Here is a 57671-nt window from a genome sequence, read left to right as displayed (position 1 = left end):
TAAATCGCACCGTTGAGCGATTTCTTTTGCACTTTCCTCTAAGGCCAAAGCATAAGAGTCTGCATTATGACTATTAATAAGAGGTATGCTATGAGCACTAAAAATAACAAATACATCTTTAGTGTCATTGATGCAGTCTGAAACTGCTTTCACCCAATACTCGATAAAGGAAGGTTGATCCCACCAAGCACGAATAACATCAAAGGTTACATCTTGAAAGTCACCAATTGCAGCCTGCACTTGCTTCTCATAAGCACCAGTACCAAGAGACGTAAAGAATGGGGCCGTTACGATAGCGATAATATGCTCTACACCTTGTTTGACTAATGTATCTACCGCATCAGCAATGGACGGCTTCATATGAAGATATCCGATGGCCGATGGTATGGATGGCAACAACGTAAGCAGTCTATTATATTGACGTTCTGCCATCGTTTGTAATTCTACGTTGGACCACTGACCAATGACATCATAACGATGGGTAAGATTTGCAACTTCAGCATCGGTCGGCACGCGACCATGACGAATACTCGTCATATATGGCACTAGATCATCCTTACTTGAAGGGCTACCATAGGATAAGAATAATAATCCTTTTTTCTCGATGTTCACTAGCTTACCCCTCTTGTGCCCATAATTCACGACTGCGTTCATGTACATAGTCTGTAAGCCAATGGAGCTTTTTAGGATCCGCCTCTGGGAATACGCCATGACCTAAGTTAAAGATATGACGGCCATAACGAACACCATCAAGTAAGATACGGTCCACTTCATGAGCTAATGTTTTTTCATCAGCGAATAAGTAGGCTGGATCGAGATTACCTTGTACCGTTTGCGTTACGCCTCGTTCATTAGCCATAACGATGGAGCTACGCCAATCAAGAGCGATTACATCCAATGGCAAATGAGACCAAATAGATACGAGATGATCGGTACCAACACCATTCATAGCCATAGGCAAGTGAGGGTATCGCTCCTTCACAGTCTTAATAATGCGTTCCATATGAGGATAAATACCTTGTTTATATTGGTCCGCATTCACTGCACCAACCCAAGAGTCGAAAATTTGTAATGCATTCGCACCGGCTTCGGCTTGCATAGACAAATATTCAATGGACATATCTGCTAACTTTGTCATCAATGCATTCCATACATCTGGTGCACCTATAAGCATGCCACGGGTCTTATTATAATTCTTTGTTGGTCCCCCTTCGATGAGGTAAGACGCAATCGTAAATGGTGCGCCACAGAATCCAATGAGCGGAACGTCGAGCATACCGGATGTTAATAACCTAATCGTTTTCCCGATATAATCTACCTTTGTAGGGTCAAAGGTATCTAATGTATCTACATCAGCCATGGAGCGAATTGGTGTATTAAACACAGGGCCCACACCCGCCTTGAGCTCTACGTTTACATTCATCCCTACCATAGGGCTCATAATATCCTTGTAAAGGATGGCTGCATCTACGCCGTATTCTTTTACAGGTAGCTCTGTAACACGAGCACACAACTCAGGCTCTTTTGTAATTTCAAAGAGCGTATATTTTTCTTTGATTTTGCGGTATTCCGCTTGGCTACGACCAGCTTGGCGCATATACCACACAGGTGTTACACCAGGGTTCTTACCTTGGATCATATCTAAATATGCTGTATTCAAGTACTCAACCCCTTTCTTTCTAATCAATACTAACACACTATGATAACTAAAACAGTTACTTTAGTTACATCACTTATAACGTTGTCATTACTATTCCCTGTGAAAGCTATATACCTTCACAGGGGTTACGTTTAATTGCGACTTAATCTATGCCGATCAATGCCTGTAACGGATTGAGCCATATCAAATACAGAGCGTTGGCATGTAAACAACCAGATTTGTTGGTTCTTGCCTATTTCTGCTAATAGTTCTAATGCACTACGTTGACGGTTTTCATCAAAGCGCACAAGAATATCGTCTAGGATAATTGGCAAGGATTCAACTTGGTAAGAGAATACCTTAGCTAATGCTAGGCGCAATGCCAAGTATACTTGGTCGGCTAAGCCACTAGACCAGAACTTAAGTTCTAAGCGTTCTCCATTGCCACTAACCAGTGCTACGCCTTCGTTGATCCCGAGAATATCAAAGGTATAGATACCGCCAGTCAAACGTTCTATATAAGAAGATGCAAGCTCTAACATATGAGGCTGTTTTTCTTGCTCATAGGACTGTTGAGCCTTATCCATGCAGTGGCTCATCAACACTTGGGTAGCCCAGTCTTCGAGAGCAGATTCTAATTCATTTTGCAGCGCTTCCCGTTCTTGAAGCATTTGGTGTTGCTCTTGGTCAGAACCTAGGGCACGCATAGACTCCACAATTTGACCACGGCGCTCATATAATATTGCCAACTTGTCTTCAATGGATGCTATTTCTCGTTCAGAATGCGCCAATTCATCAAGCCAATTATCCTTATTGTCTTCACGCAAGCGACGATAGAATAAATCTTTATTCTCTGCATCAGGAGCTAATAAATCTAACTGTACCTGACTTTGCTTGTAAATGGTTTGCCATTGCTTGTATTGGTCTTCATCGATAAGATGTTGACGATACTCGTTAGAGCTTTCCATGCCAGCCTTGTGCAATAGCTCTTGTTGACGAAGTAGCAATTCTTTTTCTTTGCGGTGCCAATTATCGTATTCATTGCGGAAGCTTTTACGTTGTGCTTCCTTTTGTTCCCATACAATTTTATTTTGTTGAAAGTTTTTATATTGGTTATAAATACGTTTTAACTCTGTAGGAGATACAGGAGCCTCAACACCAAGGTTATACCACAAGGTCATGGCTTGGTCTTCGATAACGCGTAAGCCTTCTTTGTGCTCTGCTAAGCGCTTTTCATAACCTTCAATAGTACGTAACTGTTCATGGTACTGATCGTACTCTTGTTTGAGACCGAAGAAATCATCTTCGTTAAGGCTCTTCGCCGCACCTTGAGGCAACCAATTCTGCCAAGCTGCAAGGGCTTCATCATAAATAGCTTGCAACGTATGACCTTCTTGGACCCAACGATCAAGATGCGCTGCGCCCTCTATGGATGGAATTGGACTCACCACAGGTGTTGTGGCTTTCACAAGTGCCTCTAACTGATGTTCTACATCAGATTTACGAGATGACAAGATTTGTAACTCATAATTCAATTTAGATACATCAGAATTGCCGTTATGACGTCTCCATGTAGCATACCAGAACAATGCCATAGATAGGATTAATAGTACAAAGCCGCCAATCGTATAAAGTACAGACTCTAATACTAATAAGCCTGCTAATACGAGTAAAACGCCAATCACTGCAGCTACGCCACTAATGCGTTGTAACCACTTTGGCAAATTACTCGGTTGTGCATCAGGACCATAGCTATCCCGTTTTTCTGTAACTCGATCAATATCCATCAAGATAAGCTCTAGTTCACGTTCGAGATGCTCTTTTTTCGCCAAATCCTCTTCACTGTAATTTGGTAACGATGCTCCGTCGAGATTGGCTGCTGGCAAATCATCAGAGGCCTCAGCAGGCTTGCGATCTTGCCAATGTAATAATTGATCTTTAGCAGTGCGCAAGCGACTTGCTAAGCGCTCACCTTCAAACCAATTCACATCATCGGCCATCGGTTCATCATCACGCCATGCAGAATGCATGGATCGAGAGAATTCTAATTGTTCTCGCACCTTGAAGATGTACGCATCCCCTTCTTCACACTCCCGGCGCAATTGTTCCCATTTAGCCCCTTGTTGGATGAGGTCTTCAATATCTTGACCATACGTACCAAACGGACTATCAGGACTAAAGTTGGCTGGCATCAAAGACGCTTCCTTTTCTTGCCACAACTGCATATTGTCTCGAGCTCGTTTAATTTCCTCATCGATGCGAAGGAACTCATCACGACTCAAGGCAAGCTCGCTATTGTACTGTTGCATATGCATACGCGCTTCTTCGCTACGGCGATACGTATCCCACGCGCGCAATACCATATCTATACCGTCGCGGTATTCCTTCCACTCTTGCAACTGCCCTTGCAATTCTGCCTCAGTCTGCTCAGTACTGTGAAAGACCTTTTGCAGTTCTACATATTGCGTTTCATGCTCGGCTAAATGGCTTAACTTTTGACGATTTTCTTTAAGTTCATCCATCAACACGTTGATGCGGCGTTTACCATTAGAGGAAGCTACTAATAGATCAGTAGCGCCTTTTTCCACATCTTTTACAACCGAGCCTAAATGCTCGCCCCCTTCAGCACCGAAGAAGCGAGACCGAACCTCTACCTCTTGTAGAACATCGAGACCTTGTAAATCATCAAGAGTCAATCCGAAAATTCGATTATATGTTTTTTTATCAATACCATGCCACCAGTGTTGAGCTGGCTCCTCATGAATGGCTGGATTTCCTGGACTGTAAAAGTCTAGTTGTTTACCCTTACGACCAATGTAGTAGCTTTCACCATTACGCTCTACATCAAGGGCACCCGTCATAGGCCCATAAGCCTTATGCGTACCACCGAATAAAAGGGTGCGCATCCCTTCAAGAAGAGATGTTTTGCCACTTTCATTAGGTCCATACATGAGCTGAACACCATGATTTCCCGTAGTGAAAGACCAGTTGTGATACGGGCCAAATTCATCAAATCGTATGCGTTTAATGTTCATCGTTAGCCCCCATCAATACAGTAACACCTTCAATTTCACAGCGCTTCAAGGCGCGAAGCAATAATTCATCACTCAACAAATCGGCATATACACCTAAGCGTTTAAACTCAGGTCGTTCTGCCAAAATTTGACGTACCGTCTGTACCGCATTGCCATCAACCATATCATCATAGGCGCGTAAATAATCCCCTACTACATCGGATAACAATCTACGTTCAGCCAAATTAATGCTAGGTCGCGTATTACAGATCATGCGATAAGGCATAACAAATATAGACTTGCTTTTCTCTTCACTTTGGGACTCTTGCAACCATAATTTGCGCACACCTTCTTGTGTACATAAACGATGCAACGGACCAGTACCTACGAGAACAATGGAAAGCAAGATATTTTTCTTATATTGCTTACGGAGATTCTCTTTTTTATGGCGTAAAATTTCTAAAAATTCTGCTTCCGTTTTCATGCCTGCAATATCAATTTTGATTTCTTCAAAACGGATTGCACTTGTTTCAATGAAACGAGGTTCACAATGACCATTATGAGATACAGAGACGAGATAGCACCCCTTAGCGCCTATTTCCTTGCGGTGTAAACCTTGAGGATTACCGGAATAAACAACAAGAGGTTCCTCGCTAAGAACTTGAGATTTGTGAATATGTCCTAATGCCCAATAATCCATAGCCGCCTCTGCAAGATCAGTTAAACTGCATGGACCGGTCACATTATGGTTTTCAGAGCCTGCACTAGAACCTACCGTACCGTGCATGACAGCCAAAGAAAACTCATCTCGTTCAAAGGCACGGTATTGGCGCGCATAATTGTCGCTTTCATTACCATGGCCACAGCTAATGCCGTAAACGCCACCAATTTCTATATTGTTAACAATTAATGGGAAACGTTGTACTTGTTCACTAGAGAATACATGCACATTATCCGGCATCTGCAATTGAGCCTTCCAGCTTTCAGCAGGATCATGATTACCTTGCACCATATATACTGCAATGCGATGTTCCGCCAAACGATACATGGCGCGCACAAATCGCACCTGTGCCTCTAGATTATGATCTTCGCTATTATAAATATCACCAGCTATGACAACGGCATGAACATGCTCATCAATAGCAGTGTCAATAATTGTATCAAAAGCTACATAGGTAGCTTCGCTCACGGCGCGATCAACGGCGCGGCTAATACCTGTAGCATATTGAAAGGGTGCCCCTAAATGCAGGTCACCACAGTGTATAAATCGAAATGGCTGCATCTATATCCACTCCTTGTATTAGTACTTTTATTATAGTTATATATAGTAATTACAATATTTTATTATACTACAAAACCGTAAAGATTACTTAAAAATAACTATCAATCAATCTATCAAAATAGATACTAAAATATAGTATCTCCCATTAGATTTAAACTATACGCCTTACCTGTATTAAAAATGGTCTAAAACCTACTGCGACATTTTTGTTAACTTAAAAATACATTAAGTTGACAATTTATACACGAACGTTTACAATCAAATTGTCAATATTTTATGTTTTTATTAAGTTAACAATTAGGAGGCTATTATGGCTTTGCCTACAGATCAACAACCATCCCAGGTGGGAACATACGAAAAAATTCTTACCATAGCTAATCGTATTATGCATGGTGGTGAAATTACTAAAGAAGAAGCAATCGAGTTAATTCATACATCTGATGATGATACGATGATTCTACTTGCTATGGCCGATAAAATTCGCCAGCATTTCAATGACAACTCCGTGGATGTATGCGCCATTGTAAATGCACGATCTGGCAAATGTCCTGAAAACTGTAAATTCTGTGCCCAATCTGCCCATCACGAAACAGGTGTCCAAGTATATCCATTCATGGATGATGAAAGCATCCTCGATGCGGCGCGCAAAGCTAAAGAAGCAGGCGCTATTCGTTTTTCTATCGTAACGAGTGGTCGTAATACTAATAACCCAAACGAATTTAACCAAATTATTCGCGTATTAGACCGTATTAAAAACGAAGTAGGTCTCGAAATTTGCTGTTCTCTTGGTTTGTTAACTTACGAACAAGCTCTCAAATTAAAAGAAGTAGGTGTAACTCGATACCACTCCAATATCGAAACAGCACCTAGTCACTTCCCAGATATTTGTACAACCCATTCCTACGAAGATAAAATGTCTACTATCGATAATGCTCAAAAAGCAGGTATTCGCGTTTGCTCTGGCGGCATCCTCGGGCTTAATGAAACATTAGAACAACGCGTAGAGATGGCATTCGAGCTTAAACGTTTGCATATTGACTCTGTACCACTCAACATTTTAAATCCTGTTAAAGGTACACCATTTGAAAGTAATAAAGCATTACGTCCTCTAGATATTTTACGTACCTTCGCTGTGTTCCGTTTCATCTTGCCAAACGCATTGATTCGTACAGCTGGCGGTCGTGAAGTAAATCTTCGTGACTTACAAGCTTATGCTTTAAAAGGTGGCCTTAACGGCATCATGGTTGGTGGCTACTTAACAACTGGTGGTCGTTCTCCACAAGACGATCTCCAAATGATTCAAGACTTGGAGCTAAGTCGCAATTCTGCCCAAGTTTAAATTTTCGTATATACCATTCTCATTTGAGGATGTTGTATATAAAAAATATTCCTAAGATTTATAAATTTTTTACACATATAAAAAAGAACCATCTAGTTTGCTGTGCTAGATGGTTCTTTTATTGCCATAATAAATTATAAATGGCTTGACCATTTGTATTGCCTTCAATAGGTTCTGGGTTTTCATTATACTCTACATTTTCATAAGGTGTACCGTCTGCCATGTACGCATCTACCTTTAACGTTTCCATGGTGCGATTATATCTACTTATATACACTTTATATCGCAATTCGTCGCCACCCAGTTCATTGACCCGCAGCCACAAAAGCGCATCATAATCACTTTTTTGAACACTGTCATTGTCAATAAATAATTGGTTTCCTGACGCATCTGGTCCAACATAATACCAGTCCGTTGCGTTAGCGGTCCCCCCTATACTGAGTAGCCACAAAAGGGACAATATGGTTAATATTTTCCTCATATGACTGCTCCTCTCATGCCTTAGAGCTGTATACTTTATAAAACTTTAATAGCCATTAAACCTTTATAAAATATACAACTTCTCCTTTATATATAATACCAAAATTGCCCCATATTTATCAACAATAATTAAACTTAATTATTATCTTTTTTAGAATTTCAAGAAATTAAAAGAAATTTCTTAAAAAATTTCATTTTCAACTCATTTTTTGTTCTTATAATGACAATGTCAAATGATAAATAGAGGTAACAATTCCCTGGTTACCATACGTGTATTTATCTCCCGACAAGTATTACTAACCCCAAACCTACTACTTGTTTAAATACATGGTTCATTTGATATTAATACTAACACTCCCCTTACATGAAAAAAGGACTCCAGTTGGAGTCCTTTTTTCGTTGTATAAAACTTTAATGAATCTCAAAATATAAGCGTGTATAAATTCTATCTTCTTTGTAATCCACGATAAACTAGTTCAAAAATAATTTTCTGAGCTTCTAACCACTCATCACTCTGAGACCACTTATATTGTTTATTAACAGCATATAGACCGTGTACTAAAAATACAAAAACAGATACCCCAACATCAAACGAAATACCAAGAGATTCTGCTATAACGAGCCCTTGTCGATCTTTTTCACGTCCTATAATGCGTTGTAATACATATTCTGAAATTTGTTCATCTAAAAATAAAGGTAAATACTTTTTATGTCGTATAATACGCTGACATAAAGGCAATCTATCAAAAATAGAATCGTATGCTTCTCTCAACGAAACAGAATTAGAAGCAGCTGATAAGGCTTTAGCTATAATTTGTAAATTATTATTATCTACCATTCCTGGGCGTGAATAGGAAATTGCATCATCCACTAAATCATCAACAATTTCCATGATATTGCTATAGTGTAAATAAAAAGTAGAACGGGTTATACCCGAAGCTTTACACAACGATGTTACTGTTATAGACTCAAAAGAATTGTTTGCTAAATAACTAAGCAAGCCTTCTTTTAACAACATACGTGTCATTTCTTTTCGAGTTATCATATAACCTCCAATATAGACACTTTTATACAATGTGTCTATTAATAAACATAGTGTTAATTATTGTTGAGACTAGTATAACAAAACAAGGTACACTAGTTCTAGAGATTACAAATAATAATCTATTCAATTAAATCGACAATAATTTAATTAAGGAGATAACTATGACACAATATACTCACATTCGAAATGCTACAGGAAAATTAACAATAAAAAATACAACATTCCTTATTGATCCATTTTTAGCACCAAAAAATACTTATCCTGGCTTTGAAGGAACATTTAACTATCAACAAAGAATGCCTATAGTTGATTTACCTCTATCAATGGACAATCTATTAAGCAATGTAACTGCAGTGGTAGTCACACACACACATCTTGACCATTGGGATGATACGGCAATTAATGCTATTCCAAAATCACTTCCTATTTTTGTACAAAATACAGAGGATAAAGAACTTATTACTTCACAAGGCTTTAATGATGTACGTATCATTTTTGAAAGTCTAGAGTTTAATGGTATTACATTAAGAAAAACAGGTGGCTCTCACGGCACGGTAGAAATGTATACGAATCCAGATCTCGCGCAATTATTAAGCGATGCGATGGGCGTTATTTTTGAAGCACAGGACGAACCAACAGTTTACCTTGTAGGCGATACAATGTGGACAAGCGATGTAGACAAAGCACTGCATCGTTTTGACCCTAACGTTATTATTATGAATACAGGATATGCTCAAATTTTAGGCTTTGAAGATAGTATTATTATGGGTACAAAAGATATTGGCCGCATGGTGGTACGCAAACCAGAGGCTAAAATTATTGCAGTTCACATGGATACAGTTAATCATACTGCAACAAGTCGTAATGATGTGCGCAAATTTATCAAAGGCAACAACATTGAAAGCCATGTAGCAGTGCCTGAAGATGGTGAAACCATCACACTTTAATAGATCTAAAACAATTAGTACATTATACTACGGCTAATACAAGTCTAGTAAAAAATCTATCCATAAACAATAAAAAACACCCTCTTAATTCTAATAGTCATAATAACTATAAGATCTATAGAGGGTGTTTTTATACGTAACTACAAATTATAATCTATCAAAGGATAAACTATTTTACTTCAGCCCAACCTAAAGCAGCACGTTTAGCATCGATATCAGCTAAGATTTTTTCAGCTACTTTAGCAGGATCAGTATTTACATACATAACAGAACCTAAGATGTCCTTAGTGTCTTCTTTAAGCCATTTTGTAACAGCATCAGAGCCTTGTGTAGGTGGCTCAACGCAGTGGTAAGAGTTGATCCCCATCAAGCGGAAGCCAAGGGATGCATCGATACCTTTTTCGTTAGACCATTCAGGGCTAGACATTGCAAATGGCATTTGTGGTAAGTTAAGACCTAATTCACCTGCAATACCAGCGAAAATACCGGAGGAACGTGCATTATCTACACATTCGCCGACATGCCATACTGGTGGTTGATCATCGCCCAAGAACTCTTGTAATGCAGGGCTACATTTCTTAATAGCATCTGTATTACAGTAACCAAGTTTCATTAATGGGAAGGATGCACAACCATTTGTTAAGATGATACAGCCATTTTTGATAAGTGTATCAACGATATCTACAGTTGCTTTTTCGTAGATAACGCGAGGGTTGGAACAGCCTACTACGTTTACAATACCACGAACTTTACCAGATTTTAAAGCCTCTGCCAATGGTTTGAAGGAACCGTAATGTTTAACAGTGGATTCTGGAGAGAAACCAACTTCAGCAGTGATTTCATATGGCGGAATGAATACAGGCATGCCTTTGCGCAATTCATGCGCTTCAAGGGCACGATCCAAGATTTTTCGAGCCAATTCTTTTGTTTCAGACAAGTTTGTATGGTGATGATCGTAACCGATGTGTTCTGCACCTGGTAAACGAGCTGCATCAGATGTAGTGATAACTTTTGTGTTGAAGCAACGTGCTACGTCCATGATAGCAGGGTAAACGTCTTGAACGTCAGCTACCCAGCAATCAAGAGCGCCTGTACCAAGTACAAGTTCCGCACCGATAGCATTACACAATGGAATAACGTTTTCGTAGCGGTACATGCTGGACAAACCAGAGCAGCAGATACCGTAGAATTGGATACCTTTAGCACCGATAGCTTTTGCTTTTTCTAAGTACTCTTCAGAGGCACCAATTGTACAAATTTGGGATACTAATGTTGGCAAGTGACCATGAACAGCGATGTTAACATAACCTTTTTTCAATGCACCGATGTTAACTTTGGATGTACGACGACCACCTTGACCGAACAATGCATCTGTTGCGATGTCCGCTGCTACTACGCCTGTGAATGTGAAAGCAAGACCACAACGCAAGAATTGTTTCATGTTGCTTTCCCAATCGCCATCTGTACCTACACATGTACGATGGTATGCATCAAAGGCTTCATTGTACGCAGAAATAGGTAAGATATCAAGGTTTTTCCAAACTTCACGGCGCTCAGCTGGAGCTAACGCTGTAATTGTTTTATATTCGCCAGGCAATGCACGGCTCAAATCTTCTAATAGAACATCTGCCAAGTCATTAGCCACTTCTTTTAAGGAACGACCTTCTTCAGGGATGTTGAAAGCTTTACATACAGTACGAATTTTTTCTTCCCCTAAAATTGGGATATCCAATTGATCGTTAGCAGCAGCTTTCAAAGAAATCAAGATTTCGCGAGCATGCGCACCATGTTGTGTTAAGCCACCAGCTGCTGCGCGTGTCATATTACGAGCTACAATAAGATCAGCATCAGCACCGCAGACACCACGAGGGCTCTTAGGTGTAATTTTACATGGACCCATGAAGCAAACACGACAACATACGCCTGCAATACCGAAAGTACATTGTGGTTGTTGTTTATCGAAACGGTCAAATACTGTATCGCAACCAATTTGCTCCATGCGAAGAATCATTTCGCGTACAGCTGGATCTGGTGTTTGTTCGATAACATCTTGTTTTGTAGGCCAAGTTTTACGATACTCAGCAACGGCTTTCATGTAATCGTTTACGCCATGTTCATGAGGTACCCCTGGTTCATGAGTGTGTGGCACCCATTTATCCGTTGGCAACGCTTTACCATGACTATGGTCATGGTCATGATGATGATCATGGTCGTGATCGTGATGGTGACCGCCACAATGGCAGTGGTCATGGTCATGGTGATGATGGTCATGATCATGATGGTGATGATGTTCGCCATGGCTGTGGTCATGGGTGTTTTTGTTTTCCACATCTTTATTCATAATAAACCTCCTAGGGGCCTACGTAGGCCAGTTAACAATAATAAGAAAACATATTCTACTTTTATTTTATTTTTTAAATCCACCACACTTGTGGGTTTTAAATCCTATCTCCTAAATATGTTTTAACCTAATTTAAGTATATTTTTTGACAGGACATTTGTCAATTAAATTTTGAGAATTTTTTGACTCATTTACTTCAAAAAACATTGTAATTACTATATTTATCAAATTCGATATTTTCAGTTTTCTTTCACAAATCAAAAGAGATTAATTCCTGTAAACTTAGGGAATTAACCTCTTTTATCTATAGAATACTATATTTATATATTGTTTTATATGAATTATTATTTGCAAACAGTACTTAATACTCTAACATTCCATCTGTATAATTTATAAGAATTGTTGCATAACTTGAGCCACTTCAGGCAATGGAATCGCTTTGCTCTATCTGATCTCGCTACAAGAACCAATTGACGGAAACATAGTTTTGATGCTAAAGGATAGAATTTAACTTTATCATCATCGCCCTTACTATTTAATGTGCTTGGTAAGAATGTAATACCATAATCATCTTCTACCAAGGATCTACAAGTATCAAGATTCTCAGAACCAATAACCGCTTTAGGCACAAAGGATTCAGCCTGACATAGACGATTTACCAAGGTTCGCAACTTAAGGCCTTCTCTTATGAGAATAAAAGGGAAAGACCCAAATGGCGCTATCTCATGTATTCCATTCGGTGTCATGAGCGAGTCAGCAATAGCTATAGCTTTTTTATTCTCTACACTAACAGCTAATAAAATTTGCTCATCTAACACAGGATAACTTTCAAGAGCTTGCGAGTAAATTGGTGTTGGAAATAGACCTACATCAACCAATCCATCACAAATTTGTTGCTCCAAAAAATGGGACTCCCCTTCTACTACATGAAATTCCCAGGATGGCTCAATTTGTTGAAAGCTCTTCAATGTTTTTCCCAACATATGATGACCATAGAATTGAGATAATCCAATACGCACATGATAAGCCGCATCAGACCCTTGATTAATGATCGACTGTGTTAAAGCCTCTACCTTTCCTACTAAAGGCATACCCTCTTTAGCAATTTGTAAGGCTGCAGCGGTTGGTACAACCTTTGTCCGATTTCGAACAAATAAAGGTACACCTAATTCAGCCTCAATGCGACGAATACTTTGACTCAATGCGGGTTGAGAGATATATAGTTTTTTAGACGCCTTTGAAAATGATGCCATCTCAACGATGGTACTTATATATTTAATATCCTTTATATCCATAAAAACACCTTATAACAAAACATTATTGATTTATCATAAGTATATATTACCACAAAAGAAAGAGCCCTCCACAAGGAGGGCCTTTTATTTGAGCAGGTAGACAATCTCAATATTATATTGAGGATTTAATAAATTTTGAGACTACATTAGAGTTTTTAATACATCCAATACCTCTTGAGGCAATTCGTTTTTATGACCAATAAGTTTTTCTACATAGTCATAGCGGAACTCGAAAGCTTTGTGTAATTGGTGATGGTATTCACGCACTTGGAATGGTGGTTCAAAACCAGGAACCTCAACATAAGAGAGGTTTTCATATTTATAGAATGGTTTGAAGTCCAATGCACCTTCTACCAAACGTTCCAATAAATCAAGAGTTACCTCTTTAGGAATTTTATTTTCCAAGAAGAAACCTGTGTTCATGATGTAACATTGTACGCCACATTCAGAGAATAATTTTTTGTAGCTTTCATAGTCACGAACCAATGGATATGTACGGAATGGATTTGCATATGGTTCGATAACAAGTGCATTTGGATCAACGTGAGCATCCAGCTTTTCAGCAGTAGAACGACGTGTCGCAAGTGTTGCACCCATTGTAGATGCCAAAACAGGATCATTAATTTTAAGGATTGGTGGCAAAGTTTTATCTTTCATAAGCCATACAATGGCATTAACTGGTTGATCTACGTAGTTTACACGATTATCTGTCCAGAATTGAGATTTAATAGCGCGACCATTATTATTACGCACATCTTCTGCCAATACAACCTTACGGCCATCCTCATCCATAGTTACGCCAACATTTTGTAGAGTCAACAAGAATTCATTAGCAGGATGTTCCACAGGATAGTCTTGCATTTTGTCGAAATATGTAGGTTCAAGAGCAATAGAACTCAAGTCATTAGTATTAATGATATACGCATCGTCATGCAAGATAGAAATATCATAACGACCATCATGCTTTTCATGAGTTAATGTAGATTTACCAGAACCGGACAAGCCAAATACACCGATAGTGTAGCTTTTACCATTGTCAAGATTGTAACGTTTCATACCGCCGTGGCATGCTACATAATCAAAACGATTCGCCAAGGACCAAGCCAATGTAAGGGTACCTTTTTTATGCTCACCGAAGTAGCGCATACCAAGAATCATAGCGCAGTTATGAGCTGGGTCAAAAATAGCAAGCCCACCCGGATGACCTGGTACCACATAGTCAGGATCAGAATAGATATAAATATCGCCTTCTGGAATTTCTACACTATCATTGTAGAATTCTTTTACGGCTGCATCAAAGAACTTAAAGTTCATGATCCAAGAATACAAAATGGATGCATGGTCTTTCGGAATCATCAAATGCGCACGAGCAGTAAATTTTTTATCAAGACCTACGATAGTATCAGCAGAAATCCATTCTTTACCACGGCTATCATAGACTGCATCACGTGCAATATTAGCAAGTTCCACTTCGTCAATGCCTTCATCGCCAATAATGCGACGAGCTTTTGCATAACGGCCTGTAGTTTTACCATCGTTTGTAACAAGTACCTTTGCATCAGCTGGCAAACCTTGCTCGCATGGTTTATATACAGACATATCGAGGACGATAACACCAGGTTCTTCAGTGGCCAATTGGTACGCTTGTGCCACAGATGTAATAGGCGTTACATTGTTTCCATAAAATGCAGTTTCAATAGTACTGCGCATCTTAGAAAATAATGGGTTTGTTTTAATTTCACTTTGCTTCCAAACGCGTCTTGTCGACATAGTATCCAGATCCTCACCTTTAATATATACGTAATTTCTCTTGTAAAAGTAGTTTAAGATAAGAAAATACTGCCTCGGCAAATACTTTCATTATATTTTATTGTACCCTTTTCAGACAAATTTGTATACACAAAATAGATGAATTATAAGAAATTAATGCATGCTTATCTGGAATTAGTGCAACATATTTATTTTTTAGCTTTATTAATGAAGGCATCGATTTTGCCGACTAGCTCATCTACATTAAAATCACCACGCTCTGCGATCATCTTTATAGTAGCTACCTTAGCCATAACCTTTACCATCGGAGTTTTCAATTTCTCAAACTTAGGGTTCAAAGAAATTAAATAATCTACCACTTCAGGACTTTGTTTGATTAAGTTAGATAGCGTAGTTTTCGCATCGATATGGAATCTCCCATCTGCATCGGTAGTAAGTGGTTCTTCATCGACCTCTTCTGCGGCCTCTTGAGCTAGGGATTTATCATTACTATTATTATCTGTATTTCCTACAAAATCAGTCTTATCCCAAGTCAACAAGGTGCGAGAGCCTTCAAGTTCACGAATATGAGTACAATCTTGCATCATTTCTAAGACACCGCGGAATTTACCATTTTCATCACGTACCGCTGTATAGATAACGTAGATAAACAATCCCGGTTTATTGATCCAGAATTCAGCTTGGTTTTGCTCACCAGAACGAAATTTCTCTACGATCTCTTCTACAACATGAACAGACTTAGCAGGATGACAATTCTTCACTTCACGACCAATAACATTGGCACTGCGCGGGAATATACGATGTGGCGTATCACTATAAAACTTAACGAGTTCATTTTCATCAACATAAGACAAATCTACTGGAAGATGACGGAACAGCAAATTGATTTGCTCTAAGGTTAATTTGCCTGTCGCCACATCGAGGACTGTATCCTTGCCAACTTGTGCTCCACCTACAGGACCTACATACTTAGATAATAAGCCTGCCAAATCATTTAGAAACTCATTAGATACTGCACTATTTTGACTAGCAGCATTTCCATTTAATGAGGCTGCGGAATCGTTAATACCTGGCACGACATATAAACCTGGTGCGTTAATAATAGCATAACCGATTTCATGGTCATTTTTGCTCATGCGCACAAACTCTTCATCGCTTAATAATTTAAAGGATGTTGGCAATAAAACCTCTAACTCCTTAGAGTTCAAATCGCGTAACTTTGCCAATGTTTCCGGCACGGATGCTAAGAACTCTTCGTATTTATCTTCCCGAAGTAATGCATAAGATGCAGAAATAGCATCGCGTACGCCATCATCAAAGGTCCACATAATCCGCGTTGGACGATCAAACCCATGATTTTCTAACATTGGATATAATTGATTTTGCTTACGAGATAGATGGATACGCCATTCTGCTAAGGAATCAAAAACACCAAGCCAAGGATTTTTAATAAACTTATCTTGTTTTAACAATTCATCCGCTTCAAGAGCTACCTTTTCAACCGCATTAATTTCTTCTAAATAAGCCCACAATGGATGATTCTCTGGGTACTCATTTTCGGCACGCACTAATACACCGTCAAATAAATTCAACAAATCATCCATCTTGTCTAGTATTTCTTCATCCTTATAGACACCTTTCAAACTTTGCTCTGCATAAGCAAACTCATCGGGCGTACAAGTGCCTAACTTTTCTTTTAAAATACGGTTACCCTCTTCCAAGGATAATTTACCGTCTAAATAATCCTCTTTAATAGATACAATAATTCTGTACCGTTCGTTATTAATATCTAGCTTTTGCTGTAATGGATTCATATGCTTATACCTCCATGGGTCAAAGACTATTAGTATATACAATATATTATTACTATATTAAATATACATTTATTGTACTTATTTTGAAAGTAATTTTCAGTTGCTGTGGATACATTTCTCAAGATAATTGAGCCACAAAATACTTTCACCCCATATAATTAAACCCTTAAGTACTTTCACCCAATATAATTAAACCCTTAAGTACTTTCACCCAATATAATTAAATCCTTAAGTACTTTCACCAGCACATAAAAAGGCACCCATACAATGTATGAGTGCCTTATATTAATTTCTAAAATCAATATATTCAGTTTTAGAAGATGCTACTGGATTACCATCGGAATCTGTAGCAGGGGTAAACCGCCATGTAGAAATTTTTTCAACAAGAGCTTCATCAAGGGCAGTAACACCACTAGATTTTACGACCTCTATATCCCCTACAGAACCATCTTCATTAATGGTAAAACGCACATCTGCACTATGAATCGAATCACCATAACCAGCAATATTAATTTGATCTACAGATGGAGTAGATATGGCTACAGGCAATTGGAATGGAGCCGCCAACACAGAGGCTACCATACTAGTTACAAACAATGCGCATAACACAGTACAACGCAACACTTTTTTCATCACATTCTCCTTATTTAGCTGTTACAGCATGTTTAGGTAGAGTAATTGTCATTCCAATAATAGATTCATGAGCCTTTTGGTCCATACCAATAGCAGGTGTAAACTTCCATTGTAAAATGGCTTTTTTCACCGCTTCGTCAACTGGAGCATAACCAGAAGAACGTTCCACGAATACATTTTTAACATTCCCTTTTTTATCAATCAAAAAGCGTACGCGCATAGTAGGTGCTACGGTAGCTGTTTGAGGAACCTCAGGTAACTCAGGTTTTACAATTTCCACTTCTCGCGGAGATTCTAAGAACTTAGCTGCATCAGCTGTATAATTACCTAATACGCCAAAAGATGCAACAAGTAAAGCCGCCGCAGTGAATCTGAATAATTTATTCATAATAAGCCTCCTAAAATAATTATTTTGAGTCTATGAATAATATCATACTAAATAAAGATGAATATTTAAAGAACATTTTCTTATTGATAAAATTTCTCATTTATGATATATTGAACACAAGATAACTGTTCGGACTTACATATCAGGTAGATATGACAAAAAACTACACAAAGGAGGTTCATCATGAGACGTAGAAAGCGTATTCAAATGAAGGTCATGATAGTACTTGGTCTCGTTGCCCTCGTTGGGCCAAACCATCTACAAGCTCTTATTCACTAAATGATCATGACCCAAGCAGACGAACGTATAACTGCCACTAGCCGCTACGTTAGTAGCGGCTATTTTTCCGTTTAAATTCAGAGAAATATTCCTTTTCAAATTAATTCATTATTAGAGCAAAAAATTTCCCTCACACAAGATTATTAAAGTTTTTAAAATTAGTATCTATAAAAAGGAGGTTTATTATGAAATTCAATCGAATCTTACTAATCGTCGTATCATTAGCACTTATGTTATTAGCTCTTGCCGGTTGTGGTAAGGATGCAGCCCAAGACAGTCAGAAAAAATTAAATGTTGTAGCCACTACTACAATGTTAACGGATTTAGTAAAAGAAATTGGCGGTGACCATGTATCCGTCCAAGGGCTCATGGGCCCTGGCGTAGACCCTCACCTCTATCAAGCAAGCGCCGGCGATGTAACAACTATGTCTAAGGCAGATGTTGTGGTGTACAACGGCATTCATTTAGAAGGTAAAATGGGTTCCATTTTTGACAATTTAACAAAACAAAATAAAGCTACCATCCGCGTGTCTGACGCTATTGATCCAGCTACTCTACTCGACTTTGACGAAGAAGATGGCGTAAAAACTAAAGATCCTCATATTTGGTTCGATGTAGCTAACTGGAAACTTGCTGCCAAAGCGGTTTACGAAGGTCTTGCTAAAGCAGATCCAGCTCACAAAGAGGATTTCAAAAAACGGTATGATGCATACCTCACTAAATTAGATGAAACAGATGCATACATCAAAACACAAGCAGAATCAATTCCTAAAGAATCTCGCGTCCTCGTAACAGCACACGATGCCTTCCAATACTTCGCTCGCGCTTATGGCTTTGAAGTAAAAGGTTTACAAGGCGTTAGTACTGCTACAGAAGCAGGCACACAAGATGTGAATGAACTTGTTCAATTCATCGTAGATCACAAAATTAAAGCGATCTTCGTAGAATCTTCTGTACCACACAAAACAATTGAAGCCGTTCAAGAAGCAGCTAAGGCTAAAGGTTGGAACGTTGCCATCGGTGGCGAATTATACTCCGACTCCCTCGGTTCTGAAGGCACTGAAGGCGGCACATATATCGGCATGGTAAAAGCCAATATCGATACCATCGCTAAAGCACTTAAATAACAAATAACGTTTCAAAACAAGGACGACATACAGTGTACGCTCTATGTAAGTACAAGTACTACTAACAATACAGCGATAGTAGCACTATTGATAAAAGGAGGTCTCTATGGAATGGGCCGTTGAAGTTGAAGATATGACCGTAGCTTATACGACAAAACCCGTATTATGGGACGTAGATATGAAGGTCCCCATCGGTTCCTTAGCGGCCATCGTCGGCCCGAATGGGGCCGGTAAATCTACATTATTAAAGGCCATGTTAGGCCTATTAACAGTTATCTCAGGTAGTGTTAAGTTTTATATCGACCACCACCTTGCAATGGACAAAAAGGATTACAAGAAAATCGCCTATGTACCTCAAAGCGGTAGCGTAGACTGGGACTTTCCTACTACCGTATTAGACGTTGTACTTATGGGTCGCTATGGTCATCTAGGTTGGTTCAAACGACCAAGTAAAAAGGATAAGGAGCTGGCCCTCTCCATGATTGAAAAGATGGGCATGAGCGACTATGTAAATAGGCAAATCCGTCAACTTTCAGGGGGCCAACAACAGCGTGTATTCCTCGCGAGAGCCCTCGTACAAGAGGCGGATATTTACCTCATGGACGAGCCTTTCAAGGGCGTCGACAAAACGACGGAGCACGCCATTATCTCTCTTTTACAAGAAATGAAAGCGCGCGGTAAAACAGTTATCGTCGTACACCACGATTTAAATACGGTGCCTCAGTATTTCGACTGGGTAACGATGGTCAATAAGCAAACTGTTGCCTATGGTCCCGTAGCAGAGACCTTCACTGACGAAGCCATCGAGCGCACCTACGGCAAGGGGAGGATTGTATGACCATACTCCAATCTTATACGACACAGATGGTATTGCTCGGCACGGCTCTCTTAGGCCTTGCCAGTGGTATTGCAGGCACATTTGCAGTACTGCGCAAGGAAAGCCTCATCGGTGACGGTCTCTCCCACGCGGCACTGCCTGGTGTAGTCATCGCATTCTTGCTGACCGGTATAAAAGACATTGAGGTACTCATTATAGGTGCCGCCCTGTCCTCTATCACTGCGGCGTGGCTCATAACCATCACCGTAGAAAACAGTAAAATCAAATTCGATGGTGCTCTGGCTACTATACTATCTGCTTTCTTTGGTCTTGGTATGGTCCTACTCACCTACCTTCAAAGTCTGAACAATGCAGGTCAGGCAGGGCTTTCAAAATTTATATTTGGACAGGCCGCCACCATATTAGCCCGCGATGTGTACATTACATCGGCGGCAGCGCTCATCATTATCGTTTTAACAGCCTTATTTTGGAAAGAACTAAAGCTCATTTCCTTTGACGTAGAATACGCCAAAACATTGCAAATTCCCGTCACCTTTACACTCATTTTATATCGTTCACTATTGATCATGACCATCATCATCGGCATTCAATCAGTAGGTGCTATCTTAATCAGTTCCCTACTCATTGCACCGGCCGTAGGGGCCCGTCAGTGGACGAACAAGCTAGGTACCATGTGTATACTAGCAGGATGTTTCGGTATGGTATCTGCTATTGGCGGTACCATTTGGAGTACAACAGTACAAAAACTGCCTACAGGTCCTGCGATCATCGTCATTCTGTCGGTTATCGTACTATTGAGCCTTATTTTTGCACCTAATAGAGGCATCTTGTGGCAATATCGTAGAAACAAACAATCAAAACAAGCTTTATTATCAGAAACTGCAAAGATAAGTCCCGCCGATTTACAACAAAAGATATATAGAGCAGAGGGTAGACAGCCTCACATAGGAGGTGCACCATGACAGTACATACAGAGATTTTACTCATCGCCATCGCAGTATCCATCGCGTGCGCTATCCCGGGTGTATTCCTCGTGCTGCGCCGCATGTCCATGATGGCTGACGCCATTACACACACCGTATTCCTCGGCATCGTACTCGCTTTCTTTGTAACGGAAGACTTAAACTCTCCCTTGCTTCTAGTAGGGGCAACCGTAGTCGGCGTAGGAACGGTGTGGCTTACAGAGATGATTCATAACACGGGCCTCGTCAACGAAGACGCGTCCATTGGTATCATCTTCCCCCTTCTATTCTCCATTGCCATCATCCTCGTCAGTCTATACAGCGGCAACGCACACCTTGACGTAGATACCGCACTTCTAGGGGAAATCGCGTTCGCTCCATTCGACAGATGGATTGTAAACGGTACCGACCTAGGTCCTGTATCACTATGGATCTCCCTTGGGGTAGCGGTCATCAACCTCCTATTAGTTATGCTCTTCTACAAGGAGCTACAGCTATCTACCTTCGATCCACTATTGGCAGGGCTCTTCGGCTTTATGCCAGCCCTCATCCACTACGTGCTGATGACCATGGTATCCCTTACCGTGGTGGCTTCATTCCAAGCAGTAGGCGCTATCCTCGTTATCGGCCTCATGATCGGACCTGCGGTCATCGCTTATTTATGGACGGACTCTGTGAAAGCCATGCTCACTAGCAGTATCATCATCGGCATTATCTGTGCCGTCATCGGTACGGAAGTTGCTTTCACCCTAGACGTATCCATTGCAGGCGCTATCGCAACAACGATCGGTCTCGCCTTATTAATTGCCGTTATTGGCACCCCAAAGACAGGATATATTGCAACCTATCTTCGCCAACGCCACTTGCGTCGTCACTATCGAGAAACGATGATGCTCTGCCACATCTATACCCATATGAATACACCTGTAGCGGCCATCGAAAATGGTATCGGCACCATTCACGAACACTTGAACTGGAAGCCAGACTATACACACCAAGCCGCATCACACCTTAAGAAACAAGGCTTGTTGTACGTAACAAATGGGTACTATATGCTGACCGATAAAGGTGTGGCGCAAGTTAAAGAAATTATTTAATTAATCTTATTTAATGAATGTTAATTAGACTCCTTCAAAAATACATATTTTTCCCAACAAAAAAGAAGCTGAAATCAATGCTAATCTGCAAGATTTCAGCTTCTTCTTTTGTATTTAATTATATGGCTAAAACGCAACACGCATCTGATACCATTTGGCACCGCCATGATCAGACTCTGATTCACCTTCATTTACAAAACCAAACTTGGCATAATAAGGTATCTTTTCTTCCTTACAGGTTAAAATAACACCCTTTCGGTTTTCCTCTCTAGCCAAGTCTATGAAAGCCTTTATCAACTGACCTCCAACACCACGATTACGGTATTCAGGCAATGTATTTAGGCCAAAAATCATTTGCCATGCGCCATTAGGATTATGCAGCGAAGCATGAGCGAACATCTCATCCGTTAAGATTTCATCATCAGACACAAAGCCATCGATAAAACCAATAGGTGTATCGCCGTTAAAGGCAATTAAAAACTGACCTGCATAATGGTCTAGTCGCTCCTTAAAAGCCTCACGAGGTGCCGCCTCAGCAGGCGGGAAACAAGTTGCTTCTATATGTGTCACTAAATCTAAATCAGAGGTTGTCGCTTTTCGTATTAATATATCCATATCCTTCTCCATCGTATCTACATATCTGTTTAAGTATATACCGTTTACATAACAAAGGCTACACGTAACTCTACGTACGTGTAGCCTTTTATTAACAATTTGACCACTTACTTGCTATACAGATTATCCGACCAATTATCTTTTTGTATATTTAGGTACGTTCCGATACTGCATCGGCAATGAATCTTCTTTAATTTTAAATCCATGCTTCTCGTAAAATGGTGCATTCTTGCTATCACCAATCATAACATTAATGTACAAGTAAGACTTGTAAGCCTCTTTTACCATTTCTAGCAAATGGCCAGCAATACCGCGGCCATGATACTCAGGATGAACCAGCACATAATTGATGAAGCACACCAACTCTCTATCATCCATGACACGAATAAGACCAACTAAACGGTCACCATCCCATGCAGAAATCACGCGCGACGAATTCATGAGCGCCTTGTGTAATCGATCAGGATACTTGCCCACCACCCAACGAACAGATAGAAACAACTCTGCGGTTTGTTGAGGTGTAAAATTTCGTTCTTCTGTATACGTAATCGCCATAAAAGCCCTTTCTAAAGATTATAGAACCACCAATAGATATAATACGCTACAATTATTTTCTCTCATGTGGTTTATGTTGAAAGATTTCTTTTACAATCCCTTCACCAACAACATTGCCATCTTCCATGATAAGGAACTCCGTACCTGCTTGCAGGGATGAATAATCTACAGTTTCATAAATTGGTAGAGCATTAGCTCGTATCGGCTGATCAAAGATAACATCCTCACCATCAATAAAGTTTACACCTAACAGCTGTTCAGAGCCCTTTATAACAAGATGAGGGCAATACTCTCCATTATTCAAATTCGGTGAAGTTCTCCTCTTCTTGCGGAAGAAAGTAACTGTGCAGCAAATAGTAAAATCTAAATCGCTCATATTAGGCCTCATCAACTACATATACCATATCACCTGTAAAGTATATGTTCATTATACAATGTACGAGATTCCCTTCACTCCTTAACCACCCCTGCAGCACAGCTCGCCCCCAGTTATAAGTCTCTGTAATGACCTCGAATTCACTTTCACCATATTCCTGTTGATACTGAGGCAACTCAATTCTTTTACCCGTGAAAGTATCTAATATTGTACTATTAAAGACGAGAATTTCTAGATCATCTATATCGCACGTCTCAAACACAACTTGAGCCTTATGAGTTTGTTCAACACCATTTTCATAAGAGAAAATATAGTCAAATGTAAAGATTAAACTACCATCTACATATTCTATTTTCTGTACCCTTGCATCGTGGAGAGAATATTTGGGATACTCGCCAAAAGATCTTGTTGTTTTCATAGGACCTCTATTTTCAAACAACTATTTAAACCAAAATCTATAACTTAAAATCAGTATACCAATTTTTTTGTATAACATAAAAGGGGCTGTAACAAAACAGCCCTCAATCATTAACATTTAAATACCTAAAGTAAAAACCTCTTTATAAAATGCTATCATGTCTTTTGCATATTTCGCGGCCCGAGGAATGCCCAATCTTTTATAATAGTCAGCTACTATCTCTTGATGATTCTTCAAGAGATCGAACTCAATTATATACAAAGCAATACTCGTTTTAGAATATTTTCCTATTTCAATTGTAGTTGATACATCCTCCTCAGATATTGCCTCTCCTTTTGGAAATTCTCCATCAGGATACTCCTCAATAGTATCGTCGCTATATTGCAAAAACTTCTTACTCCAAAGGATAATATCTTTTCCATATTCTTCTATCATTTGCTCGTAAAACTGCACCATCTCTTTTTCTGAAAGCACCTTACAATTAAAGCCTTCTAGTAAGAATTGTCTCTGTCTTAATCGATTTTTTAGCTCTTCTACTTCAACACTTTGTACGTCTTGATTAAAGTTGTCTACACCTAGTTCTTTTATAATATCTAAATATATGTCATTATCTAAAAAATCTTTTATATTTTGCATATCTTTATCTTTCATAGATATATTTCTCAATAATTGCCATAGCATATTTGTTTCTATTTTTATACCCATTTTTTCTACTTCATGCTTTTCTTAGATCAAAACAGAATCAAGAGTGATACTAGTAAAAATAGGTTTTTAATTATTGATACGGTTTTTACAAAGTATGTCCCGAAAATTATAAATCTCAAATCGCACTACACGAAACTTTCATTTCAAAGCTAAAAAAACTTATTCCTAGCTAGCGAATTCAAAGATCATTTTAACTAAGCCTGATAAATTGTAGAAAAAAGAATACTCTAATGTAAAACAAAATCGACTATGGACGAACTTATAAGATACAAATAACCACAGATTTTATGTGGACAAAGAGACGAGGAAAGAACCACCTCCTTTCAATTATTTTCTATTATAATTTCATCAACACTTTTTATTTCAGTGTAACCTCTATAGAAAATAGGAATATCTACATTTTTTAAATTAGGTGAAATATAAACATAAATTTTTTTATTCAGAGCATCTGCATATCCAAGTTCCCATGGACACCACTGCGATTTAAATGTTGATTCTGTTAAAAAGATTATAAAAATCTTACTTTGCTGTATTCTTAGTTTAATAATTTCTGATGTTGAAGCATTACACCATTCTCGTTTCAAATCATATTTATCATTAACCCAATCTATATAAGCCACATATCCTTTTGTATTTAGATTTTTATATAATTCAACTATTTGATTCATATCACTAGAATTATGAGATATAAAAACATCAAATCTCTTCACCTTTTCTAAATCATCTACGTACAGTCTCTGTTTTAAAACTTCAGGACCTGAATTGATTTTTACAATTTCGTTATCAATATAATTTTTCTTACCTTTTTTCTTACGTCTTAACATAAATGGTAATCCAATAGATTGAATATAGTTTTGGGCTTCTATTTTTAAAGAAAAATTTCTCGTACATGAATTAACCTTGTAAAAAAACTCCGTAATATTTGATGATTTATATTTTGAAAGCTCTCTCATTATCTCTAATTTTTGATGCAAGTCGTAAGTATTAAAATATCTATCTATAAAAAATGATGTATATGATGGTTCTATTTCTTGAATAAATCTTAATGTGCCGTCGACTTTTTGTTTTCTTTTATCAAATTTGGATTTTGATAGCTGCTTTATTTCATTCTTTAAATTTTCCACCTCATCTTTTCCCAAAATAATTCTGTTCTTATCTTTTCTAAGTTTATTCGCACTATGAAAAGCACAATCTAAAATAAAATTATATGGTTTTCTAAAATTATATCTGCTCTTTTTTCCATACTTGATTAGAACCATATTTTTGCTATGCCAAAAATTATACTGTTTATTCAAATCATCCCACATATGTGGATATAACTCTTTAAATGTATTAACAATATCATCGTCTGAAAAAGTATATGGCATTAACATCAAAACTTGTTGAATTGGCTTTTTAAATTTCTTTTTATAATCAATATAAGTTTTATTAAATTGCCTTGCTGTTTTTCCCATAACCAATTACTCTTTTAGCCAACTTGAAAGTGGAATTATAGATTTTTTATCTTTAGATTTTGTCATAACATAATATCCTGCCTTCACTTTTTTCCCTGAATCATATGCCTCTCGCCCATCACAATATGTTATATATGAATATATTTCCATATACTCTTTTCCTTTATAGTTACTCCCCTTCTCTTTCATAGGAAAAAGTACAGCTTTTTTTCCTTTAATCGCATCAGCAAATCCCAACTCCCAATCACACCATTTTGATTCGACTGCTCCATCAGTGGCTAATAAAATAAACCTTTTGCATTTTTTATTCTATCTTTAATTTTTTCAGCAATCTCTCCAGATGTTATTTTAGGCATAGATAAATCTCTACTATCAATATATGCAATAACATTAAAATTTTTTTCAAGAAATTCTATAATACCCTTTACGTCATCTAAATCATCATGTTTATGTGATATAAAGACAGGAACTTTTTCCTCAAAAAAAGCAAAAGACTCGTTAATAACCCCCCTAGATTTTTGTAAGTTATTAATCCTATATTCACTAAATTCTCCTTGCTCAAAAATCTCTTTCATAACCCATCATCTTGCTATTTTTATCAACTTACTACAGTTATTTTCCTTTTTTTTGTGCTGCTTTTTCGATCCAGCTTCCCAAATTATAATATCCATTGTCTTGCGAATAGTCATACAAACCATCACAAATAGAGTCAAAATACGCAGGTGTATCATCATTATAGTATCCAATAACAGTATGTGAATTGCCCTTTACTGATGTTCTTTGAGTTCTCATATCTCTAATGTTATGTATATAAACCCCAATTATTGCATTTCCTCTTTCAATGCTTTTTCGTATTTCATATTGGACAAATGGACGTTTTAATGTTTCTTTGCCAATTAGGACTACAGTAACTGAAGTTCCTTCTAGTTGCTTATCTATCCATTTGCAAACAGCATTTTCACCATTCCTTTTAACCTTCTCAAATTCCGCCTTATCAATAAAACCTGCAGCTTCTTTGCCTTGAGTAACCCAACTATTTCTCACTGTCATTGATCTATTAATATCCTCATCATAATGAAAGCTAAAAAATACTTTTCTTGCCATATTAACATTCCTCCTTATTGTTAAGTCTATTTATCATTTTAATTATTTTATCAACATTAGTGTCTATATCATAAAAATTAGCAATATACTTAATTTCATCATTATTTAAAACATTTTCAACCATATCACCATTTTCAGAATATAATTCCTGAGCCATAGACCCAGTAAATGCTAATGGTATATTCACTAATTGATATGATTTAGCAATATTAAATTCTTTTTTTACGCCATCAGCTTTAATAATTTCTCCAGCCTTTTGTTTATTACCAAACATATATATTGCTATACCACATTGGGAAATCATTTCTTCTCTATATTTTTCCCAAGTTGTCCGAAGTTGCTCACTATTTATTGCACTTAATGGGAATGGCATTAGTTTTAAACTATCTTCAATTTTAATATTGCTGTGGTCATAGCAATATTCAGTGATTCCATTTATTACATAAGTGCCTACACCTAATCCATATCCATTAACAACTTTATATCCGTTCTTAACAAGTTCAAAAGATAGCTTCCTGATAAAATCCTTAGCTACTTGTATATCTAACGGAGCATAAGTTTCTGCACTTCCTGAAAGGAACACAGTTTTTCTTTTATATCTATTTAATATAATTTCTAATATCTCCGTGATTTCTTCATAGCTATCAATCAAGCATATTTTTATTCCATATCTGTCTAAATCTGCAATCTGCAGTTCTTGTTTAATTAAATCATATTTGTATTCTTCTAGTGCTTTTTTGTATTCTTCGTCTTCAAAATTGTCTCTATTAGGTTTAGCAATTTTTTTTAATATATAATAATGCGGTCTATTATCATCCCCCAATAAAACTCTCATTTTGCTGAGTACAAAATTAAAATTAGGATCACTAAAACTGAATCCTAAAAATAAAAAAGTCTTTGTCAGCAATGTTCCCTCTAAAACATCTCTGAATAATTTTCTACTATTAATTCCATATTCTTCGTAATCATCTCTAGTTATTACTGCCTCAGATGGACTTTGAATATCTCCATGCATTTTATATACAACTGCATCATAATTTTTATACGAAAGCTGTAAATCCTTATCAGCCTTTCTGACTGAAACATTTTTATTATTTTCTTTCAACGCATCTTCAATTAATGTATCAAAATTTGTTGTCCAATATGTAGAAATTGGAAGCTGTGATAATATCTTATGGTTTTCCGTTGGTTTTTTATTGGATGGAAAGGAATCTGATAAAAGTTCATTAATAGCACTTCTTTTATTTTTATTACAATAAAACTGAGCCAATGAAATCAAATCATGCTTTTCTTTGAATATATCTAATTTCAACTTCTCTGCAGGTTTTTCTAATAACTTTTGCCAGTTATAGTATCCAGCATCTATAGAGAGTCCTGCACCAGCAAAAACTGCTAATTCATCACTATATAATGCCTGTTCAATAATTTCAATCAATTCTTTTTTATCGACAATATTGTTCATTTCTTTTCCTCCACAATCAAAATTATTTCACCAAAATCAGTTCCTAAAGAAATAAATATTCTGTATAAAATCTCCATACTGACAAATTCATCTTTACTCATTTTTGCTATAGTAGCTGGCACTAATGATACTTTTTCTGCCAAATCTTGCTTATTTATATTCTTATTAATTAGTATTTTCCAAAACCCATTGCAGTTAACCTTCATATTTCTATACTCTCTAATTCGTGTTTATGAAGTTTCATTTAATATATTTTATCATAGTGTAAATGATATTCTAAGAATGTACAATTTTGATTGTATCACCGATACTATTATTGAGGTGATAACAACATACAATACGTATACGGTATTAACAGTTCATTTACTATAACATCATTATTAGACTTACCAATATCAAGACACATTCTGGAGGCTTACAATTTGAAACCTAATTATAGTTTACTAGGTCGTGAATTAGGCTATGATCGAAACACCATAAAATCTCATTATGAAAATGGAGCGCCTAATCCACAACGTCATAAACCGCCTATGATCAATAAGTTTTATGACTTAATACAGACTTTATCATCTGATGATACACCCTAATATTTTTATTACAAGCTAAAAAAGTCATCCAAAGACAGACTCTTTGGATGACTAAATTATATTATGTATTTTTATATGTTAGCTATATTAAGCAAACAGTCTTATTCCCACTCAATTGTAGCAGGTGGTTTAGATGTAATATCGTACACGATACGGTTGATGTGTTGTACTTCGTTTACGATACGACGGGAGATTGTGTCCAATACGTCGTAAGGGATGCGCGCCCAGTCAGCAGTCATGAAGTCTGTTGTTGTTACGCCACGCAATGCCAATGTGTAATCGTATGTACGGAAGTCACCCATAACGCCTACAGTACGTGTAGATGTTAATACTGCAAAGTATTGGTTAATGTCGCGATCAAGACCCGCTTTTGCAATTTCGTCACGGAAGATGTAGTCCGCATCACGCAAGATGTCGAGTTTTTCTTTAGTGATTTCGCCCATTACGCGAATTGCAAGACCAGGACCTGGGAATGGTTGACGCCATACGAGGTAGTCAGCCAAGCCTAATTCAGAACCAAGTTCACGTACTTCGTCTTTGAAGAGGTTGCGCAATGGTTCGATAAGGCCTTTAAAGTCTACAACTGCAGGCAAGCCGCCTACGTTGTGGTGAGATTTGATAACTTCTGCTTCGCCAGTACCGGACTCAATAACGTCAGGGTAGATTGTACCTTGCGCCAAGAAGTCAACGGAGCCAATTTTACGGCCTTCATCTTCGAATACGCGGATGAATTCTTCGCCGATAGCTTTACGTTTCGCTTCTGGATCTTCAAGACCAGCCAATTTATCTAAGAAACGTTTTTCTGCATCGACACGGATGAAATGCATGCCGGAATCTTTGAAAGCTGCTTCAACTTCGTCGCCTTCGTTTTTACGCATCAAACCATGGTCAACAAAAATACAAGTCAATTGGTCGCCAACAGCTTTAGAAATAAGAGCTGCTGCAACGGAGCTATCTACACCGCCAGACAATGCTAACAATACTTTGCCATCGCCTACAGTGTTACGAATTTCTTCAATAGCAGTTTTTGCATAGTTTGCCATTGTCCATGTGCCTGTGAAGCCGCATACTTCATATAAGAAGTTGTGAAGCATTTCTTTACCATGTTCAGTATGCAATACTTCTGCATGATATTGCATAGCGTATAATTTGCGTTCTTTATTTTGCATAGATGCAACAGGGCAGTCTTTTGTATGCGCAATAATTTCGAACCCTTCAGGAACTTTTGCTACATAGTCAACGTGGGACATCCACACAACTTGGTCTTCGTCCAAGCCTTTGAACAATGGAGATGTAGTGTCCACTTTAGTAGGTGTTTTACCAAACTCACGGTTGTCAGCAGATTTAACTTCGCCACCCAATGTATGCGCCATAAATTGCATACCATAGCACATGCCAAGAACTGGAATACCAAGTTCAAAAATCTCTTTTTCGATTTTTGGAGAGTTTTCTTCATACACGCTGTTAGGGCCACCTGTGAAGATGATACCTTGCGGTTTTAATTCTTTAATTTTGTCCAGCGCTTTGTTGTATGGATATACTTCGCAGTATACGTGATTTTCACGAACACGGCGCGCGATCAATTGATTATATTGACCACCAAAGTCAACAACAATAACAAATTCCTTGTTTTCCATGCCTTCCTCCATATGCATCTATTTGTGAAAGTATATTCACGATTTTTTAATACCCTTACATTTCTGTACTGGCGGTGCGTTTTCTCGAGCAAAACGCTAAATTTCATTACATTTCATTATACCATACGAAGTATATGGACTCCATATATTCCGTATGAAATTTATGATTAATATTCTAATGTTCGGGTTTTGGTTTTACTCTATACAAAACTCAATACAATGAGATGACCTATAAGAGGATCTACCCTTTCAAGAGACTATTCTTTATCAGTCTCACGTTTAGACATCTTTACAGCTCCTACAGGACAGATGGAGTAACAATCGCCACATCCAATACAACCTTTACCTATATTAAACCGAGTCTCCCCTTGGGTAATGCATTGAACAGGACAATCTACCGCACACGCACCGCACTTAACACAAGTATCATCTATATTAAACTTTAGATTTCCCATTCTACATCACCTCCTATGGGTTTAATAAAACTAACTTAGCATTCGCTCTAACATCAGCTAAAGCAATGTATTACCTATAATACACTTTCGAGCAATGCCTCACTATAAAACGGACTGGAATACAAACCGACAAACAAATATATATAGTTTTTTCAGATACTACCAGTTAAAAGTATTTATTTTTAACTGGTAGTATCTCAGATTTGCACATATCGAGCACAATCCAGATTAGAAAGATTTGCTTTTAACTGGTAGTATCTCAGATTTACACATATCGAACACAATCCAAATTAGAAAGATTTACTTTTAACTGGTAGTATTTCTAATTTGAGGTATGATTACTGTTTTTTTAGTAATTCATTGTTATACGCAATGGCGGAATAGATTGCTTTGGCCACGCCATGATGGTTATTATCGGTCGTCACATAACGTGCTGCTTCTTTAATATTTGGCTTCCCATTACCCATAGCTACGCTAGCACCTGCAAAACGCAGCATGGATAGGTCGTTTTCACTATCCCCTAAGGTCATGACTTCATCGGGACTAAATTTCCAGTGATTTGCCAGTGCTTCTACAGCGGTTCCCTTTGTGGTATGTGGTAGTACGAATTCAAGATTACCTTCACTAGAGAGCAGTACATCATAAAAGCGTTCACGACCTGTACCATCATGAGACATACCTTGATATTCATCACGCAAATCTTGTAAGATTCTTTGGCGCATAGGCTCATCGCCGTAAAAGATTTGCATCTTCTCAGGACCTTCATCTAAGGCTTCCATATGAGCTAGTAAATCAGGCACCATAGTTCGTGTTGCCAAGATAAATGGGCGGATATTAGGTCTAAAGAAGAAATTAGACTGTTCTACTTCACACTCAGACATCTTTGTATGCGCTGCTGCATCACCTTCGGCCAAGGCATAGTGATCATGGGTTTCACCAGGTAGATGTCCTTCTGTATCAGCAGATATATGATTATTCATTACGCTATAAGAACTCTTTGTATTACTGTCATCGCCCTCATTACGTTCATCTACACAGGCACATAAGCGTTCAGGTGTAATACAACGAGACGGCGGATACATGCCAAAGATTTTATCTTTCACATAGGCCTCTACATAAACGCCATAGGTTAAGAGTTTACGCAATAAATATAAGGCCTGTTCTTTATCAAAGGTTACATGGAATAAAGTGCGTTTTTCATCTTTATCCATTACATAGGCCCCATTGGTACACATGAAATAGCGTAAACATGGTAGTTTCTCGATAACATCATTCATCTCATTCCAAGCGCGACCAGAAGCGATGGCTACACGAATGCCGCTTTCACGAGCAGCACGAATCGCCTCGATAGCCTCATTAGGAATTGCTTTCGCATCATTAACCAAGGTTCCATCTACGTCGGATGCAATGAATCGGATGGGTTTATCACCGGTGAGACCTATATAATTTTTAATTTGTAATGTTTCAGTTGAGGACATAAAGCCTCCTTTAATACGGTATATAAATGGATAGATATTATTTTCAATCAGTAGTACAGTAATAGTTACAAATATATCTGTTAAAAGAATACACAGATAGTATGTAAGACATAGATAGTATATAAGGCATAGATAGGAAGTGAAACTATATGCGTATCATAATTGATCGAGATGCAGTTTGTGCAGCCGATGATGCTAGTTGGCATCGCGAAGAATTTATCGTACCAGATGATATATCCATAGCCGGTTTATTCGAATTTCTTGAGCTTAAGTACATTCCGGTCATCGCGGGAAATAACGTGGTCTGGACGCTCTATTATCACGACCGTGAGTTAGGTGCCTATTTCACCAAGATTCAAAGTTTTATCAATGGCAACATCCCATTATCGTCTATTATCAGTAATTCTGAAGGAGGCAATGAATTTTATCTAAGATATTACAGCTCGCCCCATCGATATAGAAAGCACTGTATTAGCATTAATCCCTTATCTAAATGCTAGTTGGTGAGATTGCATACAAATAAAATTATTTAGATGCATTAAATTCAACTACTTAGATGCATTAAATTCAGCCACAATCTCTTCTAATACTGCTGGGTTTTCTACCAAACTTAATAATGTACGACCAATAATATTGGCTCCATCAAGGATTGTTTGTTCAATGGTTGGTTCTAGCATAGCGGCTGCGAATTCTTTAGAGTGGCATACTTTATCGTCCCCAGCAAGTCGTAATTTAGGGTGGAACGCCGCACATTGATAGCTCACATTACCGATGTCGGAGCTACCGCCGAGGGCTGCTGGTCCCGGTTCAAAGTCTAGGCCCATATCTGCCATGACCGCTTCAATAAGAGCAGTACCACGGTGGTTTTGGTTCATATCATCATAGGGATTGCCGTAAAATTCTATATCCACTGTTGTTCCAGTACAAAGGGCAGCCCCTTCAAAGATTTTCTTAATCTGTTCAGATAAGCCATTCAAATAGTCCCGTTCTGTATGACGTACGGTTACTTCTAACTCGCCAAACTCAGGGATAACATTAGATGCAGTCCCACCGGCAATGATCCATGTGCCGATGCGCGTTTCAGGTCGCACTTGTTGGCGCATCATATCCATCGCGTGAATAGCAAGTTGTACGCCGTTTACCGCATTAATGCCGTTCCAAGGCTCACCTGCTGCATGGGCTGGTTTACCATGATAGCGTGCACGGAAACAGTCTAGTGCCAAGAATTGTGAATTAGGTCGTGTTTCTTCACCATCGAGGTGAACCATGATAGCTAAATCATAGTCTTTAAACACGCCTGCATTACACATATCCACCTTGCAACCTGTGGCTTCTTCATCTGGTGTACCGATAATATCAATGTCCATATTGAAAGCAACGCCGTCTTGTTGCATTTTGCGTAGCGTTAATGCTGCGAGTACACTCAGGGAGCCGCTCGCACAGTGACCGCATGCATGCCCTACTTCAGGCAACGCATCATATTCACAGAGGATAGCCAAACGGCCTTTAGGGTTATCTACTTTTACAGGAGATGCCTTAAATGCTGTTGGTAGATTACAAAATTCATAAGTTACATCCATACCATATTTTTCAAGAACAGCACCAATCGTTTTTACGGTCTCAAATTCATGACTAGAAAGCTCTGGGTTCTTAGCTAATGTATAGTTAATAGCAAACGCATCAGGTGCAAAGCTTTTACAAAGATCTGAAAAGGTATTCGTAAGGGACATATTACCTCCATGTATATATCCAAATTATTGTAAAGAATTTTAGTACTCTACAATAAAGAATAGAAAACTCATTTACTCTTAATTATACAATGTTATTGCCTATTATTGTAAAATTCCGTACAATATAAACAGAATTTGATAAACTATGTATATGGATGTTTGAGGAGGTTTCTATGTTTAAGTTCAAAAAATTGACAGCCATCGCCCTCGTAGCGGTAGCAGCAATGGGTTTATTGGCTGGTTGTGGTAATGACAAACCAAAAATGACACAACAAGAAGGTGTATTGCGTGTAGGTTCTGAAACTACATTCCCACCATTCGAATTCACTGAAGGCGATAAATACGTTGGTTTCGACGTTGATTTGTCCGAAGCAATTGCTAAAAAACTTGGTTTAAAAATGGAATTCAAATCCATGGGCTTCGATGCTTTAATTCCAGCAGTTCAATCTGGCGACATCGATATGATCGCAGCAGGTATCAATGCTACACCTGAACGTGAAAAAGCATTGGACTTCTCCGATGTATACTTCGACCAAGGTGGTTTCATCACAGTTGTTCGTAAAGACAACACAACAATCCATAACATGGATGAATTAGCAGGTCATACTGTAGGTGCTCAAATCGGTACTATCCCTGTTGAAATGGCTCAAAAAATCCCTAATACAACAGTAAAACAAATTGATTCCAATGCTAATATCTTCATGGAATTGAAAGCTGGTACAATCGACGGTGCTATCATCGATAACGCAGTGGCTATGTACTACCTTAAACAAGGTGCTGACAAAGACCTTAAACTCGTAGGCGAACCTACTAAAGCTGAAGGTACAGTTCTTGGCATGAAAAAAGGCAACAAAGCTTTACAAGAAGCTGTTAACAAAGCTCTTAAAGAACTTAAAGAAGACGGCACTTACCAAAAAATCTACGACAAATGGTTCGGCGATTACAACAAAAAATAATATCTATCTCTATAAACTAGGATAAATATAACCCCTCTGAAAGACTACAGGACACACAGTATTGTGATTTCAAAGTTTTTTCAGAGGGGATTTTTTTATTCTAATCCCTCTTTTACGGTCCCTCGCGTTCGTTATATAATAAATACGTATTCTATAGTAAATGTAACTAATTAAAGGAGGCCTTATGGCACAGTACTTTACGGAACGCCTACAAAAGGTCTTCCACATGATTTTTAAATCCTACAATCAAGAAATGGCCCAAGAAGGTTGGCGCCAATTAGAACTAATTGTAAATAATCAGCATAGTCCTGAGCAGCCGAATCATCGGGCGTTGAGAAACGACATGACTACCTCTCTGGAAAACGAAATCGACACTAAAGAGGACGCATTAAAAATAGCTAATGATCCAGAGGCTCGCGAGATAGCAGATGCGTATGCTTTGTTGGCTCGTATCTACGCAGGACCACGCTTTACATGGGAGGAGTCAAACTTCCCCGAAAATAATATGCGCACTTATCAATGCTTGCACGATAGTATTCGTCGCTGTAGTCCTATTGGTACCTTACAAGCATTGCGTATCAATGGAACGATTACACCTACTGTTGAAAAGGATATGTTAATCTCCTTTGATGACGCCTTTCGTATCGTTTACGACTACGCGGAGCAAGGTGATGCTTTCTGCCAATACATTATAGGCAATGTCTTTTTCTGGCGTGATGACGATCGTATTAGCCTTGCGAGGGATATGATTACACCACCTCGCCTAAGTTTGGCAAAACGCATCCAACAGAGCTTCCAAAAAGGTTCTATACAGGAACGCCTTATAGCCTTACAAGGTACTATTTCCAACGAAACATTACAGGAAAATGCCACTAAACTCGCCAAGGAATGGTTTAACAAAGCGCTCGATAACGGGCTCGCCATGTTCCAAGGCAATCTACGCAACATTTATATCGACGAAGGCGACTTTAATAATGCGCGCCGCGTAGCTTTAACCGCTGCTGAGCTTGGTAACCCTACCATGATGCTCTACACCGGTCTAGACTGTCACGAACATGGAAAATTCGAGGATGCTTTCACATGGTTTACGAAAGGTGCCGCCTTAGGTCAAGCTGAAAGTACCGCTGAATTAGCAGATTACTACTATCATTTCTATGATACTAAAGAGCTACGCAGAGTCATTCCTTATGATCCTGTAAAAGCAATTGGACTCTACCGCCGTGCAGCTACTAAGTATTTTAGTGATGCCGGCTATGCTGCATTACAAGCCGCCTTTGGCTATATCTTCCACATTGGTCACCTACCGCTAGACTGGGGCCTCATTGCCGACTTAACCCACATGGCAGCCACAAAAGAGCGCTTTATGTTCTCCTTGCCATACATTGGTTATATGCGCATCCACGGCTTCGGTGTAACGAAAAATATACGCTTTGGTGTACAGTCCTTAACACGTGTACTGGATGAAGAAAAACGCGCCTTAGAAGAGGAAGACCGCGTTCTCTTCTACGATATTACACGAGCTTTAACGCGCGTTGCCTTAGGGTATGCCTATGAAAAAGGCTATGTTTCAGGCAAACCTGATTTGGATACTGCTGTAGCCTATTACGAAGAATCCCATCAATACATACTGTCTCACAAAGCTAATCTAGATGAAGAGTTAAAGGGTATTCCTATCGATGATGAAGCAGAAGAACGATTAGCGGCCTTCGAAGAGGTCGATGGTCATTGGCGTTACAAGGAAGGTATTAAAGAGTCTACTACAACAGTACGTCCTGGTCATACTGAATGGCCTCAAAATGCAGCACGTTTATCTGTAAACATGGATGACTTCTTATGGGACACTACCTTATATGATTGGCAAACCATCGAGCACGCCTTAGCATCACAAGACGAAATGAAACTTAGCTTTTACAATCATTTCCTATCCGTTCCAGACAAGCTACGCAACATTTTTAAGCTAGATGTAAAGCGTATGCTACGTGATACGTACCAAGTCAGAATACATGGTTATGACCCTACAGAAGGTCAAGAGATGATCTATCGAGCACTATTCAAAAAAGAGAATACCATTCAGCTATTAAAAGACCTCTACGATACGCACCAATTACCTGCATTAGGAGATAACTGGTCCATCGAAACGAACGAGGAAAAACCAACTTGGCATTATGTACTCGATGTAGATCAACAAGCATTCCTACTTGAGGAGTACGACGATGCTAACGCAATGATACAAACCGCATTACAAGGCTTAAAAGATAAAAAGTACGAACAAATTAATGTCCGTACCCATGACTTTATCGGCCCATCTTATTTCATTTTCAGAGGTAATCACGCAAATCCATTTAGAGTGCAACTCTATTTGAAAGAATCCGTGCGTCACTCCATCGACAAAGATGGAAAACCTCTAGATACGCCAGGTAATACCTATTTATTTGAACAACATTTAGGTAACGAAGTATCATTAAACTACTGGATTCAAAAAACGATTAATACCTTAGAAATCCCTGAACTAGACAACTGGAAAAAACTCAGCGTACCTAAGGCATTACAATAGAAATAACCAAGAACATAAAAAGAGCTAGTACATAATGTACTAGCTCCTTTTTTATAACCTATGAACAAGCTAAACTATTATAAATGATTATGACGATAATGTACGCAAAAGCCCCTATAAGCCTACATCGACAACGCCATGATCATAAGTTTCTTCTACAGTTTCTTGTACAACCATATCAATGCGACGTACCTTATCAAGCATCTTAGAGCGAGCTGTTGTAATCGCACTTTCACTATGTTTACCACCACGCCAAGCAAACTTGGATGTACCGATTGTATATTTCAAAGTTGCATAAGGACCACTCAAATGATGAGACGCTGTTTTATAACCCGCATCAAGAGTAAGATGTGGTGTAATATGGAATTCTGCCCCCACTTTAAAGCCTTTAATAGCATCGCGTTTTGGTAATTTATAATACCCTACTTTTACAGCCTCTCTACCACGCCAGTTATAATAGTCTGCATATACACGAGCCCATCTAGCATTTTTAAATGTTCGAGCATAGCCAATATCATAACCTCTAGCTACAGTATTTTCACTTAGAGCCCAGTGATTTTCATAATCAACCCTAGCATAATCATAAAGACTTTGATCAGGATCCATTCCATATGGATACAATCCTGTAGGATCATACCATGTATCAGTTCGCCCATGAAGGCCTATATATTTTCTTTCATTAGATCCTAAATTTTTATAAATATTGGCATGGAATTCATTAAGCCCTACCACATATTCTAAGCCACCACTAACACGTTTATATCCATTTTTAAATGCATGGTCATAGAATGCATTAACACCAACGTAAGCATGCTCACCTTTACTAAGGCGACGATACCCTACACCAACATTAGCATTTACACCTAAGGACTCTTCCTTATCTGTTTGCCCATTATATACCGTAAACGTCCCTGCAGGTCTAGCTGGAACCCAATAATTATTTAATTTATTAGAGGTTATCTTTTCTCCACTGCGTCCAATACGACCTTGTACAAAGACAACACTTTTAGCATTTTCATCGTAATGGGTTATAGGTTGTAATGTCTCAATGTATAACTTGTTGAGTTCTGTAGATTTGGATTTATCAGAAGTCCCCACAATAGGATGATTTTCCCAAGGCGTAAAATTATGGAAGTGATGGCTACTCGACTCTTCAGAATTTTTCATACCAACGCCAACTACGATATCTGTACGATCCATCCAGTTAGAACGAACTGCTTCATGCTTAGCCACATTCACTTCTGTAGTAGAATCTGCAATACCTTGGCCATGTCCATTTTGTACATCTGCTGCAAAACCTGTAGCACTAAATGCACATGCTACAGCACCTAAAACCATTGCTTTTATCATTAATGTCTTGCTCATATAAATTACTTTCCTATTATTACATGTCTTATTTAATATCTATAATCTAAACTACAGTGGTATTATAGATGATCAATTGGCGCCAAATAATCGTATTCAATGTCATCAAAGGATTCTACAATCATGTCTTGACGACGTACCTTATCTAGCATTTTAGAGCGAGCTGTAGTAATCGTATCATCACTATGCTTGCCACCCCAGAAGGCAAATTTAGATGTACCTAATGTATATTTAAGAGTGCCATACATCCCTTTCGACATGTTATTGGCATTGTTATACCCAATATCTAAAGATATATGTGGTGTTAACTGTAATTCAGCACCAATTTTAATGCCTTTATAATGGTTAGCATTTCGTGCAGTAAACCATGGCACGGACCAATGACCTGGACGACCCCAATTATATTCTTGTTTGTGGTTAAATCCATTGCCATTCCAACGATACCCATTTACATAGGCACGAGCCCAACGTGCATTTTTAAAGGACCTTACAATCCCTATTTCATATCCATCTAACACGCCACCACCTACATAGGTATTATAATTTTCACTAGGAATGGTATTGTATGGGAATGTATCTGGATAGCCATTAGGATACAATCGTTTAGGATATGGATTACCGCCACCGCCTTTTACGAGTTCCTTATCACCAAGGCCTCTATACACATTGGCATATACTTCGTTGAGTCCATTCACATACTCTACACCACCACTGATACGATTGTAATTTCCTGTGAAAGCACGATCTACAAAAGCGTTAACACCTACATAAGCATGTTCATGTTTACTAAGAATACGATAACCAACACCTAAGCTACCAACCGTTCCTAACGACTCAGATGTTTTTTCATCTGTATTGATTTCCGTAAAAACATCAAACCCAAATGGTGACATTACAAGGTCTGGAGTGAAATAACCTCTTACCTCTTTAGAGGAGATTTTCTCACCACCACGGCCAATACGACCTTGTACGAACACAACGCTCTTAGAATTTTCATCATAATGGGTAATAGGCTGCAATGTTTCTATATAGGCTTTAGTGATATTCCCGTAATCTGATTTTGTATTGTAAAAGTTATTATTATAATCACTAGGGAACATCCCCTTATGCGAATCAGATGTACCACCAGTTTGAACACCTACGGCAATATCTGTTCGATCTAACCAATTGGAACGAACCGCTTCATGCTTAGCCCCATTTACTTCTGTAGTAGAGTCTGCAATACCTTGGCCATGTCCATTTTGTACATCTGCTGCAAAACCTGTAGCACTAAATGCACATGCTACAGCGCCTAAAACCATGGCTCTAAATACTAATTTACGTTTCATATATTACTGTCTCCCCACTAACTTTTATAAGTGATCATAAGGTACTACCATCCAGAATTCTTCATAGGTATTACCTACTCGCATTGGGCTGCGGTCTACTTTATCTAACATTCTAGCCCGTGCATTGGTAATAGTATCATCACTATGCTTACCACCATGCCAAGCAAACTTGGATGTACCTAAGGTGTATTTAACAAAGCCATAGGCACCACTAGAGTTGTTATTGTCTGATGTATACCCTACGTCTAGAGAAATATGTGGTGTAAGTTGTAATGTAGTACCAGCTTGCCAGCCGTGGCTTTTACCAACATTAAGAGTTAAGGCAGGACCTTCACCATGTGTTGTGGCGCCTAAGCCATTCCAATGATAAGCTCCTACATAAGCACGTGCCCAACGAGCATTCTTAAAGGAGCGTGCATAGCTTACATCATATCCGGACAATGCTTTTTGAGACTTGTAAACTGTATAACCTGCAGTGCCACCATCTAACAAGAATTCAAAATAACCTTCATATAAAGGTACATTATAAGGTTCAGATTTTGTACTATTTAATCCCTTATAGATATTAGCGCGAACTTCGTTAAAGCCAGATACATATTCCAAGCCACCGCTAATACGGTTATATTTTTTCGAGAAGGAATGATCATAAAACGTATTAACACCTACATAAGCATGTTCATGTTTACTGAGAATCCGATAGCCTAACCCTACATTAGCAACAGTTCCCAATGATTTAGTATTATGATGTTCTTCAGGTCTATACCGTTGTTCGCCTTTTTTAGTAACTGGATTGTATGGATACCAATATCCCCCATTGCCACCAGAGAAATAGCTAGCTTGATCCTCTTGTCCGCCTTTACCGATGCCACCTTGTACGAATAGAACTGATTTAGAGTTTTCATCATAATGGGTTAAGGGTTGTAATGTTTCTACCGAAACTTGAGCCCCTACCTTAGATTGGGTACCGACTATAATATCTGTACGATCCATCCAACTAGAGCGAACCGCTTCATGCTTAGCCCCATTTACTTCTGTAGTAGAATCTGCAATACCTTGGCCATGTCCATTTTGTACATCTGCTGCAAAACCTGTAGCACTAAACGCACATCCTATAGCCCCTAAAACCAAAGCCTTAATGAATACATTTCTTCTCATGACTTATACGCTCCCCTCGTTTTGCATAAGAAATAAAACCACACAACACTGCCCGTTCTTCACGTTCATTTCATGGTTAATTCATCTTCATTATAGGTATGCTTGTTTCTATAGTCAATATAACGCCTTATAGTTAAACGACACTTAAAGATTCTCTAAATCATTATGTTACAAATTGATTTCTATTTTCAGGCATAAGAAAAAGACCACCCGCAAGCTGGGTGGTCTTTTTTCTGGGGAATGAAATTGTTATTTGAATAAAGGCAAGATTGCGTTTGCTAAACCAGTAAGTGCAGCCAAAATTGCTTTAACGATAGTTGCTACCATTGCTCTTCCTCCTTCTCATATAAGCACAATAACTAAACTAACTATAAACATCTTAAACTAGGATATTAAGTTTAATATGAAATGAGTAAATTTTTACACATTAATTTTTCATGAGGAAAATAATAAAGTACTAATTATGATAGATAGTTTTATGAGAAAGATAGCATACAATGATTTCATAAATTTCTATAAATTTTTAATATTTTCTAAAGAAAAACCCTTCTCTAATGCACATTAGTTTAAAACAAACTAAGCCTATTAGAGAAGGGTTTTCTATTGTATCTATAATTATAGAGTTTTTACAACGTCTGCGCAGCGATCGCAAAGTGTAGGGTGTTCGCTATCTTGACCTACTGTATCGCGGTGGATCCAGCAACGTTCACATTTTTCAAGTTCAGATGGAGCAACTACTGTTGCTACACCTGTTTCTTCGTCTTTTACAGCTTCTGCTGGTGCAGCGCCATTGACGATGTGAGCTTCAGATACGATAACGAGTTTAGCCAAGCCTTCTTCACCAAGAGCGTTCAATGCGTCGAATGCAGCGCCTTCAGCGTATACTGTAACGGATGCATCCAATGGGTGACCGATTGTTTTGTTTTGACGAGCAAGTTCCAATGCTTTTTGTACGGATGTACGCAAGTCTAACAATTGGTTCCATTTATCAGCCAATTCTTGATTGAAGTGTTCAGGATGACCTTGTGGCCAATCTTGAAGCATAACGGATTCAGGCATGCCTTCTTCTTTAGGCATGTATTTCCAAACTTCTTCTGCGGTGAAGGAAAGTACAGGAGATACCATTGCTACCAATGTTTTCAAGATTTCGTACATTGCTGTTTGAGCAGAACGACGAGCTACGTTGTTTTTGCTTTCAGCATACATAGTATCTTTCATTACATCAAGGTAGATGGAGCTCAAGTCTACTGTGCAGAAGTTATGAATTGCATGGTACAACATGTGGAATTCATAGTTTTCGTACGCTTCAGTAACCTTTTGACGTACTTCTTCTAAGCGCAACAATGCCCATTTGTCGAATTCGGACATATCAGCATAAGCCACTTTATCAGTATTTGGATTGAAGTCATCCAAATTACCAAGCAAGAAGCGGAATGTGTTACGGATCTTACGATATACTTCGGACAATTGTTTTACGATGTCTTTGGACAAACGTACGTCTGCTTGGTAATCCGCAGAGGATACCCACAAACGCATAACGTCAGCACCGTATACGTCGATGATGTCGCTAGGTGCCACTGTATTACCTACAGATTTAGACATTTTACGACCTTCACCGTCCACAACGAAGCCATGAGTCAATACAGAATTATATGGTGCTTTACCAGTTGTTGCTACTGCAGTTAACAAGGAAGAGTTGAACCAACCGCGATGTTGGTCGGAACCTTCAAGGTACATAGCACATGGTACATCTAAGCCGTTAACTTCAAGTACGCCAGACCAAGAGGAACCAGAGTCAAACCATACATCCATGATGTCTGTTTCTTTTTTGAACTCATCATGACCGCAATGAGGACATTTGAAACCTTCTGGTAACAATTCTTTTGCACTGTGAGCCCACCAAGCATCAGAGCCTTCTACGGCTACTTTTTCTTGCAATGCTTTGATCGTATCATCATTGATGATGTGCTCACCGCAGCTTTCACAATAGTAAATAGGAATTGGCACGCCCCAAATACGTTGACGGGAAATTACCCAGTCACCACGATCGCGAACCATGTTGAAGATACGATCATGGCCCCATTTAGGAATCCATTGTACTTGATTGTCGATTGCATCAAGAGCTTGTTGACGGTACCCATCTACAGAGGAGAACCATTGTTCTGTAGCACGGTAGATAACAGGGTTTTTACAACGCCAGCAGTGAGCGTATTGGTGACGCAAGCTAGATTTATGAAGCAATGCATTGTTGTGCGCCAAGATTTTGATTACAGGTACCTCTGCATCGTGGATTTCTACGCCAGCCAATGGGAATTCAGTATCGCCATAACGATTGTCGTCCACTTGTTTAGTGTAGTTACCAGTTTCATTAACAAGAGATACGATAGGAAGTTCAGTTTTGCCTTCCTTGTTATAACGCATAACGATATTAAAGTCATCTTCACCGTGTGCAGGAGCTGTATGTACGCAACCAGTACCTGCTTCGAGTGTTACATGGTCACCACACAATACTGTAGCATTACGTTCTACGAATGGATGTTTGAACTCAGCCAATTCTAAATCTGCACCAGAGAATCGATTTACGATTTCGTAGTCTTCGATACCGATATCTTTCATAGCCGCATCAACGAGTTCAGTAGCCATCAAGTAGTATTCGTCGCCTACTTTTACCCAGCCATATTCAAGCTCAGGGTTAACGGAGATTGCTACGTTGGCAGGCATTGTCCAAGGAGTAGTTGTCCAGATAACAGCAAATGCTTGTTTTAGATCTACGCCAGCTGGCAATGTTACCTTTTTCTCAGATACGTAAGGGAATTTTACGTAGATGGAGAAAGATTTTTTCTCAGCGTATTCGATTTCTGCCTCTGCCAATGCAGTTTCGCAGTGAGTACACCAGTATACAGTTTTAAGGCCTTTATAGATATGGCCGCGTTTTGCCATTTCGCCGAAGATACCAAGTTGTTTAACTTCAAACTCAGGGCGCAATGTCAAATAAGGGCGTTCCCATTCGCCTAATACACCAAAACGAATGAAGTCTTGTTTTTGGTTTTCTACGCATTCTAATGCATATTCCTTACATTTGTTGCGCAAATCAAGAGGCGCCATTTCATGACGGTTAAGACCAGTGTTTTTAATAACCGCATGCTCGATTGGCAAACCGTGCGTATCCCAACCTGGGATATAACGTGTATAATGACCAGTCATTGTTTTGTATTTCATGATGATGTCCTTCAACGTTTTGTTGAGGGCATGACCAATGTGCAATTTACCATTTGCGTATGGAGGGCCATCATGCAAGATGAAAGGTTTTGCGTCTTTACGCAATTCCAAACGTTTTTGATAAATTTTGTTGTCTTCCCAGAACTTTAAAATTTCTGGTTCGCGCTTAGGCAAATTGCCGCGCATTGGGAATTCTGTTTCAGGCAAATGTAACGTCTTACCGTAATCCATGATGTGCTCCTTTTACATAAAAAAATCGCCCGCCCCCGAAGGGACGGACGTAATATCCGTGGTACCACCCTACTGACCTTCTGTGAAAGCTAGAATATTCCGAGCATACGAAATAACTAGGCTTCATTTTGTGAAAGCCACTTAGACATATAACGGTGTTCACCGGCAGGGTCCCTGCTTGCTCCAAAGTGATCCGCAAATCTCTAGATTTCCAAACCTTTCAGCCCATGAGTTTGGTCTCTACTAAATCCGTCTGAGATGTGCCGTCTTTTTCAACGCAATATTCATATAATAGATAATTATAGAACTCAAACGGGGAAATTGTCAACAAGTAAACTATATACCTTCAGGTATATAAGCATCTTGTACTTTATCTAGTAATTTAAAATTCATCGGTGTCCGAGCTAGCTCATTATATTGTGAAATTACCTCATGATGTGTCTCAGCACTTTGTTCTGCTACAAATGCATCAATAGCCGCATCAAGATTCTTAGCTTGTTCAATCCGATTTTGTACCTCCACAGACGTAAACTTAGGTACAATTGCATTGGCTGCGTCCTTTTGAGCTTTCACCCATTGCACATCACTATTAGGCCCTCGCTCAATTATATGGCTAACAATATCACTATAGTACCCCATCATCTCTATCATATGAGCACCATTCACTTGACCATTCGAACGCATCAACTCAATATCTTTATTACGTTCTTTTTTATGAGCAGCCGCAACTGCCTCATTTAACGCTTCATATTTTGGTTCAAATACTTCTAATAACGCTGAAAGCTTAGCTAGTGTAGCTTGACTAAATGCATAATTATCTTTTTCATACTGCTTTGCTTTATAATACGAATCTAAAGCCTTTACATCGCTTACGATGTCATGCAAGATAGGCAATAGAGCATCTGTTGTGCTTTCAAGATCCTCGTATGAACGACCTGCCTCTTTAGCAGCTACTAGTTCCTGTTCAAGACGCTCATAATCCTGTACCTTAAAATCCGTTAGTGGTTCATTTGAACTTGCCTGTTGCCAGATTAGATCATATTGGCTACCGTATTTAACCTCATTGTAGTTAAACTCATTTGTAGCAGCCAAATAGAAGCGAAACACCCTCTTCGTTTCATCCTTTTTACTGTCTCTTGCTGATGAATCTTGACTATATTGCTTTAGATTATCTAAATTCCACTGACAACCACTAATACAACCTAATGTTACCATCACGCAGCAGACTATCCCTAAGCGACGCCACCAATTTATACCATTCATACACGCTCTCCTATATACGTTTAACCTCTAGTAAAACTATTGTATTAAAATAGTAGCACCAAAACAATATGCGACAATAAATAGACATCTAAATTAACTAAAAAAGAAACTCTCCCTATAGTGAAGCTATAAGGAGAGTTGTCATTTTTACATCACACTTGTTGTTAGTAATCGATCTACCAGGAACCACAGCACAAAGATTGCACATAGTAATCCTGCTGTAAGGCCTGTGGTAGGTGTAGCATCTATTAAGCCAATTTCATGAGCCATTTGTTTTGTAAGGATAACGTGCCCTGTTGGTAATCCAAAACGGTTTGTATGGCTTTCACCAGGAAGAGCCATTAACACTAACAATATAATTGTACCAATAACAGGAACGAGGCCCACAAAGACAAGTCCGCCAGAACGGCCTTGATCGTGCAAGCGTCGTACTGCAACAGCTACGCTAGGGATGACCATAACGACGGACATAAGTACAAGAATGACTAGCCCGAAACCAACGCCAACCACACTAGAGAGCGGACTGATATAGCTCAAGAATGCACAAGTAAATAAAATAGCTACAAATAGCAATTGATACACCAAAAAGAAATTCCAATATTCACTACGACTGGCACGCCCTTCAAAGTCAGCGTATTTATAAACAAAACATTGTTTAAAGTTTTCAATCATGCCTAGACTATATTTATCTAACGAAATGGGTGCTTTACGAATACGTCCACAGTTTGGACAGTATCGTTCACTTTTTAACACCTCGTGTCCACAATAGGGACAAGGTCTCATACTAAACTCCTTCCATTCACAGCAGGAAACAGTGAAGCTCATAAAGTCCTGTTGTTCTTAACACATATAGTAACTTAGATATGTTGTAACGTAACCATATCTATATTTTTAAATTCATCTTGATTTCATTTTACTACAAAGTGTTATATTGTCTATAAAGGAGTTGTTAAACTTTTATAAAATAAAATAATAAGTATGCTATTTGATACAGGTTATTACTATATGTAGCCATTGGCATTAATGCCATACCATAATATATCACCGATAGTATCACCAAAGACGATGGATTTAAGAACAAAGATGGTAATGCCCATAACCCAGTCTTGTTTTCGAGATGGAGTTGCTTCAAGCCCTGTAGATTCACTTATATTCCTAGTAATAGGTATATAGGCAGTTCTTTCACCGTAACCATTCTCGCCTTCATCGCCTCGTTTCAATTCATAGTTCAAGAATATAAAGAAGCCTATAATGGGAATAAAGGAAATCAGTTGAGTCCAGCCGCTACGGCCAATATCATGCATACGTCGCGTTGTGATGGCGATATTGGGAATCACGAAAAATAAAGTGACTAACAACCTAATCGTATCAATAATAGACTCGAAGTTATAAAGACCAATACCTTTACAAAGAATGGCCACTACCCCTAGTGTTCCTTGAACCATCATCATTCCAGCCATGAATCGCCAGTATTCACTACGGCTTGCACGACCTTTAAAATTGGCGTAGTTTTTGATGCCTAGCACGAAGGCATCGGTATAGTTTAAATCATATACATTTACAGATGCCATACTAGTCCTCCTCAAACTCTTCAAAACCAACGATTTTCCAACCGTTACCCACACTATATAAACGTACTAACATAGATGGTCTTTTATCTACAAAGTCCACTCTATATCCGATATAATCCACAATTACATCATCATCAATATCTTGAGATACATAGTCTAATTGTATAGATTCTACAGCAGAACGTTGTTCCTTCGCCTTAGCCTGTTGCCAAAGATCAAAGGTGCCATATCGTTCCATTTCACGACTACTCAATTCTCGATACGCACTATGATAATCCCCATTCGCAAGTGCTTGGTAATACTCTTTCACAACTAGATAACCTTCTGTTGTAGCAGAATCACTACGTAGTAAACGATTTACTTTTTTGGTGAAAGCCCCCTGCCCCAAGTTCCCAAAGGCTGTTTCTTCTACCATATAATTATGCCCCATCATAGATGTCCCTATACTGCTAGTAACCCAACCTAAAACAAGGATAGCCACGATGAAGACACCCGAAATTGATTTCTTTTCCTTTATACTTGGTTCTGCAGATATTTGTTCATTAGTTACGTTTACTTCTTGCGTTGGAGCCGACCGCTTACATAATAGGTACAGCAAAACCAACCATCCTAAAATAGGAACGAAGACAAGGATCATCAATGTTGGATCATTGTTGGAATCACGCAACCGTCTTGCTACTAGCATAATAGTCGGCAATGTTAATACTACCGTCAATGCAGTCAATACGCCGCCCCCTAAGGATATAGCATATAGAAATCCATAAGGAATGAAGGTAGCAAGACCTGTTATGAATGTAACTAGACCGTATACAAAGGTCATAGCACTTATGGTAAGCCAAAAATCGGCTGTCGTTGTTCGTCCTTTACCATTTGCATAGTTTTCTACTAGCTCGCGATAGAGGATTTCATATACTCTCTGCTTCATAAATCTCCTACTATATTTAGATATTATACAAACTTAGATAATCCTATTATACTATGCTTCATCAAGGCTCTCACTTCATTTTTTCTTCATTAATTTTACCTATACTAATAATATATTTTTTACAACTAAAATTCGTGCAATTAAGTTTGTATAGGAGATAATACTTATGAACGCTAAATTGACTAAAGTAGTAGCTATGGCCAGCTTGGCAGCATTCTTAACAGTAGGCATTGGTGCCAATGTGGCACAAGCTAAAGATTACCACTTCAAAATCGGTGAGAACCATCGCATGGAAAAAAACGATGATGGTACAGTAGACAGCAGTGCTCATCCATGGTTCAAAGCAGATCAAAAGAAATATAGAAAACACAAAATTTCTGAACGTGAAAAACATGATAAAAATGCCACTGCTAAACGTAGTGAACAACATCAACGTTCCGAATCTACAAACGGCTAATCATTCCCCTTTCATAACCGGTTATCCAGTCATATAACACATAACTAAACTAACTAACCTAAAAAGGACGCTATACACATGTATAACGTCCTTTTTAGTATGTATTGTATTATCTATTTTATTATGCGGTAGCTGTTATTATGCGTCAGCTTTTAGTACAGCTTGTTTCATAGATTGTACGTAGTCAAATAACGCTTGGTCTGCATGTTCACCGTGTTCTGCCACGATTTTAACGATGGCAGAGCCTACGATAGCACCGTCAGATACGCGCGCCATTGCTTCCGCTTGTTCTGGCTTAGAAATACCGAAACCAACGGCTACAGGAATATCTGTATATTTGCGAATGGTTTCAACGATGGATTTAATATCCGTTTTGATTTCGCTACGCATGCCTGTAACACCGAGGGAAGATACGCAGTACACAAAACCTTCTGCGTCTTTTGCGATCATTTCGATGCGGTTTTCAGATGTGGGAGCGATCAAGGATACCACTTCAACGCCATGTTTATTAGCTACACTCCCGAGTTCCCCTTTTTCTTCAAACGGCATATCTGGCACGATAACACCAGAAATACCAACCTCTTCGCAGAGGGTAAAGAATTTTTCACGACCGAATACATAGATTGGGTTCAAATAGGTCATGAACACGAGTGGTACTGTCACTGCATCATCACCACTGCGCAAACGACGCACCATATCAAAGATATCGTGAATTTTTACGCCTGTAGATAATGCGCGTGTGCTCGCTTCCTGGATAACTGGGCCTTCCGCTGTTGGGTCGGAGAATGGAATACCAATTTCCACCATGTCGGCGCCGGCTTTCACCATGACGCGAATATAACGTTCTGTATTCTCAATGCCATGATCACCAGCGCTGATGAATGGGATGAATGCCTTGCCCTTTGTGAAAGCGTCTTTAATTTTACTCATGAAGATCCACCCCTCTATATTTCGCCATAGCCGCTACGTCTTTGTCACCGCGACCAGATAAACAAATAATAATGATATCGTCCTTGCTCATGGTTGGAGCAATTTTACGAGCATGTGCCACTGCATGAGCACTTTCAATAGCTGGAATAATACCTTCTAAACGAGATAAGTATTCGAATGCATCTACTGCTTCATCATCCGTTACAGGCACGTATTCAGCACGACCGCTATCGTGCAAGTACGCATGTTCAGGTCCGATGCCAGGGTAATCAAGGCCTGCAGAGATAGAATATACTGGAGCAATTTGACCGTCTTCGTCTTGGCAGAAGTAAGATTTCATGCCATGGAAGATACCCACAGAGCCTTTTGCGATTGTTGCTGCATGTTCCTCTGTATCAACACCACGACCAGCTGCTTCACAACCGATGAGTCGAACCCCTTCATCAGGAATGAAGTGATAGAACATGCCCATCGCATTGGAGCCACCGCCTACGCAAGCCATAACAGCTGTTGGCAATTTGCCTTCTGCTTCAAGGATTTGCTCACGCGCTTCGCGGCTGATGATAGATTGGAAATCACGAACGATCATCGGGAATGGATGCGCCCCCATAACAGAACCTAATACATAGTGTGTATCAGACATGCGGTTTGTCCATTCGCGCATCGCTTCAGATACAGCATCTTTTAATGTACTTGTACCAGTTGTTACAGGATGTACCTTAGCGCCCAACAATTCCATGCGGTACACGTTAAGCGCTTGACGTTCACAGTCTTCCGCACCCATGTATACTTCACATTCCATGCCCATCAACGCAGCGATAGTAGCCGTTGCCACACCATGTTGACCTGCACCAGTTTCAGCAATAACACGAGTTTTACCCATCCGTTTTGCCAATAACATTTGACCGATTACATTGTTCAATTTATGAGACCCAGTATGGTTCAAATCTTCACGTTTCAAGTAGATTTTGGCGCCTCCAAGGTCCTTTGTCATGCGATCTGCATAGTATAAAAGGGATGGACGACCTGTATATTTTTTATGTAAATCCTCAAGTTCGCGCACGAAATCAGGATCATCTTTGTACTTGTTGTACGCCTCTTCCAATTCGATGACTGCATTCATCAATGTTTCTGGCATAAATTGGCCACCAAAGGAGCCAAAATAACCATGTCTTTGTTCACTCATATAACTTACCTTTCCATATACCATTCCTGCTAGTACGCCATATATAGCGTTACTATTGGCATCTATCTCAACAATCGATGAATTCCATCGGATGTGTCTAAAATATTATTATATCTTAGATTTATGTATTTTTTGTGATTTAGTGAGCTATTGTTCTCACAATGTTGGTGAAAGCTTTAATTTTCTCATCGTCCTTCACGCCATCTGTTTCAATACCGCTACTAATATCTATACCGTAAGGGCGAACTGTGCGAATAGCACGCGCCACGTTAGTACTGTCGATACCACCTGCAAGCATAAATGGACGTTCAAACTCATCTAAACAAGACCAGTCGAACACTTCGCCCGTACCACCTCGTTCATCCTTATGGTACGCATCAAATAACAGCATATCGGCACTGCTATCGATCCACGCCTCTGCATCTGCAGGGCTGCAGATTTGAACAGCCTTCCAAACCTCTACATCTGTTTTCTCCTTCAGAGCTTGGATGAAAGCTTCATCTTCATCACCATGCAATTGCACTGCGTCAAGATTGACTTCTTTAGCGATTGTAACGAGGTTATCTAGTGTTTCATTGACGAAGACGCCTACCGTTTTAATGTTCTCAAAATTAGGATTTTCTTGGACAAATTCCTTACTATCTTGTGCTGTTTCAGCATTCATTGGCACTTCAACTGCACCATATGTTTTTGCATATTGCTTATGGAGTTCTTCCACCAATATTTTAGCTTCGTCCACAGTGACTTGTCGTTTGCTTGGCGCGAATACAAGGCCCATGTAATCTGGTTTCGCCTCTACTACAGCAGGGATTGTATCTACCTTAGAAATACCGCACATCTTAACATTTGGCGTGTAGTATGTGGGCCCATAGAGATATGCCAACTTTTCAACCTTGTTAGGAGAACGCATGAAGGTTTCACCCATCAATGCTACTCCAATATTGTTATCCCGCAATACTTGGATATCCTCTGGCGTTTCTAGACCGCTTTCAGATACAAAGATCACATCGTCTTGAACGAGATTGCGCAAGCGCACACTATTTTGTACATCTACAGTAAAGTCTTTCAAATTACGGTTATTAACACCAATAATACGGGCACCGCAATCAATAGCCATTTGCACTTCTTTTTCGTCATGAGCCTCTACCAAAGAGGACAAGCCAAGAGAGTCCGCTAACTCACGGAACTTGGTCAATGTTGGTACATCGAGGCATGCACAGATTAAGAGGATTGCACTAGCGCCCCATACCTTTGCTTGGTAGATTTGGTATTCATCGATGATGAAGTCCTTACGAAGTACAGGGATTTTGACAGTGCTTGCAATTTCTTGGAGATATTTTTTATCACCTTTAAAGAAGTCTGGCTCTGTCAGTACAGAGATGGCTGCTGCACCAGCAACCTCATATTCTTTAGCGATGTCTAAATACGGGAAATGTTCAGCAATAATGCCCTTAGATGGAGATGCTTTCTTCACTTCGCAAATGAAGTTAAAGTCTTGCTGACGAAGGGCTGCTCCAAAAGGAAATCCTGTATCAGATGGTAACGCCAACGCCGCTGCTTTTACAGCCTCAGGCGATTCCACCTGTTTTTCTTGGGCTACCCGAATGTTGGTAGCCTCTACAATCTTATCTAAAATCAATGGTTATACCTCTTGCGTTGCTTTCACAAATTGTTCCATTGTAGCAAAAGCCTTGCCAGAATCGATCATGTTTTTCGCCTCTTCAATGCCCTCTGCTAATGTAAGGCCCTCTTTCGCAAGGTAAATCGCCATACCAGCGTTTAGAAGAACAGCTGTGCGTTTACCACCTTGCTCACCACCGAGAACGCGGCGAGTAATCTCAGCATTTACCGTAGCGTCGCCACCTTCAAGCTCTGTTTTGTCTGCATAGTCAAACCCGTATTCCTTAGGATCGAATTCGTAGCTTGTGAAAGCACCATTATTAATTTCGCATACGTACGTTTTGTTGGTAGCCGTAATTTCATCAAGGCCATCAAAGCCGTGTACCACAGCACCGCGTTTAACGCCAAGATTAGCCAACACGCGAGCCAATGGTTCTACTAAAGATTTATCGTACACGCCCATCAACTCTACAGTAGCACCTGCTGGGTTTGCCAAAGGTCCGAGGATATTGAACACAGTACGAACACCTAACGCTTTACGTACAGGGCCAGCATATTTCATAGCTTGGTGATATACAGGAGCAAACATGAAGCACATATTTGCTTTGTTGAGGACTGCCTCATTTTGTTCACCATTAAGCTCTAACTTAGCGCCTAAGGCTTCAATCAAATCAGCAGCACCACATTTACTAGATACACTGCGGTTACCATGCTTTGCTACAGGAATACCTGCAGCGGAAATGATAAAACCAGATGTAGTAGAAATATTGAACGTATTCGCTTCGTCGCCGCCAGTACCTACGATTTCCACAACAGTACCTGCATGAGGCACAGAACCAGCCTTCTCACGCATAACCTCAGCAAAAGCCGTAACCTCATCTACAGTAGGGCCCTTTGCCGCCAAGGCGCACAAGAAACCTGCCATAGGCACATCAGCTACATCACCGCTCATAATCTTGTTCATTGTATCTTTTGCAAGGTCGTAGGATAAATCTTGACCATGCGTTACTGCATATAATGCGTCTTTAATCATTGTATATCTCCTTACTTGTTGTTCATTTTCTTCGGTTCCACGTTAATAGGGCATATACCTGCCTTAATGCTACATGTGATTCACGTGGACCTATGCCCTCCACTGGCCGGGTCTGACTACGGCCTGCGGCCTTCGCAGGGCCAAAGTCGGGCCTAGAACCCCGTGAACTCACATAAACACTAGGACACTTAATCGTTTATATGCCCTACTCACTGTCACACGCACAATAAAATGAACAACAATTCAATATCTCTTAAATGATCCTGCGCATTATATGGAGTAACGCACAGGTCATTTCTTTATAAGAGGTGGGAAGATAGAACGGCGTAGCCGTTCTTTTCCCTTATGATGATTTGCATATTTCTTTAGAAAAATATAGTTACTGTTCGATATATGTATTGTAGAGGGGCTATTATAGGTCCTGCAAGGTTGAGTTGGCAGGAAATAAGGTCTTAAGGAACGACTTGGCGGCCCCACGTAGTGGGGCGGTGGCCACTTGGAGTTCCGAGAGACCTTATTTCCGCTCTATCGTTCTAGGACTTATAAATAGCCCCTCGATACATAAATTAGGCTGTAGTTTATTTTTCTAAGAAATTGCGAATCATTTGTTCCCCGTTCGGTGTCATGATGGATTCCGGATGGAATTGCACGCCGTAGATTGGGTAGTCTTTGTGTTCTACGCTCATTACTTCGCCGTCGTCGGTAATGGATGTAACGATGAGTTCGCTTGGCATGGTTTCGTCAATGATTGCCAAGGAGTGGTAGCGTGCTACTTCGAATTGTTCAGGTACGCCTTTTAGGATTTTAGATGGGTGTACTTGTTTGGCTACGCTTTGTTTGCCGTGCATAACTTGTTTTGCATAGGAAACGGTGCCGCCGAATACTTCGCCGATGGCTTGGTGACCAAGGCATACGCCGAGGATTGGGAATTCGCCTTTGCATTCGCGCAATAGGTCTTCGTATACGCCCGCATCAGCTGGTCTGCCAGGGCCTGGTGAAAGTATCACATAGTCTGGTTTCAACGCGCGGATTTCTTCAACTGTTAATTCATCGCTGCGGATGACTTTAATGTCTGGATCGATAGAGCCCACTAATTGGTATAAGTTAAAGGAGAAGCTATCATAATTATCTATAAGGAGTACCATTATTCTACCTCCTGTGCATCTGTAATTGCGGAAATCATGGATTGGCCTTTGATCAAGGTTTCATTATATTCACTAGCAGGAACACTATCGCGAACGATACCAGCACCAGCTCGAACATAGACTTTGCCACCTTTATTCATGGCCATGCGGATACCGATACATACGTCCATGTTACCGGAGAAATCGATGTAACCTACAGCGCCGCCGTATACACCGCGCGGGCTTTTTTCAAGTTCATGTAAAATCTCAATAGCACGAATTTTAGGAGCCCCGGACAATGTACCTGCTGGCAATGTAGCACCGATAGCATCGAGAGCATCTTTACCATCTTGAATGTCGCCGCTTACAGTAGATGTAATATGAATTACGTGGGAGAAACGTTGCAACATATGTAACGCCTCTACTTGTACGGAACCGAATTTAGCAATTTTACCTAAATCGTTACGACCAAGATCAACAAGCATATTATGTTCAGCCAACTCTTTTTCGTCGTTAATGAGTTTTTCTTCAATAGCGAGGTCCTCTGCTTCGGTTTTACCCCGGCGCATAGTACCTGCAATTGGGAAGGTGTACATCTTACCATCCGTCAATTTTACCAATGTTTCTGGAGAAGCACCTGTAAGCTCTACATCACCACCAGATAGGTAGAACATGTATGGCGATGGGTTCAATGTACGCAATACGCGGTACGCATTTAACAAGCTACCATCAAACTCAGCTTCACGGCGGTTAGATACAACACATTGGAAGATATCCCCTTCCTTGATGTAGTGCTGTGTCTTTTTAACAACTGCTTCAAACTCATCCTTTGTAAACTCAGAGGTAAACTCTGTTTTAAGAATGCCTTTTGGAATGTCCGCCTCTTTACCGTTTACTACGAGATCAGCTAGTGCTTTAAGTTCAAGCTCAGCCTTGTTGTAATTACGTTCTAAATCGTCTGTACTGATGTTAGCAATCAAGTAGATTTTATTTTTGTAATGGTCGAATGCGATAACCTTATCAAAGAGCATAAGGTCTACATCGTTTACCATCGCAGAGTCATCATCTGGTGTTGGGAAATCCAATGTTGGCTCGATGTAGCGGATATATTCACAAGCAAAATACCCTACAAAGCCACCTGTGAATGTTGGTAATTCTTCTAAGCGAGGGCTTTTATATTGGCTCAAAATATTGCGAATCTCTGCAGCTGGGTCAGAGCATTCAAAGGTACGCGTTGTACCGTCTTTGATAGTCATTTGATGATTTTTGCAGAAGAGTTCAATCTTAGGATCATAGCCCAAGAAGGAGTAACGGCCCCAATGATTACTATTATCCGCACTTTCAAGCAAGTACGTATGACTGCTCACTTGTTTTAACGCTTTCAACACGCTAATCGGTGTCCGTACGTCGGATAAAATTTCCATATATACAGGCACGATATCGTAGCCCGGTGCGATAGCTTTCACACGGTCTAAACTAGGAAAAATCATGAGAACCTCCATCTGGCGTTGGCCAATAAAAAAACTCGCCCATGACAATATAACGTCAAGGACGAGTCTATAGTTCTATTTTTACAAGAGTATTAGAAAATACTTGTATTATGCTATAAATCGCGGTACCACCTTGTTTGAATGCAGCGCACTCCTCTTTCGCAGGATACTAACATATCCCTCACGACTAACGCTCGTGTGACGTCGCACCATACTAGGAATGAAAGTTCATTCTGTTCCATGCGCCCTCGGTGGTCCATTTAATAAGCTGCGTACTACGGGTTCTCAGCTAATCCCGCTCTCTGTGAGTGCATTTCCTATTTTTATCTCCACCTCATCGGTTTCTTTTAGGCGAGTATAAAATTATAATCTGATTATAATGTTTCTATAGAATGAAA

At 39.3% G+C, this 57671-nt stretch carries 52 protein-coding genes (1 of these 52 running past the window's edge); 11 read left to right on the top strand and 41 right to left on the bottom strand.

The genetic code is table 11. From position 1 onward, the window contains the following. The 4 genes from hemH to VEIT17_RS01010 all read right to left on the bottom strand — a co-directional run. Positions 1-612, bottom strand: partial view of a ferrochelatase gene (gene hemH / locus VEIT17_RS01025; RefSeq protein WP_178884310.1) — the 5' portion only. The gene continues 288 nt to the left of window position 1, outside the view; only the first 612 of its 900 coding nucleotides appear in the window; the start codon lies at positions 610-612; the stop codon falls past the left edge of the window. Positions 613-616: 4 nt separating this feature from the next. Further along, positions 617-1660 (bottom strand): uroporphyrinogen decarboxylase, encoded by a 1044-nt coding sequence (gene hemE, locus VEIT17_RS01020; RefSeq protein WP_060923927.1) that lies wholly within the window; start codon positions 1658-1660, stop codon positions 617-619. 131 nt (positions 1661-1791) lie between these two features. Continuing rightward, entirely contained in the window at positions 1792-4674 is a 2883-nt protein-coding gene (locus VEIT17_RS01015; RefSeq protein ID WP_178884308.1) for an ATP-binding protein, read from the bottom strand. Further along, on the bottom strand, positions 4664-5935 hold the full coding sequence (locus VEIT17_RS01010; RefSeq protein WP_178884306.1) for a metallophosphoesterase family protein: 1272 nt from the start codon (positions 5933-5935) through the stop codon (positions 4664-4666). The genes VEIT17_RS01015 and VEIT17_RS01010 overlap by 11 nt, the downstream gene beginning before the upstream one ends. 310 nt (positions 5936-6245) lie before the next feature. Here VEIT17_RS01010 and bioB point away from each other — a divergent pair, with 310 nt between their 5' ends. Beyond that, on the top strand, positions 6246-7274 hold the full coding sequence (gene bioB / locus VEIT17_RS01005; protein WP_024066934.1) for a biotin synthase BioB: 1029 nt from the start codon (positions 6246-6248) through the stop codon (positions 7272-7274). Positions 7275-7392: 118 nt separating this feature from the next. Here bioB and VEIT17_RS01000 read toward each other — a convergent pair whose 3' ends face one another. Beyond that, on the bottom strand, positions 7393-7755 hold the full coding sequence (locus VEIT17_RS01000) for a hypothetical protein (RefSeq protein ID WP_005387626.1): 363 nt from the start codon (positions 7753-7755) through the stop codon (positions 7393-7395). 444 nt (positions 7756-8199) lie between these two features. Further along, the gene (locus VEIT17_RS00995; protein ID WP_178884304.1) at positions 8200-8799 is read right to left on the bottom strand and encodes a TetR/AcrR family transcriptional regulator; all 600 of its coding nucleotides are present in this window, start codon (positions 8797-8799) and stop codon (positions 8200-8202) included. 161 nt (positions 8800-8960) lie between these two features. Here VEIT17_RS00995 and VEIT17_RS00990 point away from each other — a divergent pair, with 161 nt between their 5' ends. Beyond that, positions 8961-9746: an MBL fold metallo-hydrolase gene (locus tag VEIT17_RS00990; RefSeq protein ID WP_178884301.1), complete on the top strand. Its 786-nt coding sequence runs from the start codon at positions 8961-8963 to the stop codon at positions 9744-9746. Positions 9747-9915: 169 nt separating this feature from the next. On the opposite strand, the gene cooS is transcribed toward VEIT17_RS00990, so the two are convergent. The 6 genes from cooS to VEIT17_RS00960 form a co-directional block, all read right to left on the bottom strand. Next, the gene (cooS, locus tag VEIT17_RS00985; RefSeq protein WP_178884299.1) at positions 9916-12087 is read right to left on the bottom strand and encodes an anaerobic carbon-monoxide dehydrogenase catalytic subunit; all 2172 of its coding nucleotides are present in this window, start codon (positions 12085-12087) and stop codon (positions 9916-9918) included. Between the two features lie 344 nt (positions 12088-12431). Then, positions 12432-13382, bottom strand: a complete 951-nt coding sequence (locus VEIT17_RS00980; RefSeq protein ID WP_242013273.1) for a LysR family transcriptional regulator — start codon at positions 13380-13382, stop codon at positions 12432-12434. 141 nt (positions 13383-13523) lie between these two features. Further along, the gene (locus VEIT17_RS00975) at positions 13524-15152 is read right to left on the bottom strand and encodes a phosphoenolpyruvate carboxykinase (ATP) (RefSeq protein WP_119206262.1); all 1629 of its coding nucleotides are present in this window, start codon (positions 15150-15152) and stop codon (positions 13524-13526) included. Between the two features lie 188 nt (positions 15153-15340). Continuing rightward, complete coding sequence (locus tag VEIT17_RS00970; RefSeq protein ID WP_178884297.1) at positions 15341-16966, bottom strand: PAS domain-containing protein; 1626 nt, start codon at positions 16964-16966, stop codon at positions 15341-15343. 285 nt (positions 16967-17251) lie between these two features. Then, complete coding sequence (locus tag VEIT17_RS00965) at positions 17252-17599, bottom strand: energy transducer TonB (RefSeq protein WP_178884295.1); 348 nt, start codon at positions 17597-17599, stop codon at positions 17252-17254. Between the two features lie 10 nt (positions 17600-17609). Beyond that, complete coding sequence (locus VEIT17_RS00960; protein WP_005387612.1) at positions 17610-17987, bottom strand: energy transducer TonB; 378 nt, start codon at positions 17985-17987, stop codon at positions 17610-17612. Positions 17988-18451: 464 nt separating this feature from the next. Between VEIT17_RS00960 and VEIT17_RS00955 the strand changes: the two genes are divergently transcribed. The 4 genes from VEIT17_RS00955 (at position 18452) to VEIT17_RS00940 (ending at position 22290) form a co-directional block, all read left to right on the top strand. Further along, positions 18452-19393: a metal ABC transporter solute-binding protein, Zn/Mn family gene (locus VEIT17_RS00955; protein WP_178884293.1), complete on the top strand. Its 942-nt coding sequence runs from the start codon at positions 18452-18454 to the stop codon at positions 19391-19393. Positions 19394-19499: 106 nt separating this feature from the next. Next, the gene (locus tag VEIT17_RS00950; RefSeq protein ID WP_005381419.1) at positions 19500-20231 is read left to right on the top strand and encodes a metal ABC transporter ATP-binding protein; all 732 of its coding nucleotides are present in this window, start codon (positions 19500-19502) and stop codon (positions 20229-20231) included. Continuing rightward, complete coding sequence (locus tag VEIT17_RS00945; protein WP_178884291.1) at positions 20228-21193, top strand: metal ABC transporter permease; 966 nt, start codon at positions 20228-20230, stop codon at positions 21191-21193. Before VEIT17_RS00950 ends, VEIT17_RS00945 begins: the two co-directional genes overlap by 4 nt. After that, a complete protein-coding gene (locus VEIT17_RS00940; RefSeq protein WP_178884289.1) occupies positions 21190-22290 on the top strand; it encodes a metal ABC transporter permease in 1101 nt (366 codons plus the stop codon). Before VEIT17_RS00945 ends, VEIT17_RS00940 begins: the two co-directional genes overlap by 4 nt. 126 nt (positions 22291-22416) lie before the next feature. Here the strand turns inward: VEIT17_RS00940 and VEIT17_RS00935 are convergent, their stop codons facing one another. From VEIT17_RS00935 to VEIT17_RS00885, 11 genes are all read right to left on the bottom strand, one after another. Further along, on the bottom strand, positions 22417-22905 hold the full coding sequence (locus VEIT17_RS00935; RefSeq protein WP_178884287.1) for a GNAT family N-acetyltransferase: 489 nt from the start codon (positions 22903-22905) through the stop codon (positions 22417-22419). 135 nt (positions 22906-23040) lie between these two features. Next, positions 23041-23460, bottom strand: a complete 420-nt coding sequence (locus VEIT17_RS00930) for a GNAT family N-acetyltransferase (RefSeq protein WP_178884285.1) — start codon at positions 23458-23460, stop codon at positions 23041-23043. A 52-nt stretch (positions 23461-23512) separates the two neighbouring features. Then, the gene (locus tag VEIT17_RS00925; protein WP_178884283.1) at positions 23513-23836 is read right to left on the bottom strand and encodes a hypothetical protein; all 324 of its coding nucleotides are present in this window, start codon (positions 23834-23836) and stop codon (positions 23513-23515) included. 1 nt (position 23837) lies between these two features. Next, positions 23838-24254 (bottom strand): hypothetical protein, encoded by a 417-nt coding sequence (locus VEIT17_RS00920; protein ID WP_178884281.1) that lies wholly within the window; start codon positions 24252-24254, stop codon positions 23838-23840. 117 nt (positions 24255-24371) lie between these two features. Next, positions 24372-24905: a hypothetical protein gene (locus tag VEIT17_RS00915; RefSeq protein ID WP_242013272.1), complete on the bottom strand. Its 534-nt coding sequence runs from the start codon at positions 24903-24905 to the stop codon at positions 24372-24374. 377 nt (positions 24906-25282) lie between these two features. Next, positions 25283-26413, bottom strand: a complete 1131-nt coding sequence (locus VEIT17_RS00910; protein ID WP_178884279.1) for a toll/interleukin-1 receptor domain-containing protein — start codon at positions 26411-26413, stop codon at positions 25283-25285. 6 nt (positions 26414-26419) lie between these two features. Further along, on the bottom strand, positions 26420-26650 hold the full coding sequence (locus tag VEIT17_RS00905; protein ID WP_197923043.1) for a hypothetical protein: 231 nt from the start codon (positions 26648-26650) through the stop codon (positions 26420-26422). Between the two features lie 41 nt (positions 26651-26691). After that, complete coding sequence (locus tag VEIT17_RS00900) at positions 26692-26988, bottom strand: toll/interleukin-1 receptor domain-containing protein (protein WP_197923042.1); 297 nt, start codon at positions 26986-26988, stop codon at positions 26692-26694. 37 nt (positions 26989-27025) lie between these two features. Next, positions 27026-27517, bottom strand: a complete 492-nt coding sequence (locus VEIT17_RS00895; RefSeq protein ID WP_178884277.1) for a TIR domain-containing protein — start codon at positions 27515-27517, stop codon at positions 27026-27028. 1 nt (position 27518) lies between these two features. Beyond that, positions 27519-28979, bottom strand: coding sequence for an SIR2 family protein (locus VEIT17_RS00890; protein WP_178884275.1), 1461 nt, complete (start codon positions 28977-28979; stop codon positions 27519-27521). Beyond that, the gene (locus VEIT17_RS00885) at positions 28976-29185 is read right to left on the bottom strand and encodes a helix-turn-helix domain-containing protein (protein WP_178884273.1); all 210 of its coding nucleotides are present in this window, start codon (positions 29183-29185) and stop codon (positions 28976-28978) included. The genes VEIT17_RS00890 and VEIT17_RS00885 overlap by 4 nt, the downstream gene beginning before the upstream one ends. Positions 29186-29401: 216 nt before the next feature. On the opposite strand from VEIT17_RS00885, the gene VEIT17_RS09790 reads away from it, so the two are divergent. Beyond that, positions 29402-29566, top strand: coding sequence for a hypothetical protein (locus VEIT17_RS09790; RefSeq protein ID WP_242013271.1), 165 nt, complete (start codon positions 29402-29404; stop codon positions 29564-29566). Between the two features lie 101 nt (positions 29567-29667). On the opposite strand, the gene guaA is transcribed toward VEIT17_RS09790, so the two are convergent. The 3 genes from guaA to VEIT17_RS00865 form a co-directional block, all read right to left on the bottom strand. After that, positions 29668-31203: a glutamine-hydrolyzing GMP synthase gene (guaA, locus tag VEIT17_RS00875; RefSeq protein WP_178884271.1), complete on the bottom strand. Its 1536-nt coding sequence runs from the start codon at positions 31201-31203 to the stop codon at positions 29668-29670. A gap of 257 nt (positions 31204-31460) precedes the next feature. Continuing rightward, on the bottom strand, positions 31461-31658 hold the full coding sequence (locus tag VEIT17_RS00870) for a DUF362 domain-containing protein (protein WP_178884269.1): 198 nt from the start codon (positions 31656-31658) through the stop codon (positions 31461-31463). A gap of 338 nt (positions 31659-31996) precedes the next feature. Further along, on the bottom strand, positions 31997-33136 hold the full coding sequence (locus tag VEIT17_RS00865; protein ID WP_178884267.1) for an HAD family hydrolase: 1140 nt from the start codon (positions 33134-33136) through the stop codon (positions 31997-31999). A gap of 149 nt (positions 33137-33285) precedes the next feature. Between VEIT17_RS00865 and VEIT17_RS00860 the strand changes: the two genes are divergently transcribed. Then, positions 33286-33636: a hypothetical protein gene (locus tag VEIT17_RS00860; protein ID WP_178884265.1), complete on the top strand. Its 351-nt coding sequence runs from the start codon at positions 33286-33288 to the stop codon at positions 33634-33636. 48 nt (positions 33637-33684) lie between these two features. Here VEIT17_RS00860 and VEIT17_RS00855 read toward each other — a convergent pair whose 3' ends face one another. Beyond that, complete coding sequence (locus VEIT17_RS00855) at positions 33685-34866, bottom strand: amidohydrolase (protein WP_178884263.1); 1182 nt, start codon at positions 34864-34866, stop codon at positions 33685-33687. Between the two features lie 173 nt (positions 34867-35039). Here VEIT17_RS00855 and VEIT17_RS00850 point away from each other — a divergent pair, with 173 nt between their 5' ends. After that, positions 35040-35822 carry a basic amino acid ABC transporter substrate-binding protein gene (locus tag VEIT17_RS00850; protein ID WP_105094582.1) on the top strand — a complete coding sequence of 261 codons (783 nt, stop codon included), beginning with the start codon at positions 35040-35042 and terminating at the stop codon, positions 35820-35822. 184 nt (positions 35823-36006) lie between these two features. Further along, complete coding sequence (locus VEIT17_RS00845) at positions 36007-38376, top strand: tetratricopeptide repeat protein (RefSeq protein ID WP_178884261.1); 2370 nt, start codon at positions 36007-36009, stop codon at positions 38374-38376. 114 nt (positions 38377-38490) lie between these two features. Here the strand turns inward: VEIT17_RS00845 and VEIT17_RS00840 are convergent, their stop codons facing one another. From VEIT17_RS00840 to VEIT17_RS00805, 8 genes are all read right to left on the bottom strand, one after another. Continuing rightward, positions 38491-39741: an inverse autotransporter beta domain-containing protein gene (locus tag VEIT17_RS00840; protein ID WP_178884259.1), complete on the bottom strand. Its 1251-nt coding sequence runs from the start codon at positions 39739-39741 to the stop codon at positions 38491-38493. A gap of 62 nt (positions 39742-39803) precedes the next feature. Then, a complete protein-coding gene (locus tag VEIT17_RS00835; protein WP_178884257.1) occupies positions 39804-41069 on the bottom strand; it encodes an inverse autotransporter beta domain-containing protein in 1266 nt (421 codons plus the stop codon). Positions 41070-41093: 24 nt separating this feature from the next. Continuing rightward, entirely contained in the window at positions 41094-42224 is a 1131-nt protein-coding gene (locus tag VEIT17_RS00830; RefSeq protein ID WP_178884255.1) for an inverse autotransporter beta domain-containing protein, read from the bottom strand. 615 nt (positions 42225-42839) lie between these two features. Beyond that, positions 42840-45674 carry an isoleucine--tRNA ligase gene (ileS, locus tag VEIT17_RS00825; RefSeq protein ID WP_155086870.1) on the bottom strand — a complete coding sequence of 945 codons (2835 nt, stop codon included), beginning with the start codon at positions 45672-45674 and terminating at the stop codon, positions 42840-42842. A gap of 336 nt (positions 45675-46010) precedes the next feature. Continuing rightward, a complete protein-coding gene (locus VEIT17_RS00820; RefSeq protein ID WP_178884253.1) occupies positions 46011-46937 on the bottom strand; it encodes a putative RqcH family protein in 927 nt (308 codons plus the stop codon). A gap of 147 nt (positions 46938-47084) precedes the next feature. After that, positions 47085-47720 (bottom strand): DUF805 domain-containing protein, encoded by a 636-nt coding sequence (locus VEIT17_RS00815; RefSeq protein WP_024066823.1) that lies wholly within the window; start codon positions 47718-47720, stop codon positions 47085-47087. Between the two features lie 218 nt (positions 47721-47938). Continuing rightward, positions 47939-48508 carry a DUF805 domain-containing protein gene (locus VEIT17_RS00810; RefSeq protein ID WP_178884251.1) on the bottom strand — a complete coding sequence of 190 codons (570 nt, stop codon included), beginning with the start codon at positions 48506-48508 and terminating at the stop codon, positions 47939-47941. 1 nt (position 48509) lies between these two features. Beyond that, the gene (locus tag VEIT17_RS00805; RefSeq protein WP_178884249.1) at positions 48510-49433 is read right to left on the bottom strand and encodes a DUF805 domain-containing protein; all 924 of its coding nucleotides are present in this window, start codon (positions 49431-49433) and stop codon (positions 48510-48512) included. 166 nt (positions 49434-49599) lie between these two features. Between VEIT17_RS00805 and VEIT17_RS00800 the strand changes: the two genes are divergently transcribed. Beyond that, on the top strand, positions 49600-49890 hold the full coding sequence (locus tag VEIT17_RS00800) for a hypothetical protein (protein WP_129823558.1): 291 nt from the start codon (positions 49600-49602) through the stop codon (positions 49888-49890). 138 nt (positions 49891-50028) lie between these two features. Here the strand turns inward: VEIT17_RS00800 and trpA are convergent, their stop codons facing one another. From trpA to VEIT17_RS00770, 6 genes are all read right to left on the bottom strand, one after another. After that, complete coding sequence (gene trpA, locus VEIT17_RS00795) at positions 50029-50820, bottom strand: tryptophan synthase subunit alpha (protein WP_156719401.1); 792 nt, start codon at positions 50818-50820, stop codon at positions 50029-50031. Then, positions 50813-52006 (bottom strand): tryptophan synthase subunit beta, encoded by a 1194-nt coding sequence (gene trpB, locus VEIT17_RS00790; protein ID WP_105089617.1) that lies wholly within the window; start codon positions 52004-52006, stop codon positions 50813-50815. Before trpB ends, trpA begins: the two co-directional genes overlap by 8 nt. A gap of 139 nt (positions 52007-52145) precedes the next feature. After that, positions 52146-53645 (bottom strand): bifunctional indole-3-glycerol-phosphate synthase TrpC/phosphoribosylanthranilate isomerase TrpF, encoded by a 1500-nt coding sequence (gene trpCF, locus VEIT17_RS00785; protein ID WP_178884247.1) that lies wholly within the window; start codon positions 53643-53645, stop codon positions 52146-52148. 3 nt (positions 53646-53648) lie between these two features. Beyond that, on the bottom strand, positions 53649-54659 hold the full coding sequence (gene trpD, locus VEIT17_RS00780) for an anthranilate phosphoribosyltransferase (RefSeq protein WP_178884245.1): 1011 nt from the start codon (positions 54657-54659) through the stop codon (positions 53649-53651). A gap of 578 nt (positions 54660-55237) precedes the next feature. Then, on the bottom strand, positions 55238-55804 hold the full coding sequence (locus VEIT17_RS00775; protein ID WP_119206233.1) for an anthranilate synthase component II: 567 nt from the start codon (positions 55802-55804) through the stop codon (positions 55238-55240). Continuing rightward, on the bottom strand, positions 55804-57273 hold the full coding sequence (locus tag VEIT17_RS00770) for an anthranilate synthase component I family protein (protein ID WP_178884243.1): 1470 nt from the start codon (positions 57271-57273) through the stop codon (positions 55804-55806). The genes VEIT17_RS00775 and VEIT17_RS00770 overlap by 1 nt, the downstream gene beginning before the upstream one ends. Positions 57274-57671: the final 398 nt, after the last annotated feature.

Origin of the sequence: Veillonella nakazawae, from assembly GCF_013393365.1 — a bacterium.
GTDB classification, from domain to species: domain Bacteria; phylum Bacillota; class Negativicutes; order Veillonellales; family Veillonellaceae; genus Veillonella; species Veillonella nakazawae.
This window is presented reverse-complemented; position numbering and strand designations above follow the sequence as displayed.

Bases quoted from the DNA above. Each gene is read 5' to 3' on its own strand.
- VEIT17_RS00775 (WP_119206233.1), bottom strand. From the start codon at position 55,804: ATGGTACTCCTTATAGATAATTATGATAGCTTCTCCTTTAACTTATAC.
- VEIT17_RS00850 (WP_105094582.1), top strand. From the start codon at position 35,040: ATGTTTAAGTTCAAAAAATTGACAGCCATCGCCCTCGTAGCGGTAGCA.
- VEIT17_RS00845 (WP_178884261.1), top strand. From the start codon at position 36,007: ATGGCACAGTACTTTACGGAACGCCTACAAAAGGTCTTCCACATGATT.
- VEIT17_RS00975 (WP_119206262.1), bottom strand. From the start codon at position 15,152: ATGTCGACAAGACGCGTTTGGAAGCAAAGTGAAATTAAAACAAACCCA.
- VEIT17_RS00800 (WP_129823558.1), top strand. From the start codon at position 49,600: ATGAACGCTAAATTGACTAAAGTAGTAGCTATGGCCAGCTTGGCAGCA.
- VEIT17_RS00965 (WP_178884295.1), bottom strand. From the start codon at position 17,599: ATGAAAAAAGTGTTGCGTTGTACTGTGTTATGCGCATTGTTTGTAACT.
- VEIT17_RS00810 (WP_178884251.1), bottom strand. From the start codon at position 48,508: ATGGCATCTGTAAATGTATATGATTTAAACTATACCGATGCCTTCGTG.
- VEIT17_RS00960 (WP_005387612.1), bottom strand. From the start codon at position 17,987: ATGAATAAATTATTCAGATTCACTGCGGCGGCTTTACTTGTTGCATCT.
- cooS (WP_178884299.1), bottom strand. From the start codon at position 12,087: ATGAATAAAGATGTGGAAAACAAAAACACCCATGACCACAGCCATGGC.
- trpA (WP_156719401.1), bottom strand. From the start codon at position 50,820: ATGAGTAAAATTAAAGACGCTTTCACAAAGGGCAAGGCATTCATCCCA.
- VEIT17_RS00835 (WP_178884257.1), bottom strand. From the start codon at position 41,069: ATGAAACGTAAATTAGTATTTAGAGCCATGGTTTTAGGCGCTGTAGCA.
- VEIT17_RS00920 (WP_178884281.1), bottom strand. From the start codon at position 24,254: ATGAAAACAACAAGATCTTTTGGCGAGTATCCCAAATATTCTCTCCAC.
- trpB (WP_105089617.1), bottom strand. From the start codon at position 52,006: ATGAGTGAACAAAGACATGGTTATTTTGGCTCCTTTGGTGGCCAATTT.
- trpD (WP_178884245.1), bottom strand. From the start codon at position 54,659: ATGATTAAAGACGCATTATATGCAGTAACGCATGGTCAAGATTTATCC.
- VEIT17_RS00910 (WP_178884279.1), bottom strand. From the start codon at position 26,413: ATGGGAAAAACAGCAAGGCAATTTAATAAAACTTATATTGATTATAAA.
- VEIT17_RS00945 (WP_178884291.1), top strand. From the start codon at position 20,228: ATGACCATACTCCAATCTTATACGACACAGATGGTATTGCTCGGCACG.
- VEIT17_RS00915 (WP_242013272.1), bottom strand. From the start codon at position 24,905: ATGAAAGATAAAGATATGCAAAATATAAAAGATTTTTTAGATAATGAC.
- VEIT17_RS00925 (WP_178884283.1), bottom strand. From the start codon at position 23,836: ATGAGCGATTTAGATTTTACTATTTGCTGCACAGTTACTTTCTTCCGC.
- VEIT17_RS00870 (WP_178884269.1), bottom strand. From the start codon at position 31,658: ATGGGAAATCTAAAGTTTAATATAGATGATACTTGTGTTAAGTGCGGT.
- VEIT17_RS00865 (WP_178884267.1), bottom strand. From the start codon at position 33,136: ATGTCCTCAACTGAAACATTACAAATTAAAAATTATATAGGTCTCACC.
- VEIT17_RS00940 (WP_178884289.1), top strand. From the start codon at position 21,190: ATGACAGTACATACAGAGATTTTACTCATCGCCATCGCAGTATCCATC.
- VEIT17_RS00935 (WP_178884287.1), bottom strand. From the start codon at position 22,905: ATGGATATATTAATACGAAAAGCGACAACCTCTGATTTAGATTTAGTG.
- VEIT17_RS00900 (WP_197923042.1), bottom strand. From the start codon at position 26,988: ATGAAAGAGATTTTTGAGCAAGGAGAATTTAGTGAATATAGGATTAAT.
- VEIT17_RS00815 (WP_024066823.1), bottom strand. From the start codon at position 47,720: ATGAGACCTTGTCCCTATTGTGGACACGAGGTGTTAAAAAGTGAACGA.
- VEIT17_RS00860 (WP_178884265.1), top strand. From the start codon at position 33,286: ATGCGTATCATAATTGATCGAGATGCAGTTTGTGCAGCCGATGATGCT.
- VEIT17_RS00970 (WP_178884297.1), bottom strand. From the start codon at position 16,966: ATGAATCCATTACAGCAAAAGCTAGATATTAATAACGAACGGTACAGA.
- VEIT17_RS00955 (WP_178884293.1), top strand. From the start codon at position 18,452: ATGAAATTCAATCGAATCTTACTAATCGTCGTATCATTAGCACTTATG.
- VEIT17_RS00950 (WP_005381419.1), top strand. From the start codon at position 19,500: ATGGAATGGGCCGTTGAAGTTGAAGATATGACCGTAGCTTATACGACA.
- VEIT17_RS01015 (WP_178884308.1), bottom strand. From the start codon at position 4,674: ATGAACATTAAACGCATACGATTTGATGAATTTGGCCCGTATCACAAC.
- VEIT17_RS00885 (WP_178884273.1), bottom strand. From the start codon at position 29,185: ATGAAGGTTAACTGCAATGGGTTTTGGAAAATACTAATTAATAAGAAT.
- VEIT17_RS00930 (WP_178884285.1), bottom strand. From the start codon at position 23,460: ATGGCGATTACGTATACAGAAGAACGAAATTTTACACCTCAACAAACC.
- VEIT17_RS00895 (WP_178884277.1), bottom strand. From the start codon at position 27,517: ATGGCAAGAAAAGTATTTTTTAGCTTTCATTATGATGAGGATATTAAT.
- ileS (WP_155086870.1), bottom strand. From the start codon at position 45,674: ATGGATTACGGTAAGACGTTACATTTGCCTGAAACAGAATTCCCAATG.
- VEIT17_RS00820 (WP_178884253.1), bottom strand. From the start codon at position 46,937: ATGAATGGTATAAATTGGTGGCGTCGCTTAGGGATAGTCTGCTGCGTG.
- VEIT17_RS00840 (WP_178884259.1), bottom strand. From the start codon at position 39,741: ATGAGCAAGACATTAATGATAAAAGCAATGGTTTTAGGTGCTGTAGCA.
- VEIT17_RS01000 (WP_005387626.1), bottom strand. From the start codon at position 7,755: ATGAGGAAAATATTAACCATATTGTCCCTTTTGTGGCTACTCAGTATA.
- VEIT17_RS00980 (WP_242013273.1), bottom strand. From the start codon at position 13,382: ATGGATATAAAGGATATTAAATATATAAGTACCATCGTTGAGATGGCA.
- VEIT17_RS01010 (WP_178884306.1), bottom strand. From the start codon at position 5,935: ATGCAGCCATTTCGATTTATACACTGTGGTGACCTGCATTTAGGGGCA.
- VEIT17_RS00770 (WP_178884243.1), bottom strand. From the start codon at position 57,273: ATGATTTTTCCTAGTTTAGACCGTGTGAAAGCTATCGCACCGGGCTAC.
- VEIT17_RS00830 (WP_178884255.1), bottom strand. From the start codon at position 42,224: ATGAGAAGAAATGTATTCATTAAGGCTTTGGTTTTAGGGGCTATAGGA.
- VEIT17_RS00995 (WP_178884304.1), bottom strand. From the start codon at position 8,799: ATGATAACTCGAAAAGAAATGACACGTATGTTGTTAAAAGAAGGCTTG.
- guaA (WP_178884271.1), bottom strand. From the start codon at position 31,203: ATGGAAAACAAGGAATTTGTTATTGTTGTTGACTTTGGTGGTCAATAT.
- VEIT17_RS00890 (WP_178884275.1), bottom strand. From the start codon at position 28,979: ATGAACAATATTGTCGATAAAAAAGAATTGATTGAAATTATTGAACAG.
- VEIT17_RS00990 (WP_178884301.1), top strand. From the start codon at position 8,961: ATGACACAATATACTCACATTCGAAATGCTACAGGAAAATTAACAATA.
- bioB (WP_024066934.1), top strand. From the start codon at position 6,246: ATGGCTTTGCCTACAGATCAACAACCATCCCAGGTGGGAACATACGAA.
- VEIT17_RS00805 (WP_178884249.1), bottom strand. From the start codon at position 49,433: ATGAAGCAGAGAGTATATGAAATCCTCTATCGCGAGCTAGTAGAAAAC.
- VEIT17_RS00855 (WP_178884263.1), bottom strand. From the start codon at position 34,866: ATGTCCCTTACGAATACCTTTTCAGATCTTTGTAAAAGCTTTGCACCT.